General features: G+C 47.4%; 41 protein-coding genes and 1 pseudogene. 26 read left to right on the top strand and 16 right to left on the bottom strand.

Annotation, left to right across the window (positions count from 1 at the left end):
* Positions 1–137 precede the first annotated feature (137 nt).
* Positions 138–518 (top strand): DUF2384 domain-containing protein, encoded by a 381-nt coding sequence (locus O3C43_13770; protein MDA1067560.1) that lies wholly within the window; start codon positions 138–140, stop codon positions 516–518.
* Between the two features lie 115 nt (positions 519–633).
* Here the strand turns inward: O3C43_13770 and O3C43_13765 are convergent, their stop codons facing one another.
* A complete protein-coding gene (locus O3C43_13765) occupies positions 634–1092 on the bottom strand; it encodes a nuclear transport factor 2 family protein (protein MDA1067559.1) in 459 nt (152 codons plus the stop codon).
* Positions 1093–1260: 168 nt separating this feature from the next.
* Here O3C43_13765 and O3C43_13760 point away from each other — a divergent pair, with 168 nt between their 5' ends.
* Complete coding sequence (locus tag O3C43_13760; GenBank protein ID MDA1067558.1) at positions 1261–2157, top strand: DMT family transporter; 897 nt, start codon at positions 1261–1263, stop codon at positions 2155–2157.
* Between the two features lie 219 nt (positions 2158–2376).
* Positions 2377–3564, top strand: a complete 1188-nt coding sequence (locus tag O3C43_13755; GenBank protein ID MDA1067557.1) for a serine hydrolase — start codon at positions 2377–2379, stop codon at positions 3562–3564.
* A gap of 168 nt (positions 3565–3732) precedes the next feature.
* Here the strand turns inward: O3C43_13755 and O3C43_13750 are convergent, their stop codons facing one another.
* From O3C43_13750 to O3C43_13735, 4 genes and pseudogenes are all read right to left on the bottom strand, one after another.
* The gene (locus O3C43_13750) at positions 3733–3948 is read right to left on the bottom strand and encodes a hypothetical protein (GenBank protein MDA1067556.1); all 216 of its coding nucleotides are present in this window, start codon (positions 3946–3948) and stop codon (positions 3733–3735) included.
* A 59-nt stretch (positions 3949–4007) separates the two neighbouring features.
* The gene (locus O3C43_13745) at positions 4008–4865 is read right to left on the bottom strand and encodes a crotonase/enoyl-CoA hydratase family protein (protein ID MDA1067555.1); all 858 of its coding nucleotides are present in this window, start codon (positions 4863–4865) and stop codon (positions 4008–4010) included.
* A 144-nt stretch (positions 4866–5009) separates the two neighbouring features.
* A complete protein-coding gene (locus O3C43_13740) occupies positions 5010–5321 on the bottom strand; it encodes a HigA family addiction module antitoxin (GenBank protein ID MDA1067554.1) in 312 nt (103 codons plus the stop codon).
* A 54-nt stretch (positions 5322–5375) separates the two neighbouring features.
* Positions 5376–5495 (bottom strand): annotated as a pseudogene (locus O3C43_13735) (plasmid maintenance system killer family protein).
* 505 nt (positions 5496–6000) lie between these two features.
* On the opposite strand from O3C43_13735, the gene O3C43_13730 reads away from it, so the two are divergent.
* A complete protein-coding gene (locus O3C43_13730; protein ID MDA1067553.1) occupies positions 6001–6801 on the top strand; it encodes a hypothetical protein in 801 nt (266 codons plus the stop codon).
* Between the two features lie 54 nt (positions 6802–6855).
* Here O3C43_13730 and O3C43_13725 read toward each other — a convergent pair whose 3' ends face one another.
* Positions 6856–8454 carry a sulfatase gene (locus O3C43_13725; GenBank protein MDA1067552.1) on the bottom strand — a complete coding sequence of 533 codons (1599 nt, stop codon included), beginning with the start codon at positions 8452–8454 and terminating at the stop codon, positions 6856–6858.
* A 211-nt stretch (positions 8455–8665) separates the two neighbouring features.
* Here O3C43_13725 and nuoB point away from each other — a divergent pair, with 211 nt between their 5' ends.
* From nuoB to O3C43_13645, 16 genes are all read left to right on the top strand, one after another.
* Complete coding sequence (nuoB, locus tag O3C43_13720; protein ID MDA1067551.1) at positions 8666–9175, top strand: NADH-quinone oxidoreductase subunit NuoB; 510 nt, start codon at positions 8666–8668, stop codon at positions 9173–9175.
* Positions 9175–9786, top strand: a complete 612-nt coding sequence (locus O3C43_13715; protein MDA1067550.1) for an NADH-quinone oxidoreductase subunit C — start codon at positions 9175–9177, stop codon at positions 9784–9786. Before nuoB ends, O3C43_13715 begins: the two co-directional genes overlap by 1 nt.
* 2 nt (positions 9787–9788) lie before the next feature.
* Positions 9789–11024, top strand: a complete 1236-nt coding sequence (gene nuoD / locus O3C43_13710) for an NADH dehydrogenase (quinone) subunit D (GenBank protein MDA1067549.1) — start codon at positions 9789–9791, stop codon at positions 11022–11024.
* Entirely contained in the window at positions 11021–11524 is a 504-nt protein-coding gene (gene nuoE, locus O3C43_13705) for an NADH-quinone oxidoreductase subunit NuoE (protein ID MDA1067548.1), read from the top strand. Before nuoD ends, nuoE begins: the two co-directional genes overlap by 4 nt.
* A gap of 9 nt (positions 11525–11533) precedes the next feature.
* Positions 11534–12871, top strand: coding sequence for an NADH-quinone oxidoreductase subunit NuoF (gene nuoF, locus O3C43_13700; protein MDA1067547.1), 1338 nt, complete (start codon positions 11534–11536; stop codon positions 12869–12871).
* Positions 12868–14547 (top strand): 2Fe-2S iron-sulfur cluster-binding protein, encoded by a 1680-nt coding sequence (locus tag O3C43_13695; protein MDA1067546.1) that lies wholly within the window; start codon positions 12868–12870, stop codon positions 14545–14547. Before nuoF ends, O3C43_13695 begins: the two co-directional genes overlap by 4 nt.
* A gap of 5 nt (positions 14548–14552) precedes the next feature.
* Positions 14553–15644 carry an NADH-quinone oxidoreductase subunit H gene (locus O3C43_13690; protein MDA1067545.1) on the top strand — a complete coding sequence of 364 codons (1092 nt, stop codon included), beginning with the start codon at positions 14553–14555 and terminating at the stop codon, positions 15642–15644.
* 11 nt (positions 15645–15655) lie between these two features.
* Positions 15656–16195, top strand: a complete 540-nt coding sequence (locus O3C43_13685; GenBank protein ID MDA1067544.1) for an NADH-quinone oxidoreductase subunit I — start codon at positions 15656–15658, stop codon at positions 16193–16195.
* A gap of 31 nt (positions 16196–16226) precedes the next feature.
* Positions 16227–16748, top strand: coding sequence for an NADH-quinone oxidoreductase subunit J (locus tag O3C43_13680; protein MDA1067543.1), 522 nt, complete (start codon positions 16227–16229; stop codon positions 16746–16748).
* A complete protein-coding gene (gene nuoK / locus O3C43_13675; protein MDA1067542.1) occupies positions 16745–17050 on the top strand; it encodes an NADH-quinone oxidoreductase subunit NuoK in 306 nt (101 codons plus the stop codon). Before O3C43_13680 ends, nuoK begins: the two co-directional genes overlap by 4 nt.
* A gap of 1 nt (position 17051) precedes the next feature.
* Positions 17052–18962, top strand: a complete 1911-nt coding sequence (nuoL, locus tag O3C43_13670) for an NADH-quinone oxidoreductase subunit L (protein ID MDA1067541.1) — start codon at positions 17052–17054, stop codon at positions 18960–18962.
* A gap of 8 nt (positions 18963–18970) precedes the next feature.
* Entirely contained in the window at positions 18971–20563 is a 1593-nt protein-coding gene (locus tag O3C43_13665) for an NADH-quinone oxidoreductase subunit M (GenBank protein MDA1067540.1), read from the top strand.
* A gap of 7 nt (positions 20564–20570) precedes the next feature.
* Positions 20571–22088 (top strand): NADH-quinone oxidoreductase subunit N, encoded by a 1518-nt coding sequence (locus O3C43_13660; protein MDA1067539.1) that lies wholly within the window; start codon positions 20571–20573, stop codon positions 22086–22088.
* Between the two features lie 92 nt (positions 22089–22180).
* A complete protein-coding gene (locus O3C43_13655; GenBank protein ID MDA1067538.1) occupies positions 22181–23527 on the top strand; it encodes an FAD-dependent thymidylate synthase in 1347 nt (448 codons plus the stop codon).
* A gap of 7 nt (positions 23528–23534) precedes the next feature.
* Entirely contained in the window at positions 23535–23945 is a 411-nt protein-coding gene (locus tag O3C43_13650) for a hypothetical protein (protein ID MDA1067537.1), read from the top strand.
* Between the two features lie 44 nt (positions 23946–23989).
* Positions 23990–24757, top strand: coding sequence for an endonuclease/exonuclease/phosphatase family protein (locus O3C43_13645; GenBank protein MDA1067536.1), 768 nt, complete (start codon positions 23990–23992; stop codon positions 24755–24757).
* Here the strand turns inward: O3C43_13645 and O3C43_13640 are convergent.
* Both O3C43_13640 and O3C43_13635 read right to left on the bottom strand, forming a co-directional pair.
* Positions 24754–25050: a hypothetical protein gene (locus O3C43_13640; protein ID MDA1067535.1), complete on the bottom strand. Its 297-nt coding sequence runs from the start codon at positions 25048–25050 to the stop codon at positions 24754–24756. The two genes, O3C43_13645 and O3C43_13640, sit on opposite strands and share 4 nt — an antisense overlap.
* Before the next feature lies 1 nt (position 25051).
* Entirely contained in the window at positions 25052–26692 is a 1641-nt protein-coding gene (locus O3C43_13635; protein MDA1067534.1) for a ComEC/Rec2 family competence protein, read from the bottom strand.
* Between the two features lie 106 nt (positions 26693–26798).
* On the opposite strand from O3C43_13635, the gene O3C43_13630 reads away from it, so the two are divergent.
* From O3C43_13630 to lpdA, 4 genes are all read left to right on the top strand, one after another.
* Positions 26799–28136: a replication-associated recombination protein A gene (locus tag O3C43_13630; protein ID MDA1067533.1), complete on the top strand. Its 1338-nt coding sequence runs from the start codon at positions 26799–26801 to the stop codon at positions 28134–28136.
* A 16-nt stretch (positions 28137–28152) separates the two neighbouring features.
* Complete coding sequence (locus tag O3C43_13625) at positions 28153–28599, top strand: hypothetical protein (GenBank protein ID MDA1067532.1); 447 nt, start codon at positions 28153–28155, stop codon at positions 28597–28599.
* 3 nt (positions 28600–28602) lie between these two features.
* Positions 28603–29070: a phage holin family protein gene (locus O3C43_13620; GenBank protein ID MDA1067531.1), complete on the top strand. Its 468-nt coding sequence runs from the start codon at positions 28603–28605 to the stop codon at positions 29068–29070.
* A gap of 123 nt (positions 29071–29193) precedes the next feature.
* Positions 29194–30594 carry a dihydrolipoyl dehydrogenase gene (gene lpdA / locus O3C43_13615; protein ID MDA1067530.1) on the top strand — a complete coding sequence of 467 codons (1401 nt, stop codon included), beginning with the start codon at positions 29194–29196 and terminating at the stop codon, positions 30592–30594.
* Positions 30595–30674: 80 nt separating this feature from the next.
* Here lpdA and O3C43_13610 read toward each other — a convergent pair whose 3' ends face one another.
* Both O3C43_13610 and surE read right to left on the bottom strand, forming a co-directional pair.
* Positions 30675–31484: a glycosyltransferase gene (locus tag O3C43_13610; GenBank protein ID MDA1067529.1), complete on the bottom strand. Its 810-nt coding sequence runs from the start codon at positions 31482–31484 to the stop codon at positions 30675–30677.
* Between the two features lie 56 nt (positions 31485–31540).
* Positions 31541–32314 (bottom strand): 5'/3'-nucleotidase SurE, encoded by a 774-nt coding sequence (surE, locus tag O3C43_13605; GenBank protein MDA1067528.1) that lies wholly within the window; start codon positions 32312–32314, stop codon positions 31541–31543.
* 175 nt (positions 32315–32489) lie between these two features.
* On the opposite strand from surE, the gene O3C43_13600 reads away from it, so the two are divergent.
* Positions 32490–32717 (top strand): hypothetical protein, encoded by a 228-nt coding sequence (locus O3C43_13600; GenBank protein ID MDA1067527.1) that lies wholly within the window; start codon positions 32490–32492, stop codon positions 32715–32717.
* A 94-nt stretch (positions 32718–32811) separates the two neighbouring features.
* Here O3C43_13600 and pnp read toward each other — a convergent pair whose 3' ends face one another.
* The 6 genes from pnp to O3C43_13570 all read right to left on the bottom strand — a co-directional run bounded on the left by pnp (position 32812) and on the right by O3C43_13570 (position 39991).
* Positions 32812–34986 (bottom strand): polyribonucleotide nucleotidyltransferase, encoded by a 2175-nt coding sequence (pnp, locus tag O3C43_13595; protein ID MDA1067526.1) that lies wholly within the window; start codon positions 34984–34986, stop codon positions 32812–32814.
* 174 nt (positions 34987–35160) lie between these two features.
* Positions 35161–35433 (bottom strand): 30S ribosomal protein S15, encoded by a 273-nt coding sequence (gene rpsO, locus O3C43_13590; GenBank protein MDA1067525.1) that lies wholly within the window; start codon positions 35431–35433, stop codon positions 35161–35163.
* 245 nt (positions 35434–35678) lie between these two features.
* Positions 35679–36704, bottom strand: a complete 1026-nt coding sequence (locus tag O3C43_13585) for a 2-oxoacid:ferredoxin oxidoreductase subunit beta (GenBank protein MDA1067524.1) — start codon at positions 36702–36704, stop codon at positions 35679–35681.
* 34 nt (positions 36705–36738) lie between these two features.
* Positions 36739–38592, bottom strand: coding sequence for a 2-oxoacid:acceptor oxidoreductase subunit alpha (locus tag O3C43_13580; protein MDA1067523.1), 1854 nt, complete (start codon positions 38590–38592; stop codon positions 36739–36741).
* Between the two features lie 202 nt (positions 38593–38794).
* Positions 38795–39175, bottom strand: a complete 381-nt coding sequence (locus tag O3C43_13575) for a DUF721 domain-containing protein (protein ID MDA1067522.1) — start codon at positions 39173–39175, stop codon at positions 38795–38797.
* Between the two features lie 114 nt (positions 39176–39289).
* Positions 39290–39991 carry an HAD-IA family hydrolase gene (locus O3C43_13570; protein ID MDA1067521.1) on the bottom strand — a complete coding sequence of 234 codons (702 nt, stop codon included), beginning with the start codon at positions 39989–39991 and terminating at the stop codon, positions 39290–39292.
* Positions 39992–40107: 116 nt separating this feature from the next.
* Here O3C43_13570 and O3C43_13565 point away from each other — a divergent pair, with 116 nt between their 5' ends.
* Positions 40108–40929, top strand: coding sequence for a hypothetical protein (locus O3C43_13565; GenBank protein ID MDA1067520.1), 822 nt, complete (start codon positions 40108–40110; stop codon positions 40927–40929).
* Positions 40930–40993 lie beyond the last annotated feature (64 nt).

Here is a 40993-nt window from a genome sequence, read left to right as displayed (position 1 = left end):
GTCTTTTACCACCCCACAGTTTTGAACCCCAAAAACACCACCTGCCGCGACAGCGGCTTCGTTCAACAATGGCTTGAACAATGGCTTGCAAAATAACATGCACATGTGCATGCTGATGGAATAATCAAAATTGACTCATGGCAACCAAATCAAAGAAACCGACTTCTGCCAAGGGGCTTGGAATTCCTGGAACAAGCTCTTTTGACGTAAAACAGTTTTGCAGACGCTACAAGGTCGTCCGGCCTGATCTGACCCGTCTGACCGGGTATTCCCTGCGTGCCGTAGACAAGTGGGCGGCTGGAGATAAACCCAGTGCCGCCGCTCAAAAACAACTTAAAGAGTTAGTGCGTTTGTTCGATGCCCTGGCTGACCAGATGGAAACGAACTATGTGGGCGAGTGGCTGAAGGCCCCGAATGAAGCATTTGAGGGTTCGACTCCCTTACAGGTGATTGAGCGAGGGGAAAGTGATCGGCTTTGGAGGATGATTCATGAAATCCGTATGGGTGCCTTTAGCTGATACGGCTGACCAAAAGGGACGCCAAAGGGGGTGGTCCGAATAGCTAATTGTTTTCTTAGCGATTTTCTTGTCCGCCGGTGGCTAAACAAGTTAAGGAAAGGTCGATCCAAATCCCTTATTTGACGGGTGGCGGAAGGGCAGACTGAAAGCTGGTTAGTTGCCAGGTATTTCCTGCTCGGCGCCAGACCGCCATAAAGAGATATTTACCTGACTTCATATTGCCATCCTTGCCCTTGGTCTGGTCGAAGAAACCATTGAGCGTGACGATATCGGGCGTGAGGATGTTGGCCCGCAATTCGGATGTCTCGAATTTCGTGTAGCGCAGGCCTTCTTTTAGTGAACCGATATGCGATTCCTTGGTCTCCTGAAAATTGTTGCTGTGGGTGTAATTGAAATCGGATGCGAGAATTTTATTCAGCGCTTTAAGGTCGTGAGAAACGAGGGCTGTGTTTCGCGCCTCGTTGGCGGCAAGGACGGCAGCAATGGCGGGGTCAGACTTCGCGTCAGCGAATGCACAGACCGTCAGGCTGATTAGAAGAAAGGTAAGCGGAGTAAGTTTTGGGGTAAGTTTCATGGTGAGAGATCAGCTTCAATTGTCCCACGAAACGCAAGTGAAAATAGTGACGGTCGACAAAAGGAGGGTGCCAGGTTGATTCCCCGCTTGCTAAGGTTCAATTAAGCAAACACGGTTTTTCACGAACTGAATCGATCCCATTGAATCTGCTATTAACAACCAGTGCGAGTGAATCCAGGTAACACTCGTCAGGGCATCTTATGGATGCTGTTGACCAACCTGATGTTTGCCTGCGTAACCGGAGTTATTCGTTACCTGGGGTCAGATATGCCCGCCATTGAAGGCGCGTTTATCAGATATGGAATTGGCACCTTGATGATTGCGCCCATCATTTTGCGAAACTGGACGGGACTACCGGAACGCAAAACATTGCAACTGTATATAGGACGTAGCCTGATTCACGGGGTCGCCGTCATCTTGTGGTTTTTTGCCATGGCGCGTGTCCCGATGGCTGAAGTCACCGCACTTGGTTATGTAGCGCCCATTTTCGTGACGATTGGAGCGGCTATGTTTCTGGGGGAGCGTTTGCATCTCAGGCGGATCATCGGGGTTGTAGCTGGCTTTGTCGGAGCGATGGTTATTATCCGGCCTGGGTTTGAGGAGGTTAATCTTGGGCAACTGGCACAATTAAGCGCCGCCCCGCTATTCGCAGCATCGTTCATTATTGCGAAAAAACTGACGGCACGGGAAGACCCCTCCATGATTGTGGGCCTGCTCTCCGTCGGATGCACTTTGACCTTGTTACCGGGTGCGATCCTTCAATGGCGCCCGCCCACCGTCGCGGAAGTTGGCTGGTTGTCTTTGAGCGCTTTGCTGGCAACTTTTGGTCACTACGCTTTGACCAAAGCGTTTGCCGCCGCGCCGATTACGGTGACCCAACCGCTTTCTTTTCTACAATTGGTTTGGGCAACCGCGATGGGAGTCATGTTGTTTAGTGAACCGATTGATCCCTTTGTTGTGTTGGGCAGCGTGATTGTGATCACAGCAGCCACCTATATCTCACATCGCGAAATGCGGGAACGCAAGCATGCTTCGACTCCGCCTGCCGTTGCGACGATAGACTAGGAAATAAGGGTTTTAAGGTTTAACAGGTTCAGGGGTTGGAAAAGTTCAGGGGTTGGATTAAGATTAAGATTAAGAGGAATATTAGGAGGAAGACGAAGAGGAGGAAGACGAAGATTAGGAGGAAGATGATGGGGACAAGGTAGTCTGGTATTTACCTGATCGTTTCCTGCGATATAGGTTCTTTGCATGATTTTTGGTAATTCAAAGTTTGAAGGAATCATGAAGAGGTCCGTCCTTCTTCTACTGCTTTTTGCTGTATCCTGTTCTACTCAGCGAGAGGAGGAATCGTTCATTGCGGTTACGGATGAGTTTCTTTCTGAATTGAAACTGATGCAGGGGGACAAGAATGCCTTTACTCCCGATACTTATTACGCGCCGGGCGGGGTGATCGGTATCGTCGCAAACGGGGAGTTGGTCGTTTGCCGTCCATTTGGCTATGGTGAAGCTTCGAATGTAGAGGCGTTGGTCAATCAACCCGCCGACCTGATCGATCCCGCGTTGGGCCAACCGGTCAGGCAGGATTCGTTATTTCGGCTGGGATCTACAAGCAAGCTTTTCGTCGGGCTCGCCCTGGCTCTCTGCAAGGACCAGGGACTCGTAGATTATGAGGCTCCGGTATCCAACTATATTGATGATCTCCGGAAAAAAGAAGTCGGGAAACTGACTTTGAAGCAGCTTTTCACCCATACCGGAGGCCTACCCTTGCTGCACAAGCCCGGTTTGCGGGAGCGGGACGACGAGGTTACCCAGGCCACCATGGCCGAGATTGTCGAAAACGCGGCAACCTTGTCTCCTGACTCATCGAAAATCGATCAATACGCCTATTCGAATGTGGGCATACTCCTCCTTGCGGAAGTCGTAAGTCGCGTGCAGGAACTGCCATACGAGGCCTTTATTCAGGTTGAGATTCTTAATCCTCTCGAGATGCATCATACCTGGTTCCACACCCGCGACATCGATCTTAAGCTGAAGACAACGGGCTACTTCCCCCATTTTCAACCGGCTGTCGATCCCGACCTGCAAGGTTACGCCCCGGTCGGAGGTATGTACTCCACGGGGCAGGACATGGCAAAATTGATGGGGCTCTTTCAGCTCGCCGTGGACGAATCTCATTCAGCTAGCCTGCCGATCAATGCCTCTGTTATTCGCGACCTGGCGTCTGTGTATTTTCAGGAAGGTCAACATCGTATGGGTGTGTCGGTGGATATAGGATACAGGGACGGGCATACCATGATCGGGCACAATGGAAGGATCGATGGATACGCATCTTTCTTCACGTTTTCCAGGGAAGCAAAAACGGGGCTGGTATTCATGGCCAACGGTGGCTTCCCACTTGGCCGGACCACCGCCCCCGCGCTTTTCGAAAAGATCCTTGAATCGATGGAAGCCAACCGCATGGCTGATTGAGTGAACTTGGAAAATGGAGACGGACCTGGATGGCACTAAGTTTAAGCATTATTCGGGCGAAGCTACCTTCCGTTTTCGCACAGAATTCTTTGGGCTGATTCACTAAAGAAAAATTCACCTCCCTCCATTTGTAGGAGCACTTTTAGTCGCGACCCGTAGGTTTTTGATTTACGAGTCGCGAATAATGATGCCTATGCCGCCCAAAAGGCGCTCATTGAACGAGGCGTCACCGTGTCCGATCCGGTGGAAGTTTTCGGAGGCAATCCCATCGGTGCCTTCCTCGACAGCGAGGGAAACAAACTCTTGTTCTGTTCCGAATCTGGGAATGGGTAGAGGCGCAGGAAAGAGGACGAAGGTTGTAACGAGTGACAACCATACAATCATTTAAATATGGACGGAGCAAAGGGACGATCCAATTCCCTTATCTGACTCTATTGGCGGTTTTAAATTTTATCCTTAACAACGGGCAAATCTACAAACTTCCCCGCACGTTTCTCCATCTTGGCCATTTGAGATTCGATCATTTCTTCGCTCTTCAGCATACTCATATTCCAGACTGCTACATAGTCCAAGCCGTCCGCGGTTGAGTGATCACGCGCATAGTTGATCATCTTTTTGCAGCCGTAAACAGCCAGCGGCGCGTTCGATGCAATTTCCTCAGCAATCTTCATTACGCCCTCAAGCATCGATTCCTGATCCGGGAAAACTTTGTTTACAAAACCTAAACTCAACGCTTCCTCGGCCGGCAAAGGCCTACCCGTATAAGCAAGTTCACGAACAATCCCTTCGGGCAGTAGTTTTACAATTCTGGGAAATGTTCCAACATCGGCTGTCATGGCGATTTTGATTTCATAGATGGTGAAAAAGGCACCCTCGCAGGCATACCGAATATCGCAGGCTGTTGTGAAATCAACACCACCTCCGATACATCCGCCCTGGATTGCCGCCAATATGGGAAGGCGACATTGTTCCAGCGTAGTAAAACTATCCTGCATCAGAGATACATGGCTGTAAAAATCTGCTGCGGCCTGGGTGTCTTTTGTGTTTTCATCGACCAGGATAGCGCCTTCGGTCACGGCAAATTCCTTCAGGTCCAGACCGGCGGTAAAGTGAGGACCCGTTGAAGAAATAACAATCACCCGCGCTTTTGCATTGTGATCGATATCCTTAACCACTGCAGGAAGGTCATTCCAGAATGACCGTGACATGCAGTTTCTTTTTTCCGGACGGTTCAGCTGAATATGTGCAATCTGATTTTCGATGGAAACTTCAAAACAGGGATAACTGACGGTTTCGCTCATGGTAAATGGATACTAGCTAGGTTAACTTAAAGGTAGGGTGTTTTCATTCTTTGACTGCATCCTTTATTACATAACTTCGGTCAGAGCAAGGCCTCTGCGAAGGGAGTCAAATGTCAATTATTGGTACTTATAACAAGGTGGATATCAATCTTCGGCTACAACGAGCCTGTTAACTGCGGATCTGATTCTTTGCCCATAGGTGCGCTGGGCAACCTCCAGGTCATGAGCTGTTTGCAACCCAAGCCAAAAGCCTGGCGTGGTTCCAAAGTAAGACGATAAACGAAGTGCTGTCTCAGCGGTAATGGACCTTCGCCCCTTAATAATCTCAGTCAATCGGGAGGCCGGAATTCCTGAGTCGTGTGCCACCTGAATTTGAGTGAGACCCATGGGGATTAAAAATTCTTCTCGAAGAATTTCACCAGGGGTAACCAAGGGTAGTTTCTCTGTTTTAGCCATGTGTTTAATGATAATCGGTTATCGATACTTCGCGAGCAATCCCTGTTTCCCTACAGCTTGATCAATCATCCTAAGTTTTCTGCGCGCTCGTTGTTGGATATCGTAAGGCAATTTCCGTGATCGACGACCTTCAAAGACATTTTCAGTCTCTTTATCTCCGAACGATTCAATCACTGAGGGAAACTAGAAATTACTCTAATTACGTCAAGCGTAATTAGGTGTGGCAGAAAAGGGAGGGTGTGATTCTTTCTACGGGGTAAATCCCTGACTGCGGTTGTTGTTCGCTTCGCTGTCGCCTTCGGCTCGGTATGGCAAAACCGCCCTACCTAAGTTAGACAAATCCAGGGTAGGGACCGATCGCCGAGCGGTCTGTTTCAGATGAGTTTGAAGAAAAAGAGGCAAAAATATCTCGAACCTCCCCGCAGAAAGAATCACAACCCTTATCTCCTTAAGATGACCAAAGAATTGACTTCCTGAGCGTTTTTAGGGTTATAAGCATTTAGTCGCAAATGCGCATCATTCGCTCTGAATCAATCTTCAGATCTTACTAGTTATGGATCCAGTTTTCATTTTTTATACCGCCTGTCGTCACGTTGCTCCCGAACACAGACGGACAACCCATGCCCCGGAACACACGCCGCTGTACCGATTCTTTAAGAACATCATCTTACCGAGCTGGATGCGTAATCGCCCTGGCAATTTCCTATGGGTAATCACGGTCCTTGCTGTTCTTTCGGTCCTTCCATCAGTTGCCTTCGGTCAGGTGGCTGCGTCTCCGGTGCCGGCCTATCCCAGGAGTGGAGCGTTTGTGCGCGCTGACAACGAACGCGTGACGATCTGGGAAGTGCAACGCGAGAAAGGAAAGCCGTCTCCCATGTACCGGCTTCCTCTCGACCAGGTCTCCGTTGTTTTGACGGAAGGGGCAGTCAAATTCACGCGACCGGACGGTTCCTATGAAATGCAGCAACTGCGTATCGGTGCCGTACGCTTTGAGTCGAAAGGCACCGTCGTCCAGGACGAGGGGCTCAGCGACATCCCCAGCCGTGAAATTGTTTTCCAGCTCAAGGACTATGTTCCGCCCAGCACGACACCCATGGTCGAAGGCATCCCTGGACGATTTCCGCGTCTCGACGCAACCAAGTTGTTCGAAAACGAGCGGATTGGCGTGTGGGACCAGGCTTGGTTGCCAAACCGGCCAGTGACTATGCATCTTCACTACACCGACGCCTACTGGGTCTACATTCAGGAGGGATACCATCGCGTCCGCGACTGGGGCCAACCGCCGGGCCCGGGGCGTTTGCGCTATGTGGGCTACATAGGAGGAGTGGCTGAACAGACGACCACACCGGTGCGTGACATAAAGGACATTCCCCCAGTAGGGAATTCCGCGCCGGCCGAACCCATGCGAGTACCTCACGAAGAGGAGGTCGTGTCCGGAAACCCACGGGCAATTTGGATCGAATTCAAATACGGCAAGTAGCCGTGCTCGGCAAAGAGGGACCTACTTGTTGGCTCTTATTTCGCTACTGGAAATTTAACGGTTTGGATATTCGCCTTCCTCAATGGCGATGCGGTGGAGTTTTTTCAGGGCGGCTTCTGTTTTGGCGATGGAGGGCTTGCCGGCCAAGTTGTTAAATTCTTCCGGATCGGCGGGGATGTCGTAGATCTCGCGGCTGCCGTCTTCGTACTGGATGAGTTTGTGTCTCTCGGTGCGGATCATGTTGTTGTTAACCTGACCGTAGGTCGATTGGGCCGGGATATGCCAGGCTGCTTTGGGATCCTTGAGTAAGGGAGTGAGGTCGTGGCCAGTGATGCGATCATCGGGCAACTTCAGGCCAGCCATGGCCATGACGGTGGGATAGATGTCGATCAGACTCACTGGCCGGAAACACATTTGCCCGGCACTTTGAGGATTGCGCGGGTCTTTGATAAAAAAGTTCACCTGGTTTGCGTCGTCCCAAAGGGCAAACTTGGAGATGTGCAATTTTTCGCCCAGGGCATAGCCATGGTCACTCCAAAGAATAATCATGGTGTTGTCGGCGTAAGGGCTGTTTTCCAATCCATCGAGAATGCGTCCCACTGCACGGTCAGCCACCGCGCAGCTGGCGAAGTAATGGGTGAGCATGTTTTTCCAGCCCTTGAGGTCGCCTTGATCGGAATCGATGCTCAGCCCGTGTTCAAGCATGGCGGTGAATCGGTCTCTGCCCAATTCCGGTTTCCCTTTTTTGTCTCTTGAAAGCCCCGACCACTTGAAGGCGTACTCGGGAACATCGTCCGCGTCCTGCTTAAACAGTTCAAGCAGATCGTAGGTGACCGTCATTTCCTTCGCCGGGAATAGATCCAGCAAATCCCTGGTGGCATAATAGGGGAGGTGCGGTCTAAAAATTCCGAGGGCCAAAAAGAAGGGCTCATCTTCGGACACTTTAAAAGTGGTGCCTTCAAAACTTGCCTGGCCTGTTTCGAGCACCCGGGCCATGAAGTCTGCTTTCCGGTAATCATCCAGCAGGGTAAGGCTGGTGTGGTCGTCACCTTCCTGTCCCCAGTCCAGGCCATCGCTTTTCCATTTGGAGGGTACCCGTTCGCCGGCGTCGCCTGAAACATTGGTCCAGTCGGTCCAGGATCGGGGGTTGTCGGAGTCTTTAGCGCTAGTACGATTGTGGAAAATCTTGCCGGTTGAGGCCGCATACCAGCCATGTTTCCGCAGGTACTCGGGCATGGTCTGCGCGTCAGCCAAATAGCGGACGCCTTCGTATTCGTACTCCCGAAAGAAGGTTCCGCCTGCATTGGTGGTCAGGCCTGATTTGTGAGGGCGGATTCCGGTCATCAATGCTGCGCGACTGGGATTACAGGCCGGCGCTGCGCAATAGGCATTCATGAAAGTAATTCCCTGGTCGGCCAGGCGCTGAATATTGGGGGTCATCCGTTTGGCCACTTCGGTACGCAGCTTCTTGTCAGGATAAATATGCTGGAGGAAGTTTCCCGGGTCCTCAGCGAAGACCGAACCGATCGGTTTCAAATCGTCTATGGCGATGAATAGAACATTCAGGGGACGCTTTGAGGAATGGCTGTTGCCAAAACCAAAACTACCGGCAGCGGCAAATAAGAGTACTAATAGAAAAGAGGTTGGTTTCATAGATAATTATTTTTAGGGTAACATGAAATAATGGGCATGGCTGATTTTTTGCCGATCCCCGAGGCTTTATCACTGATAAGCGTTAGACCATGGATTTGCATAAAGTGCGATATTTTAAACAAAACGCGACCCCAGCTTTAAATTGGCGCAAAGCTGGCTATTTTCCTTGATCGTTTTCGAACGAGCCCACTAACTTAGCCCGCTTATTAATATGAGTCAGTCCGACAAGGAAATAGCCTATAATTCCAAAGTTGAAGGCGGAGTTGTAACAAGCCGCCTCGATTCTGTCATAAACTGGGTACGTTCGAATTCAATTTGGCCAATGCCTATGGGCCTTGCCTGCTGTGGAATTGAGCTCATGGCTGTGGGTGCTTCCCGCTTCGATATCAGTCGATTTGGTGCCGAAGTGATGCGTTTTTCGCCCCGTCAATCCGATTGCATGATCGTGGCCGGGACGGTGACCTACAAGATGGCTCCTGCTGTAAGACGTATCTACGATCAGATGGCTGAACCCAAATGGGTAATTGCCATGGGTGCCTGTGCTTCAACCGGAGGCATGTATCGTTCCTATGCGACTATGCAGGGAGTTGATCGGATTTTGCCGGTCGATGTCTATGTGAGTGGATGTCCTCCACGCCCGGAAGCATTGTTGGATGCGCTCATAAAACTTCAAAAGAAAATTGGTACTGAACGGTCCGCGAAACACCTCGTATCCGCCTGATGGACGACGATTTTTTGTCCAAGCTTTTAAACTCCCAAAATTATCTAACTCAACGTGACAGCGCCGATCACCCGGCCGTAAATTGTCCCGCTGAGCGATGGCTCGATTGCGCCACCAGCTTGAAAGAGGAGCACGGGTTCGATCTGTTGTCCGATGCCACCTGTATTGATTGGGATAAAGAGAGTCCCCGTTTCAGCGCGGTGTATCATCTGTTTTCTACGACGACTCACAATTATATCCGCATAGTTGTTGATGCTCTGGACGACGAAAACCCGTCCGTGCCTTCTGTTACCAGCCTTTGGGACGCCGCCAATTGGCATGAGCGCGAAGCCTACGACATGTTTGGAGTTTCGTTTGAAAATCATCCTGACCTGCGCCGTATTTTGATGTGGGACAGTTATCCCTGGCATCCCCTGCGCAAGGAATTTCCTCTCGCGGGTCACGAAACCGATCTTCCTGATTTGGAAGTGAGCGAAGAAACCGGAACGCCGGTTATTCCTGCACCGATGGCGGGTGGTCCATTTGTCTCAAGTCAGCAAGTCGGCATGATGAGCAAGAACGAGCCCCGTGGAGCAGATCAATCCTGGAACGAGGAAGAGGAGAAACGCTAAAGATGGCTACAAAAGAAATTTCAATTGGGGATGTTTTGGCCCGTTCGTCCGACTTCGAGCACGAGTTGGATACTGAAACGATGACCCTGAGTATGGGGCCATCCCACCCCAGTACGCACGGAGTTCTCCGACTCAAACTGGAGCTCGATGGTGAAGTGGTTACGGTGTGCGACCCTGAACTCGGCTACCTCCATCGTGGGGACGAAAAGATTGCCGAGAACATGACCTATAATCAGTTTGTGCCGTACACTGACCGTTTGGATTATTTGGCGCCACTTGCCAATAATGTGGCCTACGCCATTGCGGTTGAGAATTTGGCCAAGCTTAAGGTTCCACCGCGTTGCGAGGCGATTCGGGTTTTAGTTTCAGAATTGGCCAGAATATCGGCGCACCTGTTGGGCTTGGGTGCCTACGCCATGGATACCGGTGCACTGACGGTTTTCATGTTTACCTTCACCGAGCGTGAAAAACTCTACACCTTGTTTGAAAAACTGACGGGAGCCCGGCTCACGACCAGTTTTACGAGAATAGGTGGTGTTGTACGGGATCTGCCGAAAGACTGGCTTGAGGAAGTTTCAAAATTTCTGGTTCAACTCATTCCAATTATTGACGAAGTTGATGCCTTGTTAACCCGCAACCGTATCTTCGTGGATCGCACCAAAGACGTAGGTGTTATTTCAAAAGAAGATGCGATCAGTTATGGATTAACCGGTCCGAACCTTCGTGGATCGGGAGTTCCAGTCGACCTGCGCAAGGATCGGCCCTATTCGGGTTACGAACAGTATGATTTCGACATTCCGGTCGGAACGGTTGGAGATTGTTATGACCGCTATTTGGTCAGGATGGAAGAAATTCGACAGAGTGCCCGTATCGTTGAGCAGGTGATTAAAACCATTCCTGAAGGCCCGTACTTTGCGGAACACGCGAAAAAGATTTTTCCGCCAACCAAGGACAAGGTAATGAGCAGTATGGAAGAGCTCATTCAGAATTTTATGATCACGACCCAAGGGCCTCAAATGCCGGCTGGTGAGGTTTACTTTGAGGCGGAGAATCCCAAAGGAGCGTTAGGATTTTTTATCCACTCCAAAGGAGGAGGCGTACCTTATAGAATGAAAATCCGTGGTCCGTCGTTTTGTAATTTGAGCATTCTACCTAAAGTTTGTGTGGGAGCCATGCTCTCCGACGTAGTTTCAATTCTTGGAAGTCTGGATTTTGTGATGGGGGAGTGTGATCGATGAATTTATCCCAGGAAACATTTCAAAAGATTGATGGCTCTATTCCCAAATATCCGGAAAAGCGCAGTGCCGTCATGCCGCTGCTGCACTTTATTCAGAGTGATCAGGGTTATATCTCGAATGAAGCGATCGAGTGGGTGGCCGAAAAATTGGAGCTCCAGCCGATCAACGTTCTGGAGGTGGTTACTTTCTTTCCTTATTATCGGCAAAAGAAGTTGGGCAAGGTTCACGTTCGGGTATGCCGCACGCTTTCATGTGCGTTGATGGGTGCCTACAAGCTGGGTGACGAGTTGGAAAAAGCGCTCGATTGCAAGATGGGGCACACCAAGGAAGACGGGTCCCTGACTCTCGAATATGGCGAATGTCTCGCCGCTTGCGGAACAGGACCAGTGGTTTTGGTCGATGAAGATTTATACGAAAACTTGAGCAAAGCCGGAACGGTTGAGCCAATGATTCAAGAAATTAACAAACGGGCTCGTGTGGGGGTGTCCGCAGCGGAGTAGGAGATTATCATGGCAGCCGTTGAACGAAAAATTTTACTGAAACATGCCGACGAGGACTATTACTCGCCGAGCATTGATAGCTACCTCGAACATGGAGGTTACGAAGCTCTTAAAAAGTCGCTTGGTGAGAAACCTGAGGACTTGCGTGAGGAGGTCAAAGATTCCGGGCTGCGAGGTCGCGGAGGAGCCGGATTTTCCTGTGGAGTCAAATGGGGCCTGGTTGATCGAAAGAGTGGCAAACCCATTTACCTGATTTGCAATTGCGACGAATCTGAGCCCGGCACTTTCAAGGATCGCCAGTTGGTTCACAAGGATCCCCATCAGTTGATCGAAGGCATGATGATCTCTGCTTTTGCCAACGATGTGAAACTTGCGTTTATCTATATCCGGGAAGAAATGCCTCTCGGTGCGAAGATCCTGGAGAAGGCGATTGAGGAAGCGCGGGAAAAGAATTTTGTCGGAGAAAATATCCTGGGATCGGATTACTCCTGCGACATTGTGGTTCACCGCGGCGCCGGTGCTTACATCTGTGGTGAAGAGACGGGACTTATCGAGTCGCTCGAAGGCAAGCGTCCTTACCCACGTATTAAACCCCCATTTTTCCCGGCGGTGCTCGGTCTCTATCAGTGCCCAACCATTGTTAACAATGTGGAGACACTCTGTAATGTCGTCCACATCGTGAATATGGGTGCCTACAAGTATTCCCTTATCGGTCGTCCTGGAAATACCGGTACGCGCATCTGGTGCGTGAGTGGCCTGGTTCAAAAGCCGGGTTACTACGAAATTGAACCCATGAGCATGCGGGAGTTGCTTTACGACATTTGTGGAGGACCACTCCCCGGACGTAAGTTCAAGGCCTGTATTCCCGGTGGTGGTTCCATGAAAATCCTGGGCGCTGAAGAAAGCTTCAGGGATCGAGTAGGAAAGAAATTTTCGTTTGATGAAATCATCGTTGATTACGACGGCATCATGGCCGCTGGTTCCATGTCCGGTTCGTCCGGGATGATGATCCTTGATGACAGCACGGATATTACGGAGGCTCTCGCAAACATCACCGCGTTTTATGCTCACGAAAGTTGTGGTCAGTGCACTCCTTGTCGCGAAGGCTCACTCTGGAGTAAGAAAATTACGGCGCGTATGTGCACGGGAGGCGCTCGCGAGGAGGACGTGAATCTGCTTTACGACATGGCCGGTAACATTGGTGGCCGAACCGTTTGTCCCATGGGCTATTCCACGACCTGGCCGGTTCAAAGTTATATTGATAAATTTCGCGATGAAATCATGGCAAACGCCAAAGCGAACACCTGTGGTATGAAATCGTACGATGAAAGGCTGATTGAGAAATGAGCGAAGGACAAAAAGATGATGGATTGATCAGCGTCTTCATCGATGACGAGGAAGTACGCTGCAAGCCGGGTACGAATTTGGTGGATCTTGTAGCAAGCGTTGGCCAGGAGATTCCGCACTACTGTTACCACCCGAAGCTAAGCGTTTCCGGAAATTGCCGGATGTGTCTGATTGAAATGGGTATGCCGGGCCGGGATCGCGCAACGGGTGACCCATTACTCAATGAGGATGGGACGCCGCAGATCATGTTTTTCCCGAATCCGGCAATCGCTTGCGGCACCAAAGCCAGTCCTGGAATGCATGTGCGTACCAAGTCGGAAATGGTGAAGAAGTGCCGTGAAGGTGTGATGGAGTTTCTGCTCATCAACCACCCGTTGGATTGCCCTATTTGTGACCAGGCCGGAGAATGTCGTCTGCAGGAATTTGCAACCGATTATGGCAAAGGTTACAGCCGTTTTATTGAACAGAAAGTTGTTAAGCCGAAACGCACGGTTTTAGGACCACGTGTGATGTTGGATGACGAGCGTTGTGTGCTTTGTTCACGTTGTATTCGTTTTTCACAGGAAGTGGCCAAAGACGATGTTCTGGGATTTGTGGACCGTGGCAGTTATTCAACGCTTACCTGTTATCCCGGAAAACAACTGGAAAATAATTATTCTTTGAACACCGTGGATATTTGTCCGGTGGGTGCGCTGACCAGTCGGGACTTCCGTTTCAAAATGCGGGTATGGTTCCTGAAGGAAACTCCCAGTATTTGCACCGAAAGCAGTGTGGGTGTTAATACCCTGGTCGCGAGTCGCGAAGGAAAGATTTATCGAATCACGCCGCGTCGTAATGACGAAGTAAACGACACCTGGATGTCAGACAGTGGACGTGTTCTTTATAAAGAAGTCGAAGCTGCGAATCGCCTGACTGAGGCGGGCACTGTTCAGCAAGTCCAGGCCTTACTCGAAAGTGAAAAACTGGCGTTTGTTGGTTCCGGTAAATCCAGTGTAGAAGAGCTGTATTTATTTAACCGACTCAGTCGCGCAACCAAGAGCGTTGCCAATTTTATTGTTGGTCGCACCCAGGAAGGCGATGATCTGTTGATTTCCACTGACGCGAACCCCAATACACGTGGTGCATTGAGCGTAGGGTTTATTGAATCCCTACCGGAAACAGCACTGAACGAACTGGGTTCAAAGATCGATACCGGGGAAGTGGATACAGTAGTTGTCTACAACGAAGATTTTACGGTAGCAGGGATCAGCAGCGAGCAATTGGCCAAAGTGAAAGTGATCTATTTTGGTACGCATTCCAATGCCACTGCTGAGGTAGCCGAAGTTGTGCTTCCGACTTTAAGCGTATTTGAAAAACAAGGCACTTTTATCAATCAGCAGTTTCGTTTACAAAAATTCCTCGAGGCAGTTCCTGGACCTACAGGTGTGGTGAATGATCTGGTTTCGCTTTCTCAATTGTTAAATCACATTGAACCTGACACGGGCGCTTTGGATTCTGTAAACAAGATCTGGGCGGAACTTTCCAAGGAAGTGAGCATGTTTAACGACCTGTCGTTTGGAACGCTTTCTCCAGAAGGTCTTCAATTGGATGGCTCCGCTTTTGCTCATCTGAAATTCAGTGAAGGCAAAACGCTTCACTACTCACCTGCAGCCGAAACCGTGGAGGCAGAAGCTTAAACCCAATGGATCTGATCGATATCATCTGGGTAATTGTGAAGGCAGTCATTATGGCGGTCGGATTGCTGTCCATCAGCAACCTGGCGGTGCTTGGTGAACGTAAAGTTTCCAGCTGGATTCAGGGTCGGGTTGGACCTAATCGCACCTCGATTCCCATCATTGGGGCGATCCCGATTATCGGACCGCTGTTGACGGGGCTTGGATTATTTCAACCCGTGGCCGATGGATTAAAACTGTTGCTTAAGGAAGATCCCGTTCCGGATCATGTAAACAAGTTCTACTTTTTTCTCGCTCCAGTCGCGGCAATGATCCCGGCCATTACAACTGTGGCTGTCCTGCCGATTGGGCAAATCATGACCGATGGAATAGCTGTTCCGTTAGTCCTGGCGGATCTGGATATTGGTATTCTGTTCGTTTTTGCGGTTTCCTCGCTTGGAGTCTACGGCATGATTCTGGCCGGTTGGGCGTCAAACAGTAAATATCCTTTTCTTGGTGGTATTCGTTCGTCTGCTCAGATGATCTCCTACGAATTGTCGATGGGGCTTTCCATTCTGCCAGTATTCATGTGGGCAAATGCACCTGGAGTGGATAGTGGGCTGAGTCTGTTTGCTGTTGTTCAAAACCAGGAACACTACTGGGGAATTATCTTCATGCCAGCATCGGCTTTGTTATTCCTTGTTTCATTATTCGCAGAAACCAATCGCCTGCCATTTGATATGCCGGAATCGGAGTCCGAGCTGGTGGCGGGATTCAATACCGAGTACGGCAGCTTCAAATTTGGATTATTTTTTGCGGCCGAGTACGCTCACATAATTGTAGGTTCCGGGATTTTCGCGGTTCTGTTTCTCGGAGGCTGGCATTGGTTGCCTGGCTTCCCAATGGCTATCGAAGGATGGTTGGGCGCGGTGCTATCTGTTGGCATCTTCCTGGGTAAGACATTCTTCATGGTATTTTTCTTTATGTGGATTCGCTGGACCCTTCCACGCTTCCGTTATGACCAGGTTATGAAACTTGGTTGGACCATGATGTTGCCTCTGGCGGTAATTAACCTGATTCTGTACGCGCTTATTTTCGCGTTCATGGATTCACCAAAATAGAGGAGTTTGATATGGCTATTAAAAAAATAGAAAGAAAACCACTGACCCTCGCGGAGAAGACCTACCTTCCGCAAATCGCTTCTGGGTTAAAGATTACTTTCCAGAACATGTTTCGCCCGACCATCACCTTGCAGTATCCAGAGGAACGGCCGGAAATTCCTGAAAACTACCGTGGTGTTCCAACCTTGGTGAAAGATCCCAATGGTCGCGAAAAATGCGTGTCCTGCCAGCTTTGCGAATTTGTCTGCCCACCCAAAGCCATCCGGATTACTCCGGGTGAAATTGATGAGGAAAGCGAAAACGCACACGTGGAAAAAGGTCCTCAGGAATTTGAGATTAATATGCTCCGCTGCATCTACTGCGGTCTCTGCCAGGAAGTTTGTCCGGAGGAAGCCATTTGGCTTCAGGATACTTTTTCCGTTTCGGGCTACACCCGTGAGGAACTCATTTACCAAAAAGATAAACTTTACGAACTTGGCGGAACCTTGCCTGACACCCATTACAAGTGGGATAAGAAAAAGGACGCGGAGGAAACCGGTAACCCGCATTAATACCATCTACCTATTCACTCACTTATAAAGCATGGTTGATTTCTTATTTTACCTATTTGCTTTGATTACGCTTCTTGGCGCTGCCTCGGTTGTTTTCAGTAACAACCCGGTAAATGCAGCCATGTTGTTGATCGTGTCCTTTGTGGGAACCGCTTCTCTATTTATTTTGTTGGGGGCCTATTTTCTGGCTGCGGTTCAGCTGGCCGTTTACGCCGGTGCGGTGATCGTGCTGTTCCTGTTTATCATCATGCTTCTGAATGTGGATGCTGCGACAAAGGTAAGGCCAAATTATATAACCATCGCAGCCGGAGCGATAGCCGGACTCCTTATGATACTTGGCGTGCTCAAGCTTTTCAAACGGGGCGACAATTTTACCATGGCTACTCTCGGTGAAGTTGAGCCCGTCGGCGCCACTACCAGACTGTTCGGTGAAGAACTATTCACTACCTACATGCTGCCTTTCCAGGTGGCGGGCATTCTTCTCCTTATCGCCATGTTGGGTGTCATCTTTATTAGTAAGCGCACCGCGGCAGCCAGAAAGGGAACGGTATGACAATCGGCCTTAATGAATTTTTAGTGGTGAGTGGTATTTTGTTCACGATCGGATTTGTAGGAATTCTGGTGAGGCGCAACACGCTTATCATCTTCATGTGTTTGGAAATGATGCTCAATGGCGTAAACCTGGCTTTGGTTTCATTCTCACGTTACAACGGTTCCATGGACGGCAATCTCCTGGTCTTTTTTATCATCACAGTTGCTGCGGCTGAAGTGGCGGTTGGACTGGCCATTATTGTAGCGCTATTCCGTAAACGACAAACCGTTTATGTTCAGGAACTCAATGCGTTAAAGAACTAGTATGGACTCAGCGCTCATTTATAAACTTTTGTTCCTGTTGCCTCTGGTAACAGCTGGTATGATTGCCTGCTTGATGAGAAAGAAGCACACGCTGGCAGCTGTGTTTTCCGTGATTTCCGCAACCGTATTCTCTGGACTCGGACTCTACTTGATTTTTGCTTCGGAACGGACGGCCTGGTCTGTGTCCTGGTTATCACTCGGTGGTTCGGAAGGTCGCGCGTTCGACTTGAACTTTGGAGTGTTATTCAACGACTTGTCGGCATTGATGCTTTTGGTTCTGATCATTGTCGGTCTTCTGGTTCAGGTATTCAGTCTCGGATATATGAAGGAGGACCCGAGCAAGGCACGTTTCTTTGCTGGTTTATCCATCTTCATGTTTTCCATGTTGGGAATCGTGCTGGCTGATAACCTGGTTATGATTTTTATCTTTTGGGAGCTGGTTGGATTTAGCTCTTACGTGTTGATCAATCACTATTTTGATAAGCCGGCGGCGGTGGCGGCTTCCAAGAAAGCGTTTATCGTTAATCGGGTAGGGGACTTCGGTTTTCTCTTGGGGATTGTGTTTGTATACTGGCAGTTCGGCACCTTCAACCTGGTTGAGCTCGAAGCCAAAGCAGCGTTGAGTCCGGGTCTGCTTTCAACCGGAATGGGGCTGTTACTTTTTTGCGGCGTCTTGGGCAAATCCGCACAAATGCCTTTGCATGTGTGGTTGCCCGATGCGATGGAAGGTCCGACACCGATCTCTGCTCTGATCCACGCCGCAACGATGGTAGCGGCAGGTATCTATTTTACCGCTCGCGTCTATTTCCTGATGACGGACGAAGTCTTGAATGTGGTGATGTGGATCGGAACCATTACTGCCCTCTTCGCCGCCATCGTCGCTTTTGGACAGAACGATATCAAGAAAGTGCTGGCGTTTTCGACTCTCTCACAGCTCGGCTATATGGTGGCTGCACTTGGATTAGGCCGATACGCGGAGTCGACCGGACACGGCGTCGAAGCAGGTTTAGCAGTTGGGGCGGCCGTCGCCATGTTTCACCTGACGACGCACGCATTTTTTAAGGCCTTACTCTTTCTCAACTCAGGATCAATCATCCACGCCTGCCACCATGAGCAGAATATTTATAAAATGGGTGGATTATCGGGAAAAATGAAACTTACCTTTGCGACTTTTACGATAGGTGTATTGGCGATTGGTGGATTTCCATTCCTCGCCGGATTCTTTAGTAAGGATACTATTCTACATCTGGCGCATTCAGCCTCGGCACATGGAGGCAGTTCAGTTCCTTTTTATATTCTTTTGGGAACTGCAGCTCTTACCGGTCTCTACATGGGGCGATTGTTCGTGGTTACGTTTTTCGGAAAAGCCCGCTCGGATCATGCGGCCCATGCGAAGGAAAGCGGGCCTGCCATGGTCATTCCGTTAGTGATTCTCGCTGTGCTGTCTGTGATCGGTGGGTACACAGGGATTTATGGTCATAGTTTCGATGGAGTGTTTCATTCCATCCATATGGCGGAAGGATCGTTTAAGACCTTGATGATAATAACGGGGACACTTTTCTCAGTCGGAGGAATCATTCTGGCCTGGTTGATTTGGAGTCCGAATAAAGAAACAGATACCCTGGAGTCAGGCGCGCCGGTCTTGTTTAAAGCGTTGGGCAAACGATTATACTTTGATGCCGTTTACGATTGGTATGTTGAAAAAGTTCAGGATCGCGTCTCTTTGATTCTGAGTTTTCTGGATCAACTGTTTATTTCCGGACTCATGGTTCGGGGCACCGCAGGAATTGTAGGTTTGTTTGGAATCATTTCACGATCGATGCATACAGGTAATCTGGGGGGCTATGCTTACTGGTTCGCCATTGGCGTGTTGGTGCTGGGCGCCATCGCATTTGGAACCATAACATTCTAGGAGAGCGCATGAACAATTATTCCATACTTCTTCTCAGCACCATCCTGGTTCCTTTGGTAATTGCTATCATTTTACTTGGCTTTGGAAAATTGCCGAAGAGCGTAACGCAATTTCTGGCAACGCTTGGGTTTTGTTTCCCTGCCCTGGGTGCTTTGATTCTTTGGGTGAATTTTGTTCCAACTGATGCCTCCGGTTACGATTACCTGATGACCTTGCCGACCGGACTTGAAGCCTTGGGCATTACATTGAAACTCGGATTAAATGGGATTTCCGTTCCTTTGTTTTTCCTGGCTGGAATCGTTGGCCTGGCTGCTGGAATTTATGCGATGCAGAGTGGAGCTGAACGCCTGCAACAGTACCTGATGTTGATTCTTTTCATGCAGGCTGGATTGATGGGCGTTTTTGCTTCGGTTGATATTTTCTTTTTCTACTTTTTCCACGAGCTTGCTTTGATACCTACCTTTATTTGTATCGGAGTATGGGGTGGAAGGGATCGTCACTCTGCTGCGATGGAGATGACGATATATCTGACTTTGGGAGCTATGCTTTCCTTGCTCGGCTTGCTCGCGATTTATTTTCAAAGCGGAGCTGAGTCTTTTGACATTATCTCGCTCAAAGCTGCGGTGCTGGCTTCGCCCATCGACGGTGGAGCGCAGACAATAATTTTCGGACTGCTACTCTTTGGATTCGGAATTCTTGTTTCCTTGTTCCCCTTTCATTCCTGGGCACCCCGTGGATACGCATCGGCACCTACCTCTGTGGCCATGTTACATGCGGGAGTCTTAAAGAAATTTGGACTGTATGGATTTATCCAGGTGGCATTACCACTCGTTCCATTGGGAGCAAATCACTGGAGCATGGTCCTTGCCTGGCTGGCACTTGGAAGTGTTTTGATTATCGGCCTAATCACTATCGCTCAACGAGACCTGAAGGAAATGGTTGGATTCAGCTCGGTTATGCACATGGGCTATTGTTTCCTGGGAATTGCCTGTATGTCTGTTCTCGGATCTGCGGGCGTAATCATTACCATGGTTGCTCATGGATTAACCGTGGCGTTGCTGTTCCTACTCGGGCATGTTGTGTATAAACGAACGGAGACCTACGACATGCACGACATGGGTGGTTTGGTAAAACATGCACCGGCTTTGGCAGCACTATTTTCAGCCGCTGTTTTCGCGAGTATCGGTCTGCCAGGACCCGGACTTTTGAATTTCTTTGGGGAGTTTACCGTATTCACGGCGCTTTGGGAATTCAGTAGACCGATCACTGCCATTGCCGTTTTGGGTGTGATTATTTCAGCGGTTTATGGACTGCGCGCGATTGGTCGCATCTTCTTTGGCTCACCTTCTGAAGTGTTTGAAAAGCATCTTAAGGAAAATTCGATCAAGGATATTTCCACGGCTGAAAAAATTCCTACTTTACTATTACTTATAACACTTGTGGTTATCGGTCTTTTTCCGCGGATGATGACGGACAACATGAACACCAGCCTTGAGGATAATTTTTTATCCATCAATTCGGAGTTGAAACAACTGGCCATCGAAGAGCCTGCGAAGTCTGCGTTGGAATTGGCGCAATCTATCGAACCCTCGGCCAAATAGCACGAATATGACTGGAGATTATATAGATACTAATACGTGGAGTGCTATTCTCCCGGAGATTATTTTAGTGGTACTGGCTTTATCTCTTTTGTTGATCGATATGTTCGGCGGCGAAAAAGGAAAAGACCTGGTCGGCAAAGTTGCGGTTGTTGGTCAGCTTGTATTGTTAGGCTTGGGATTGACGGTGTTGAGTGACAATCTGGGAATCCTCAATCAGGAAACATTTTCCGGAATGCTCTATCACTCGGAATTTGGCCAGGTGATGCGGCTGTTCTTTTTAACCAGTTCGATTCTCACCTCATTTCTCGGATCTATTTTTCTGAGAAAGCACGGGCTTCCTGGAACGGAGTTTTACGCCATCCTGCTATTGGTGACCTCCGCGATCATGCTGTTGGCTCAGAGTAATCATTTCGTCATGCTGTTTGTTGCGTTGGAAACTGTGACGATCGGTTTCTATGTTTTGGTGAGTTATAATCGCGATCGCTCCAATAGTTTGGAAGCGGGCTTGAAGTATTTGATTATGGGTGGATTCAGCACCGCGATACTCCTTATGGGTATTGTGCTGATTTATGGCATCGCCAGTACTCCGGGATTGGCTGGAATGTCTGGAGAAGCTTTGAAGTTTTCTGACCTCCAATTGTTTCTTGGACTCAATAGTGACAATCTAATTGTGAAGACCGGAGTGCTTATGGTTTTTGCCGGTATCGCATTCAAAATTGGATCCGTGCCGTTTCAGATTTGGATTCCCGATGTTTATCAAGGCGCACCCACCCCCGTAACTGCGGCCTTGGCCGTTACTTCGAAAGCCGGAGGATTTGCCATCCTTATCGTTTTGGTTACCGGACCGTTCAAGCCGATGGCTCAGTTATTGGTTCCTGTGCTTAGCGTCATGGCTATCGCCACCATACTTTTTGGAAATATCGCCGCGTTGACCCAGAGAAACGTGAAGCGACTCATCGGTTTATCGGGAGTTTCGCATGCGGGGTACTTGCTGATGGGAATTGTCGCAATGTTCACGATTCCGGCAGCTCAAAATGCTGTGGTGTTTTACCTTATCACCTACCTGTTGGCCTCCTACGCGGTATTTGGAGTAATGGCTCATCTTTCAAGTAAAGGAAAAGATGACATTCAACAGCTTAGTGACTACCAGGACCTGTTGGAAGAAAGACCTTTTCTTTCAGGCGTACTGGTGCTCGGGCTGGGTTCTCTGGCTGGTATTCCTCCGCTCGCGGGATTCATTGGGAAACTGCTCCTATTCTACGCAGCCTTCCAAGCTGGATTGTACAGTTTACTTGGAGTGGCAATTGTTGGTGTGGTAATTTCGATCTATTATTATTTTGGTTGGATTAAGGAAGCGACCTTCCGGTTTTGGAAACTACCCGTTTTGGATGGCGAGGAAGCTGAAGCTCTTCGCGATTGGCCGGATGTTTCCAATCTTGCCAAATTGACTTTGGGTGGGCTCGCACTACTAACCCTGTTGCTTGGATTTTACCAAGGTCCACTCAGCTCCTTAATCGGTGGTTGAGGCTGGCATTTTTTATTTTCATCAAAAAGAGGGCCGGGTTTTGGATTTTTCCTCGCCCTTGAATTGCAAAGTTCTAGGCTTCAAAAAAACCTATGAATGTAACCGGAATCGCACTGGTCTCCCCCGACGCCGCCAAAGACAATCCCAAGTTAACACCAGAGCTACTTGCCTCCGTATTGGCGCGTTATTCGAGGTCAAATATTGGTTTGGAAAAAATCCTTGAAAAGGTTGATCTTAATGAAGCGGATGCATCGATCGACCGTATTTTGAAGTTCGTTGATTATGGTCACGCTTCTATTGCGGGCCTGACTGGTGGAATCGCTATGGCGATCGATGACGTGTCCATGTGGTTGGCTTATAAATTATTTGAAATCGCTCAGATGGGTGATGGGCAGGAATCCAGCACGCGGTACATCAGCATGGACGAGAGCAGCCTACTGGAGCCTGAAGATGTGGGTGTTCCAGCAGGCCTGGCTGGTGAATGGAAATCAATCATGCTCGAAAGCTTCCGGGCTTATCAGGCCGAGTACGATCGCTTGGATGTATTGGCGACTGAGAATCCCGAGTTAATCCGTTATCCGGAAAATGCGAATCCGCTTGTAATAAAACGAATTCGCAAGAACTACGCTCTCGATCGAGCTCGCTACTTTATGCCCTTTGCTTGCAAGACGAGTATGGCTCTGGTTATGAGTTCAAGAATGTGGACTGAAGCAATCAAGCACCTCGAATCGCTGCCTCAAATCGAAGCCCACGCTTGCGCTAATGCCATCCGGGAGGAGTTAACTAAATTTTCTCCAAGGTTGGTGAAACATAGTAAGTCGGAATATTCTTATGAGGCTCAAGCTCGCCAGGAATTTGATTACAGTTTGAAGTTGGGATTGGAAACGCTTTCGACAGACAATCTTGCTGACGAAGTTTGGGTGAAAGTTGATAACGAGGTTCCTGACTTTCTCCCCGATACCCAGTCGATGAAAGACGCTCTGGGGCACCGGGCGAATCGTTACGGTCGATGTGGTTATTCGATTCGCCGCATGCGCGTTTCATTTGCCTGGAATAACATGGCGATCGCCGAGTTACGTGATTTGAACCGTCACCGGACCGGTCATCGATTTACACCCATGATACAAAATGGTTTCTATTTACCGCCTGAAGTTGATCCTGCTCCGCATCAGGAACTGTTGATTCGTCAAAAAGCGTTATTGAAAACATTGATGGAATTAAAATCACCCGCTTATGTTTACGGTCTTCTCTTGGGGTCTCAGACGCCTTTCGAGCATAGCACTCATGCTGATAAATTTGTCTACGAAGCCGAACTCAGAACAGGAATGGGTGCGCACTTTCGTTATGCTGAACACCTAAGCAAGGCGCTGCATAAGTTTTGGGAATTGGTTCCCGAATCCAAACCGTTTATTACGGAGGGCACTGCTGAGCCTGAATAGAGTATTCATGAAATTGCTACTGATAGGATTACTACTGATTTCAATACCATTAGTTGGTATCGAGCCGGTTGATCCGGGAAGTCCGAAGCTTTATCAGGAACAGAAACTGGTGATTGATAAAACAGTTAATAATCTAAATACCATTCCTGCTACACCAGCTTCCGGGCTTTACCGATCTTGGATAAATCCAGTAAAAACCATTTTGAATCCGGCGAATCAATCTCAAGACTTTAATCTCGTGTCCTTCCCCGTTCGATATCCATCGCGCGAACAAACTTTTTTCGAATTTAAGGAGTGGCAACCCGGAAATGCGGTGAAACTGTATGAAAAAAGTAAAGATTTTGAGCGTATTCGAAGCCCATTGGCACTTAAGAACTTTAATCGATTTAATTATCTTCGGAACTCGAGTTCCCCCTAGACTTCAATCACAAAAGCTTCTAATAGTATCACTTAGATTTATTCATGGGTTCGTTTCGGCTACTACAGTTCAATATGCAGTTTGGTCAATTGTGGGATTCCTCTGATCCTGACAATTCCCCCGTCGACATCGAAGCAACCGCTCGTTTGTTGAATCTTTATGACGGAGATATTGTGATCCTTCAGGAAGTCGAACAGGCCCTGCCAGGTGGTGTGCAAAAGCAACCTCCGGATAATTTCACTTATCTTCAAAGTAAATTGGAAGGATATCATAGTGCTTTTGCATATCCTCCTGAAGATGCGCGTGAATTACCATTTGGGATTGGGTTAGGCATTTTTTCAAAGTATCCGATTATGAATACTCGAACGATCAACCTGCCAGGTGCCCCGGTTATTTTTGAGTTTGATGGTAAGAATACTACTCCAACTGATAGAGTGTTACTTGTTGCAGATATTGAGATTGAAGGTCGAATTGTGACATTTCTCAATACCCATTTGCAGGCCTATTTTATGATCAACGCTTCAAGCGATGATTATCCAGAGCAACGAAATATTGTATTGAAAGAAGCTATGGCGATTGAAGGTCCTATGGTGCTGGCCGGCGATTTCAATTCGGTAGCCAGCGAAGGACTAGTCGCCCACTATGAAAATGCGGGATTGCACACTGTGCAAAAAGATACGGTCACCTGGAAACGTATGCCCCATGTACTCGACCATATCTTTTATAATGACGAATTGATCCTTAAGGGTGGAACAGTCGACGAAGTAACCGCTTCAGATCATCACATGTTGGTGGCGGAATTCAAATATTAGACGCCATGTTGTTTACCTTGGCGAACTCGGTCTTTGGCCGATTCTCTATCTGATTCAATTCGTCCAATGTCAATTGCCAGCTCTTTTTCCGCCAGAGTAATCGCTTTATAGTCACGTTTGATCGATGCTTCAGAAATCCGTTGTTTAGCAGCGATTTTCTTCTCCGCAATCTTTGCTGTATACTTGTTGTCCAGATCAGCTAATTCCTCTTTTTGAGCATCGGTGAGCGGAGTGTTTTCATCAGGACTGGCGGTTTTCAACCGATCCATTGCAAGTTCGTAGGCAGATTTCATATCATGTGTGTGGTATCAGGCTATTTACTAAGATCATTCCAACTGTGATGACAATCGGAAAGGCAAATTTCCATCGTTTGCGCCAACTTGAACTATGAACAAACAAAAGACTTCCCAGAAAAAGTATGACCGTAGCTATACCTAAGCTATTAGTCGCCCAAGTGGTATTTACAAAAGTGTTCGGCAAGCGGGAAGCGTTCCCCAGCAATCCATCCATGATCTGGATCAACAGCAATGGTCCGTGATTTAAAAAACCTGAAACAGTAGGTAAGAAGAACAAGCTCCCGATGATAGAAAACAAACCTGCGATAATAACTAATGAGGCCATGGGAATTAAGACCATATTTAGAAACACTGCAAATGGGGCCAGGATTCCGAAATATAGAATACTTAATGGGGCACTTGCCAGGGTTGCTGAAAGGCTGATACAAAAGGTACCTCCAATGATTTCCAAGGACTTGTTTAAGAACGCACGGCCTTTAGATAATTCAACCTGTTTTTGTGGAATCCTGGCATGCCAGGATTCGCGCAATGATTGGTAGAGCGGTATTCCCCAAAGCAAAATGCCAGAGACAACCGTGTAGGATAATTGAAATCCGGCTGAGAACAGTTGGGTCGGTGAGACAATGAGGACTGCTACCGCAGAAGCCACGAGCGCTTGAAACGGTGGCATTTGGCGGATTAGCGATTTCCCGATCCAGAAAAATGCAGTCATGGCGAAAGCTCGAACTGCTGATGGGCTTGCCCCCGTGATTTCAACATAAAGATAAACGAGACCAATGCCCAAGATAACTGATATTCGTCTTGGGACTCTCAATACGAGAAAGATACTAGCTACTGTAATTGCAATTATTCCTATGTGTAATCCGCTAATAGCAAAAAGGTGAAGGGTGCCGGTTTTAAGAAATATTTCTTTATTCTCCGCACTGAGTTCTCCTTTTATGCCCAGCAGCATTCCGCGATAAATGGAGAGCTCCTCAGGGTAATCAGATAGATCAATCTGGAGGGTGTTTATGGCTTTGCTTCTTAAACTTCCGATCAATTGTTCGAACAGATTTCCTTTCTCTGGAGTTTCTGTGAGGTATGCCCTCGTGAGTGTAAGTGAAATTGATTGTCCGATTAAGTATTGTTCAAAGAGTGAATGATCCTCTTTTGAAGGAAGGTAATTTAAGACTCCTCTTAACTGCAGGCTATCTCCTCGGTCAATTTGGTGGTCTTCACCATTGGCAGAAAAATAGATGGGATAGTTTAAAAGTGGATTAAGGTGTGCTTCGGTTTTAATTACAGTAGCCAGTCCACTGATAATTTCAGGATCGTTGCTGGCATATAGCTGCTTAACTTTCAGTTCAAGGAATGCTTCTCGCGGTGGTAAATGATTCCATAGCTCGGGAAACTGTCTGTTCTGCTGATAATAAAGTAGTGAGGCGACGGATACTCCTAATATCATGAAATACGCCCAATAATCCTGTCTACCCAAATTTGCTCTTTTTCGGCTTACCCAGAAGGCAATGGCCAGGCAGATAAATGCTAAAAGTAGGGTGGGTAGTACAGGTAAAGGTGGTAGGAAATGTCCCATGGTATAGCCACCGATCATTGGTATTAGGAGCCAAAGGAGAGGAGCTCTATAGGAGGTGACGGACATTTCCTTAAGGATTGGAATTTGGTGGATAGTGTAAAACACTTTCTATTTCAGGTCCTGACTATCTTTGGTTTGCAGGTATACGGTCCTGGTGCTAACACTTTTCAAAATGGCAGATTCCTTTCAGGCTTCCTTCTTTGAGACCGGCTCAAAAAGTCAGGTCGACCATGCCTTTAAACCGCTGGCTGCGCGGATGCGGCCTCGATTGTTGGGAGAAATTATTGGTCAACAGCATCTATTAAAGGATGGTGCCCTGCTGCCCAAGCTCATTCAATCGGACCGGTTTGGCAGTTTACTCTTCTGGGGTCCTCCGGGTTGTGGAAAAACCACATTTGCACGTGTGATCGCTCAGGAAACTCAAAGCCATTTCATCCAGATCAACGCTGTTCTATCAAATGCTGCGGAATTAAAGCAAATTCTGTTATCAGCGCGCAGTAATCCCTCGGCTCGAACGGTCCTCTTTATTGATGAACTCCATCGGTTTAACAAAGCGCAACAGGATCTGCTCTTACCGGATGTTGAGGAGGGAAATATCCGACTGATAGGTGCAACGACCCATAATCCAGGATTCTACATTATTCCCCCGCTGGTTAGCCGGAGTCATCTTTTTAAATTAGAGCCTTTGACCAAAGAGGAGGTGGCTTTGGCTTTGGAACGTGCGCTGAAAGATGATGAAAGGGGATTGGGCGAAAGACGCGTTAAAGCCGATTACGAGTTGCTTCTCTCGCTCGCCAAATTGTGCGACGGCGACTTACGACGAGCTTTGAATGCGCTTGAGGTCCTTGTTGAAAGTGTTGAACAGGGGCATGTGCTTTCTTCGGAGGATCTAGAGGCTTTCGCCAGCGAAAGACAGATTCGTTATGACGCAGATGAAGACGAACATTACAATACGGCATCAGCGTTTATCAAAAGTATGCGAGGTGGAGATCCTGATGCGGCTCTTTACTGGATGGCAAAAATGTTAGCAGGGGGGGAGGATCCACGATTCATTGCACGGAGATTGGTTATTCTGGCTAGTGAAGACGTGGGTTTGGCCGATCCGATGGCGTTGCCTCTGGCAGTTGCCGCCAAAGAAGCCTGCGAGTTTGTCGGTCAGCCGGAATGCGAACTCAATTTAGCCCATGCCGTAATCTACCTGGCTACTGCTCCGAAAAGTAATTCTGCAACGACCGCACTTGGTAATGTAAAAAAAGAAATAAAAGACAATCCGCTTCAGAGTGTTCCGATCTGGTTGCAAGATAGTCATAGCAAGGTCTCCAAGAGCATGGGGCAGGGAGCAGGATACCAGTATAGCCACGATTTTCCTGAAGCGGTTTCAGGGCAGGACTATATGGAGAATCCCAAACAATTTTATACAGCCGGTGAATCAGGTCGTGAAAAATTTATATTAGAACGACTTCGCTATTGGAGGGAACTGAAAGAGCAGCTAAAGACTCAAACTCAATAGAAACTCCCATATATTTATGAAAACACGCATCTGGAGCATCTTTTTACTGCTTGGTCTACTTTTTGGATCTCAACTATCCTACGCGAAGGACTCCACGGAGTCGGAAACTCTTAAGGGTTATTTCATTAAACGGTCCGATAATACCTACCTCCATGTTGAAATGGTCGGTATTCAAATGATCTTTAAGCTGCTCGATAAAGATCATCACGAGATTGAGAACGTTTTTACCCGCGGTGTTATGACGGTGAATCCCAAAGGTAAATCGAGTATTCGGATGGTTATCCAATCAACCGGAGACGGTATTTCTTTAAAAAGCTCAAAGTTGATTAAAAAGCCCCATCTTCTTAAAATAAACGGACGTCTCTTTAAGGGAGAAGATGACAAAGTTGGTGAAGCATTTAATATACAATATAATCAACATACGGTTGAAGAGGTGACGGTAACTCCATTACCTAAGAGCTAAATAATGAAAATAAACAGAAGGCCGCTTGATTTCCGGATTTTATTGAAACAATGGCTTTTGATAGCTGCCGGTGTAGCAATTGCCTCATTTCTGAATGATGGAATTCGCTTCGAGTCTATCTCAAGTTTGATACTCGCAGTCCTTTTTATCTCACTCTTCAACGTGTTTCTTAAACCGATTCTCGTCCTATTTGGGTTACCCTTTATAATGATGACTTTGGGGCTCGGCATCCTGTTGATTAATGCCGTGATATTTGCGCTGGCCGGCTACCTTGTTCCTGGATTCCATGTCTTGGGATTCGGGGCTGCCTTCTGGGGTGCTTTTGTAGTAAGCCTGACGACTATGCTCGTAAATATTTTGTTGAGTAAGCCAAAAATCACTGTGCAGCGAACGCATACTCGTGCTCCAAGAGTTGCGGGAGGTGCTAAAGAATATCGTGGTAAACTGGACGACGACGTGATCGACGTTTGAAGATTGGAATCGCGACATTTTGGGTGCTATTCAGTTTTAAATTGAGAGAAAGTGCATTCCGGTTTCTCACTTGTATAATTCCAAAAGGGAATAGATTGTCTCTGCCTTCATCATTTTAAAGCTATGGAAGAAGTAACAAGTGAATACGATTTAGTAGTTATCGGAGGTGGCCCTGCAGGTTATGCAGGCGCCATTCGTGCTGGCCAGCTGGGTAAAAAAGTTGCCTGTGTTGAAATGGAGCGACCAGGTGGCACATGCTTGAATTGGGGATGTATCCCATCCAAAGCGTTGTTGAAAAGCGCTGAACTCTACCAAAAAATGCTCCATGCTTCCGACTTTGGATTGAGTGCTGAATCAGTAGGATTTGATTTCGAGAAAATTGTCTCACGATCGCGCAAAGTAGCTGAACAGATGGCGACGGGTATCGAGTTTCTCTTCAAGAAAAACAAAGTAGATCACTTTCGTGGAACCGGTCAGGTTAACGTGCCTGGTATGGTGGAAATCAAAGACGGCCCTGATAAAGGAAAATTTCTTAAGGCTAAAAATATATTACTGGCGACCGGTTGCAAAATGCGTCCTTTCCCTGGCTTGAAGCTCGATGGTGAGCGTGTGATGACTTCACGCGAGGCTCTCGCACAAAAGAAGCAACCGGGAAGTATTTTAATAATTGGGGCAGGAGCCATCGGGGTTGAGTTCGCCTATTTCTACAACGCTTTGGGGACAGAGGTCACCTTGGTGGAAGTTCTCGACCAGGTGCTTCCAGTAGAAGATGAAGAAGTGGCGAAGCTGCTTGGACGCTCTTTTAAGAAACAAGGCGTGAGTGTTCATCTCGGAACCAAAGTCGATAATGTAAAAGTGACTAAAACCGGGGTGACTGCCGATTTGGTAAAAGGAGACAAGATCACTCCAATTAAAGTAGATGCCGTTTTATCCGCTATTGGAGTTGTTCCAAACTTGGAAGGTGCACTTTCCTCAAAAATCAAGCTCAATCAAGATCGCGGGTATTTGACAGTTAATGATCGTTACGCAACCAACGTAGAAGGCATCTATGCCGCGGGTGATATTATTGGTCCGCCTTGGTTGGCGCACGTAGCAACTTACGAAGCCATTCAAGCGGTTAATGGTATGTTTGGGGCTGGAGAACCTAAACGAGTTGGATTATTTCCCGGTTGTACCTATTGTTTACCTCAAGTTGCGAGTATAGGGAAAACAGAACAAGCACTCAAAGCCGAAGGCGTCGCTTACAAGATTGGCAAGTTTCCATTCGCTGCTTCTGGCAAGGCGGTAGCTTCAAATGCCTCGGAAGGTTTTGTAAAAGTGTTATCCTCTGAAACGGATGGTGAAATTCTTGGCGTTCACATTATTGGAGCGGATGCTACCGAACTGATTGCGGAGTATGCGCTCGCGATGGAACTGGAGGCTACTCCATCGGAAATCCAGGAGACGATCCATGCTCATCCTACCTTAAGTGAAGCTTTGATGGAAGCCGCAGCTGCTACGCATAATGAAGCGATCCACATCTAGGATCTGTTAGTTTAGATTAGTTAAACTAGGTTCGGGTGCCCCAGTTTAGCCAAAGCACAGCTAAAAGGCGTATCAGAATATCAATGCACAAAGGTCTGGTGAATAAGTGAATCTTTTTCACTGGATAAAAACTGATCCAATCCATTTTTTGACCTTTTGAGTCCTTGAGCTTTCGATTCATTCCATCGCTCTGTATTGATCAAATCGTTGCTCTTCGAAAGAATGGGATGATTCAGGTGATAAAGAATACATTGTTGATGAAGAAACTTTTCGGTGAGCCCTGAGATCTTAAGTCGGTCCAGTAATTCCATATCTTCATGGCCCCAACCTATGAATTCATTATCAAATCCATTCACCTCGATCAGGTCGTTTTTCCAAAACGACATGTTGGCACCCAATGCGGATGTATTGGAGTCCCAATTTACAAAGGGTATTCTGAACGCAACTTTCTTCGGGTAAAGGTTTCCTTTAAGTGACTGTGAAAGGCGGGCAAAAAATGTGGTGTTAAAATCATCAAGCACTTCTTCTTTCACATACGATCTTGCCCCGAGGAGATATTGATTGGGCTTTGCGTAGCTGGCATGGTCTTTGACGAAGTGTTTATGAGGAATACAATCTGAGTCTGTTAGAATAAGGTAGTCACCTTCACTCGCTACAATCGCCTTATTTAAAATCAAAGACCTACGGTAACCGGAGTCCGGTTGAGTAACATGAACAAACTTCTGGTTTCGTTTGAGGTTTGATGGAACTATTTCTTTCAGGTTTAATGCTTCAGCATCTTCGGCAATTATTATCTCATGTGGTTGCTGTTTTTGATTCAGGTAACCCGTCAAAACGCGCTTCAAAACTTGAGGTGCTCCGTAAGCAGTAATAATCACTGATATTTTCATTCTCAGATAATAGATTTTTCAAAACGCTAATCGCATGCTGTGATCAAAATCGAACTTTAACTTAAGTTGTTAAAGTTTAGCTTGGACAGACTAATGTTACCCTGTGAGAACACTTCGAAATCTGAAGGAAGGCCATTGGGCGAGGTTCTTTCAGTGTCTTCATTATAATGAAAAGTGAAAGTGCCTGCCTCCGTTTCACGGAACAAGGCACCTAGTTTGATGTGTCCTGGTTGCGTCAGGATCCAAGGTGTATCGGGCTTGGGGTGAGTCGGAAAATTAACATTATAAACGAGGTTACTTTTATTAACTTCACCTACTTTCTCGGAAGCAAATTTCGCTCCAAGTTCCGCTGCAATATCGATTCGATTTTTAATCGATTCTGACGGATTGACGGAATCGTTTTTAACTAAATCGAAATCGGTTCCCTCCAGATGGATTGATAGAGCGATGCCTGGCAAACCCCAGCTTGCCCCTTCTAAAGCTCCAGCTACTGTTCCTGAGCTATACAAGATGGGTAACATGGCATTCCATCCCACATTGATACCCGACACGACCACATCTGGTTTAACAGGAAGTAGGTGGCTCAGTGCAATATTGATAGCGTCACTGGGAGTACCTTCTACTTGCCAGCCTTTTATCCCTTCGATTCCAGTATAAGGCCAAACTTTTACTTCTCCTGTTCGCGATACTTTCCTCCCGACCCAACTCTGTTCATCTGCCGGGGCAGCAACATAAGTGGTACCATAATTGGAGAGTGCTTTCACCAATGCGTGAATGAAATAGACATGGATTCCATCGTCATTAGTTACTAGAAATGTGGGTTCTGTCATAAAGGAAGTTTTGTAGGTAAAAGACATTCACACGATTTCAACTGCAATGATTTATATCTATTTCAGCCAATTCTTCCGTTAACCCTGATAAACACTATAGGGGTAATACCTAAATTGGGGGTCAGGTGCACGTTATCCATTGATTATTGTTGTTTTACCTCTTCTCTAAAAGGAAATGCCAAAGTCGTTTTCTTTTAACAATCGCTTCCTGATTCTATCCACATCTTTTGTGTGTTTGTTTTCTGGAACCATGCTACAAGACCAAACCGTTCCTTCAGACGACTTTGAAATGCCATTACCCCTTTTTGTCGGTTCCAAAGATGAGTTACTTGATCAGATATTTGAAGAGGCAAAATCTGACCGGCTCTGTCGCTTTATCAAAATCAAGAAACTGAAAGTTTAAAGCATTGGATCTGAACTATTTCTGCTAGCTCCTCGATCAATAAAAAAAGCCCGCTAAAATAGCGGGCTTTTTTTCCTAAATGGATTGCTTTCAGTTATGAGTTTTCAGACTCATCCTCCGCGGCTACTCCCGCTGGTTCTTCTGATGCAGCTTCGCGCTCAGCCATGGCTGCCTTTCGGCTTAGCTTTACGCGACCTTTGTCGTCGATACCTATGCATTTCACCCAGATTTCGTCGCCCAATTTGGCAACATCTTCTGTTTTGTTAACGCGGAAGTCGGCCAGTTCAGAAATGTGAACCAGACCTTCCTTTCCTGGAAGCGCTTCAACGAATACGCCGAAATCTTTTACAGATTTAACAGTTCCCCGGTAAATCGCGCCAACCTCAATCTCAGCCGTAAGCATCTTGATTTCGTTAAACGCAATTTCAAGCGATTGTTTGTTGTTACTGTAAATGTAGACCTTTCCGCTGTTGTCGCTATCGATTTCAATATTTGCTCCAGATACCTCAGTCATCCTGCGAATGTTCTTTCCGCCAGGTCCGATGAGGAGACCGATCTTTTCAGGATCGATTTGAATGGTCTGGATGCGAGGTGCATTTTCTTTCACTTCAGCCCGGGCCTGGGGCATGGCTTCCGCCATGGCGTCCAGAATCTTCATACGAGCATCGAAAGACTCTTTTACCGCCTCAACCATGGTGTCGTGTGGTAGACCATTAATTTTCAAGTCGAGCTGGAAGCCCGTAATACCTTCACGAGTGCCACAGATCTTAAAATCCATGTCTCCGAAATGGTCTTCGTCACCTATGATGTCGACCAGTACGATCTTCTTCGTGTATTCACCGGCTTCATTTTTTTCTGTTACAAGTCCGGTTGAAATGCCTGCGACAGGAGCAATGATCGGAACGCCTGCGTCCATAAGGGCCAAACAACCTGCACAAACAGAAGCCATCGAGGTGGAACCGTTGGATTCCATGATTTCAGAAACGATTCGGACAGAGTAGGGGAACTCTTCTTCCGCAGGAATTACGGGTAGAAGGGAACGTTCTGCCAATGCTCCATGCCCAATTTCACGGCGACCAGGAATGCCAAAGCGCCCTGTTTCACCGACCGAATAGGGAGGGAAATTGTAATGAAGTATGAATGACTTTTCTTTGCTTCCTCCAGTAATGGCATCCAGTGATTGAGCATCGCTCATTCCGCCCAAGGTTAGTAATCCAAGCGTTTGTGTTTCACCCCGTGAAAACATGGCAGAACCGTGTACCGTTGGAAGTATGTCTACGTCACAAGTGATTTTGCGAAGGTCCAAAGGAGCTCGTCCGTCAGCGCGTGTCTTATCCGCAAGAATACCGCTTCGGTAGACTTCTTCTTGCAGGATTTCCATGGCAATACTCAGTTGGTTTTTGTCGTATTCTCCCTCGGCGTTAGCTTCGATCAGTGCTGCCTCAGCTTCTTCTTTCAAAGCCTTAACCGCTGCGCGACGCTCCGTCTTTTTGGAGGTGTAGACGGCCGCTTTCAGGCGGTCACCGATAAGATCGCGCACGATCTTCAAGTTTTCGTCTGTTACATTATAAAGAGCAAATTCACGTTTTTCTTTGCCGGCTAACTTCGCCAATTCTCTTTGAGAAGCGATGATCGGTTGGATAGCTTTTTGTGAATACTCCAGTGCTTCAATGAAACGAGCTTCTGGAATCTGATCGGCAGAACCTTCGATCATAAGCATTTCGGTTTCCGTTCCTACATAAATGAGGTCGAGATCCGAGTCACACTGTTGTTCATTGGTCGGATTGACGACAAACTCACCATCAATTTGGGCCAAACGAATACAACCTACTGGGCCATTCCAGGGAATGTCAGAAATCAAGATCGCGGCGGAAGCACCGTTAACCATGAGGATATCGGCATCGTTGACCAGATCGGTAGAGAGCAAGATGCCAATAACTTGGATCTCATTCAAAAAGCCTTTTGGAAACAACGGACGGAGTGGTCGATCGCATAAGCGGGAGGTTAATATTTCCTTCTCGCTTGGTCGACCTTCGCGTTTGAAGTAGCCACCAGGAAAACGACCTGCGGCTGAGTATTTTTCGCGATAATCTACGGTGAGCGGAAACCAATTTTGGTCCGGGCGCAGCTCCTCGGCCACGGTTGCGGATACGAATAGGGTAGTTTCCCCAAGACTAACGGTGACGGCACCGCTTGACTGTTTTGCTATATCGCCGGTGGAAATTGTGATTCCTAGTCCGTCGACTGTAACTGAATGTTTTTGCTTCATTATATGATTTTTTCTCAGTGTTACAGGCGGGGACTTTCAAGAATTAGTGATATGAGGCAATTAGCCTACGATCACTGAACCCGCCTTTCTTCTAATAGGTACAAGAATCATGCGCCTGCCTCGTATGAGATCAGAGACTATTCTATGCACAATGTGTGTAGGTTTGAATACGGGTTAACGGCGTAGCTTGAGCTGTTCCAACATATGTTTGTATTTGTTGAGATCGTGCCGCTTTACGTAATCAAGGAGTTTGCGTCTCCGGCTAGCCAAGGCGATCAGTCCACGACGGGAGTGATAGTCTTTCCGGTGAACACGCAGGTGATCGGTCAGTTGTGTGATCCTTGCACTCAATAGAGCGATTTGGACTTCTGATGATCCGGTGTCAGCATCGCTTTTGCGAAACTTCTGAATGATGGGTTGTTTATCTATTTTGCTATTCTTCGACATAATGTTAATTTGGATTTTCACGACGATTGGCTTGATTGCCTGGACCTAGCCGGAGCCAAATCCACCGTTTTCCCGGATGGGTGTCGCGGAGAGAAGTCCTTGTCGGAGGCTTCTACCCTAACGGTAAGCGCGTAAAAATGCGCATGCACAATTTGCTTGGCAAGGTTTTTCTATCTGGATTTGAAACCTTAAAATCTCAGGGTTTTCGGGGATTCCAGCCCAGGTTTAGCTGACTGGTATTCCGGTTAAACCGTCCAGGTATGTGCTCCGTTAATCAGCTCCTGCAAATCGGCTTTACCGTCACGTTGGTCAATTGCTGCATCCACCTGTTGGTTGATCTGAGCATCGTAGGTCGGTTTTTCAACTTTCCTTAGTACGCCAATGGGAGTAGGGAAATCCGGGAAGGTCATTTCGGCGAGCATCGCGGTATATAGGGAGCCCGGCCGGTCAGGTGTATGGATCATCACATTTTTTTCTTCAGGGGAGGCATCTCCCAATGTGATGATTTCCGGTTGGGAGCCATTCCATACAATTCCTTTTTTCTCCTCTTTCCCGAAAACCATTGGTTGACCATCTTCAAGGTGCAGGAGGTTGTTATCCCGATTTTCGCGCCCATAAACCGGATCCCACGTCTTGTCGTTGAAGATCACGCAGTTCTGAAGGATTTCTACAAATGAAACTCCCTGGTGCTCATGGGCAGCTTTGAAGGTCTCCATCATATGCTTCGGGTTGGTATCAATTGTCCTGGCTATAAAAGTAGCTTCGGCTCCCAGGGCGAAAAGGATGGGATTCAAAGGGTTGTCGATAGAACCCATGGGCGTAGTTTTGGTTTTCGTTCCAACCGGCGAAGTGGGGCTATATTGGCCTTTGGTCAGACCATACACGCGGTTGTTGAACAGTAAGATGTTGATATTCACATTACGACGCAATACGTGCATCAAATGATTACCACCAATGCTTAATCCATCTCCGTCTCCGGTAATCATCCATACGGAAAGATCGGGATTCGCAACTTTTACTCCAGTTGTTACGGTGGGTGCCCGACCATGAATCGTGTGAAACCCGTAGGTATTCATATAGTAGGGGAACCGGCTCGAACAACCAATGCCACTCACCACCACATAGTTTTCCTTGGGAATGCCCAACTCTGGCAACGTTCGTTGCAGCGAGTTCAAAATGGCATAGTCTCCGCAACCGGGGCACCAACGAACGTCATTGGGCGTTACAAAATCTTTTTTAGTCTGTTTTTCTTCTATTATTTCAGTAGTCATGGCGGGAAATGCTGGAGGTGGGCAGGTAGGTGCTTCAGTCTTGAAGCAATTCGTGGATCTTTTGGGTAAGTTCTTTTACCTTAAATGGTTGGCCTTGTACTTTATTGAATGGAATTGTTTCTACCAAAAGCTGCGAACGAATGAGGACATTTAGTTGCCCCATATTTAATTCAGGAATCATCACTTTTTCGAACCGTCCCATGATTTCTTTTAGGTCCTTCGGGAGTGGATGTAAGTGGGTGAGGTGTGCGCTGCTGACAGAAAAGCCTTCAGCTTGCATGGCACTAACCGCAGCCGTGATGGATCCATATGTTCCACCCCACCCAACTACCAGAACTTTACCAGAATCTTCACCAATTAGTTTTGTTGGCGGAATCGAATTTGCAATGCGTGCTATCTTATCATTACGAATCTGAGTCATTTCTTCGTGGTTTTCCGGATCATAGCTCACACTGCCCGCTTCGTCTTTTTCCAATCCACCGATTCTGTGTTCCAATCCTTTTTGACCAGGAATTGCCAGTGTTCGGGCAAGCGTTTCTTCGTTACGGGCAAAGGTTTTGTAAGGCTCACCTTCTTTTGCAAACGCCACCTTTATTTCAGGAATAGATTCAACGGATGGAATTTTCCACGGTTCGGCGCCGTTGGCTATATAAAGGTCGCTCAGCACGATAACCGGTGTGGAATAGGTTAATGCGATACGAATGGCTTCAATGGCCGTTTCAAAACAGTTGGAAGCGCTGTTGGCTGCTATTACGGGGATAGTTGCATCGCTATGGCGACCATACACAGCTTGGAGCAGATCGCTTTGCTCTGTCTTGGTTGGCAGACCGGTGCTCGGTCCTCCGCGTTGAATATTTAGAATAACAAGAGGTAATTCGGTTGATGTGGCCAATCCAATAAATTCCGCCTTTAAACACATGCCCGGTCCACTGGTTCCAGTGACTCCCAGGCTCCCCACGAAACTTGCACCAATGGCTGCACCGATGGCGGCAATTTCGTCCTCTGCTTGGAGGGTCTTAACGCCAAAATGTTTGTAACTGGATAGCATCTCCAGAATCGAAGAGGCAGGAGTTATCGGATAACCGGAATAAAATAATTTTCGATCTGCCTTTTTAGCACCGGCGATCAATCCAAGAACCAAAGCTTCGTTGCCGGAAATCTTTCTATAAAGCCCTGTCTCCACCTCGGCTTTGGCCACCATGTAACGGTTTCTGGAAGTTTCTGTGGTTTCGCCAAAGTAGTAACCGGACTTCAAAACCTTGATATTTGCTTCTGCCAAAATGGGTGAACGACGGCTCCACTTTGATCTGATAAATTCTACCGTTGTATCAATCGGGCGGCTGTAAATCCAATAAATGTAACCAAGAGCAAAGAAATTCTTACAGCGGAGCTTATCCTTCGCAGACAGTTCGGTTTCGTTTAAAGACTCTTTAGTGAAGTGATTGATATCGATCTGGATCACCTCATACTTTGCCATTAGCTCCGGGTCTTTCAAAGGGTTGGATTCATAACCAGCCATCTTTAGATTCTCTGGAGTGAAGGCCGCAGAGTTTACAATCAGCAAGCCTTCCTTTTCCAAATCACGGAGGTGCACTTTGAGCGCGGCCGGGTTCATGGCAATCAAAGTATCAGGTGAGTCGCCCGCTGTCAGGATCTCCGTACTTCCAATTTGTATCTGGAATGCAGATACTCCCGGAATGGTTCCGGCTGGTGCACGAATTTCCGCTGGAAAATCCGGAAATGTAGCCAGGTCGTTTCCAAAAGCGGCGCTACTATCCGTAAATCGCTCCCCGATGGTTTGCATGCCGTCTCCGGAATCTCCTGCGAAACGTATTACGACACTCTTTAGTTCTTTAAATTCTTCGGCGAAAGTGGACTCAGTGCCCATGGGATGTTTTTTGGCGGCGATTGAATTAAGGTGTAAAACGCGTTAATCCAATTGGTTATTTCCGTATAGTCAATATCTATGGCTATAAGATTTTGTTACTCTGTACAGTCACAGAATTAATTATTTATACTGCCGGGCTGAGTTGTAATTAACTGCTGAAGTAATTGTCCAAGGTTTACATCTGCCTTAACCTTTTCAGGGGCTATCCCGCCCGAAAAATGATCTCCCGAATTCCCTCACACCCGGGAATGTTGGTGAGCCGGGCCAATATCATTTTTTTATGAAATTGCATTTCCTGTTTAACCACGGGGTTGTTTACCAGCACGTACAAGCGGAATCCATGATCCAGGCGATGAGGGTGCGAATGGGAAGCGTTGCGATCTCCGACAATAGATGTCCAGTCTGCCAATATGGCTTCTTCGGGGCGCGATTCAGTGATTTGAAACTTCTGAATCACCCTGTCCATTACCGAGTCGAGATCCTTCTCATCTTTCCAAAATGCCCTCGATTTATCTCTGGGCAATCCTCTTAGGGAAGCTATCAAGTTGTTGGTTTTACGACTGAAGTTGCTGGATTTGGGCATGGCAGTTTATTCTTCGAAACTAGACCACTCTTAAGGCCTGGTATTCACACCTGTCCAGTGAAACCGAAATCATTCCGGGTTCATTGTTAAGTCTTTTTTGCCTGAATGGTATTTTTAACTGACCGTTTGTTCCGATTTGAGAACTTCAGGTAGTTGATCTATAGATCCCAAAACGTTGCCTGGTTCCAATCCATGAGGAATCCGGTTGTGGAGCAATAACGCATTCCAGCCAGCGCGGATGGCAGGCTTGAAGTCATTGGCCGGACTATTCCCAATATGAAGCAAAGTTCGCGGAGCCGCGGCCAAATTGCGGGAAACACGGGTGAATACCTCTTCCGATGGTTTTTCGGCACCCAACTCGGTTGAAATAAACACCTGGTCGAAATAGCCATCGATATTCAAATCGGACAAAATCCGGTAGAGCCGATTATCCCAATTTGAAACAACCACTAGACGGAATCCAGCTTCCTTAAGCGCTTGCAGGGTCCTTCGCAGCATAGGTTTTGCTTTCCATCGGTTTCCTTGTCCCATCGTTTCCCATAGGGAATCAAAGATAGCCTCTGAATAGTCTTCCTTGAGAATACTTTCCAGAACGCATCTCCAACGATTCTTTTCGCTGGTCTCGTCTATGGATTTCATTGGTAGATTCCTCGATTTATGGAATTCGACCATAAAGCGCATTTCCAGGTCTGGTTCCGAAATACTCACACCATGCTCTTGGAGGATTTCTGAGTAGATTGCACCTATCGAAGGAAAAGGATCGAATAAGGTTCCGGTGGCATCGAAGCTGATAGTATGAATAGTATTGAAGCTCATTTGAGATAACAGATTAGTTTCAATACGATATTTTCTGGGATTAAATCTCAAGGGGAAGCTCCTAGATGATAAAGAATTGAATATTTTCGCCCGAATCAGGAGTGTTTTTACAACAAATGTTTAGGAAGTTTAAATTATATGTTCAGAAGTTCGTCTGGCTGAGTCTGTGGACAGTTATTTTTCCGCTGGTTTCTTTCGGGTTCCTAACCAGAGAAGAAGCATTTGAGCAGTCCTTTGATTTGGTTTGGGAAACGGTTCAGGAATCCCATTGGGATGAGACCTTTGGGGGATTGGATTGGGGTGCCATTCGAAATGAGTATCGGTCCAGGTTGAGAAAGGTGCGGAATCGAACCGACTTGGTTACGCTTCTTCAGGACATGCTCAATGAGCTCGATTTATCTCACTATAATATAATCAGCAGTTCGGCAAAACCATTGGATCGTTATCCGCGAGGTGGGTATGTAGGCCTCAACCTTAAATATTTTGAAGGTCAGGTTTACGTGACTGGCGTGGATAAGGAATCTCCTGCCGCTGCCGCCGGAATAAAAGTAGGTTGGAAGCTCAAGTCCATTCATCAAAAATCTGTCAAAAGCCTTATTGCGCCTTTTTTTAAACGAGATATCCTGGAGAAGCGTATTCGCTTCGATATCGATTTTTACCTGAACGCGATCGTGCAAGGTACTAGCGGTCGCAAAATTCGAACTGATTGGTATCCACTTGAAGGTAAAGTGCTAAAGACCTACCTCATACCGAAAGCCGATGTTCGGGAGCTGTCGGTATCTGTAGGATATCTGCCTCCTCAAAGAATTGAATTTGAGGAAACCTATTTGGAAGGCGATATATTGTATCTGCGTTTTAACTTTTTCACTGCGCCTATGATGGCTGATATCCGTGAATCTTTGGAATCGGCTGCTGGAAAAGCAAACGGGTTGATCTGAGATTGCCCCGAAAAATGGAGACCCGTTGTGCTTAGGTTATAATTTAGATTCATTTGATTCGTTG

It is taken from the genome of Verrucomicrobiota bacterium (genome assembly GCA_027622555.1).
Lineage (GTDB): Bacteria > Verrucomicrobiota > Verrucomicrobiia > Opitutales > UBA2995 > UBA2995.
This window is presented reverse-complemented; position numbering and strand designations above follow the sequence as displayed.

Coding starts and splice junctions, on each gene's coding strand:
- O3C43_13755 (MDA1067557.1), top strand. CDS start 2,377: ATGAAGAGGTCCGTCCTTCTTCTACTGCTTTTTGCTGTATCCTGTTCT.
- O3C43_13660 (MDA1067539.1), top strand. CDS start 20,571: ATGACTGGAGATTATATAGATACTAATACGTGGAGTGCTATTCTCCCG.
- nuoF (MDA1067547.1), top strand. CDS start 11,534: ATGGCAGCCGTTGAACGAAAAATTTTACTGAAACATGCCGACGAGGAC.
- O3C43_13715 (MDA1067550.1), top strand. CDS start 9,175: ATGGACGACGATTTTTTGTCCAAGCTTTTAAACTCCCAAAATTATCTA.
- O3C43_13610 (MDA1067529.1), bottom strand. CDS start 31,484: ATGAAAATATCAGTGATTATTACTGCTTACGGAGCACCTCAAGTTTTG.
- lpdA (MDA1067530.1), top strand. CDS start 29,194: ATGGAAGAAGTAACAAGTGAATACGATTTAGTAGTTATCGGAGGTGGC.
- O3C43_13680 (MDA1067543.1), top strand. CDS start 16,227: ATGGTTGATTTCTTATTTTACCTATTTGCTTTGATTACGCTTCTTGGC.
- O3C43_13750 (MDA1067556.1), bottom strand. CDS start 3,948: ATGATTGTATGGTTGTCACTCGTTACAACCTTCGTCCTCTTTCCTGCG.
- O3C43_13725 (MDA1067552.1), bottom strand. CDS start 8,454: ATGAAACCAACCTCTTTTCTATTAGTACTCTTATTTGCCGCTGCCGGT.
- O3C43_13630 (MDA1067533.1), top strand. CDS start 26,799: ATGGCAGATTCCTTTCAGGCTTCCTTCTTTGAGACCGGCTCAAAAAGT.
- surE (MDA1067528.1), bottom strand. CDS start 32,314: ATGACAGAACCCACATTTCTAGTAACTAATGACGATGGAATCCATGTC.
- O3C43_13640 (MDA1067535.1), bottom strand. CDS start 25,050: ATGAAATCTGCCTACGAACTTGCAATGGATCGGTTGAAAACCGCCAGT.
- O3C43_13635 (MDA1067534.1), bottom strand. CDS start 26,692: ATGTCCGTCACCTCCTATAGAGCTCCTCTCCTTTGGCTCCTAATACCA.
- nuoL (MDA1067541.1), top strand. CDS start 17,052: ATGGACTCAGCGCTCATTTATAAACTTTTGTTCCTGTTGCCTCTGGTA.
- nuoE (MDA1067548.1), top strand. CDS start 11,021: ATGAATTTATCCCAGGAAACATTTCAAAAGATTGATGGCTCTATTCCC.
- nuoD (MDA1067549.1), top strand. CDS start 9,789: ATGGCTACAAAAGAAATTTCAATTGGGGATGTTTTGGCCCGTTCGTCC.
- O3C43_13740 (MDA1067554.1), bottom strand. CDS start 5,321: ATGGCTAAAACAGAGAAACTACCCTTGGTTACCCCTGGTGAAATTCTT.
- O3C43_13765 (MDA1067559.1), bottom strand. CDS start 1,092: ATGAAACTTACCCCAAAACTTACTCCGCTTACCTTTCTTCTAATCAGC.
- O3C43_13625 (MDA1067532.1), top strand. CDS start 28,153: ATGAAAACACGCATCTGGAGCATCTTTTTACTGCTTGGTCTACTTTTT.
- pnp (MDA1067526.1), bottom strand. CDS start 34,986: ATGAAGCAAAAACATTCAGTTACAGTCGACGGACTAGGAATCACAATT.
- O3C43_13665 (MDA1067540.1), top strand. CDS start 18,971: ATGAACAATTATTCCATACTTCTTCTCAGCACCATCCTGGTTCCTTTG.
- O3C43_13655 (MDA1067538.1), top strand. CDS start 22,181: ATGAATGTAACCGGAATCGCACTGGTCTCCCCCGACGCCGCCAAAGAC.
- nuoK (MDA1067542.1), top strand. CDS start 16,745: ATGACAATCGGCCTTAATGAATTTTTAGTGGTGAGTGGTATTTTGTTC.
- O3C43_13570 (MDA1067521.1), bottom strand. CDS start 39,991: ATGAGCTTCAATACTATTCATACTATCAGCTTCGATGCCACCGGAACC.
- O3C43_13690 (MDA1067545.1), top strand. CDS start 14,553: ATGGATCTGATCGATATCATCTGGGTAATTGTGAAGGCAGTCATTATG.
- O3C43_13645 (MDA1067536.1), top strand. CDS start 23,990: ATGGGTTCGTTTCGGCTACTACAGTTCAATATGCAGTTTGGTCAATTG.
- O3C43_13730 (MDA1067553.1), top strand. CDS start 6,001: ATGCGTAATCGCCCTGGCAATTTCCTATGGGTAATCACGGTCCTTGCT.
- O3C43_13575 (MDA1067522.1), bottom strand. CDS start 39,175: ATGCCCAAATCCAGCAACTTCAGTCGTAAAACCAACAACTTGATAGCT.
- O3C43_13585 (MDA1067524.1), bottom strand. CDS start 36,704: ATGACTACTGAAATAATAGAAGAAAAACAGACTAAAAAAGATTTTGTA.
- O3C43_13745 (MDA1067555.1), bottom strand. CDS start 4,865: ATGAGCGAAACCGTCAGTTATCCCTGTTTTGAAGTTTCCATCGAAAAT.
- rpsO (MDA1067525.1), bottom strand. CDS start 35,433: ATGTCGAAGAATAGCAAAATAGATAAACAACCCATCATTCAGAAGTTT.
- O3C43_13650 (MDA1067537.1), top strand. CDS start 23,535: ATGAAATTGCTACTGATAGGATTACTACTGATTTCAATACCATTAGTT.
- O3C43_13565 (MDA1067520.1), top strand. CDS start 40,108: ATGTTTAGGAAGTTTAAATTATATGTTCAGAAGTTCGTCTGGCTGAGT.
- O3C43_13685 (MDA1067544.1), top strand. CDS start 15,656: ATGGCTATTAAAAAAATAGAAAGAAAACCACTGACCCTCGCGGAGAAG.
- O3C43_13770 (MDA1067560.1), top strand. CDS start 138: ATGGCAACCAAATCAAAGAAACCGACTTCTGCCAAGGGGCTTGGAATT.
- O3C43_13695 (MDA1067546.1), top strand. CDS start 12,868: ATGAGCGAAGGACAAAAAGATGATGGATTGATCAGCGTCTTCATCGAT.
- O3C43_13620 (MDA1067531.1), top strand. CDS start 28,603: ATGAAAATAAACAGAAGGCCGCTTGATTTCCGGATTTTATTGAAACAA.
- O3C43_13580 (MDA1067523.1), bottom strand. CDS start 38,592: ATGGGCACTGAGTCCACTTTCGCCGAAGAATTTAAAGAACTAAAGAGT.
- O3C43_13600 (MDA1067527.1), top strand. CDS start 32,490: ATGCCAAAGTCGTTTTCTTTTAACAATCGCTTCCTGATTCTATCCACA.
- nuoB (MDA1067551.1), top strand. CDS start 8,666: ATGAGTCAGTCCGACAAGGAAATAGCCTATAATTCCAAAGTTGAAGGC.